This is a genomic window from Uliginosibacterium sangjuense (assembly GCF_059132465.1).
Genome location: NZ_CP101132.1, coordinates 2,944,148 through 3,001,565, shown reverse-complemented (window position 1 = coordinate 3,001,565; position 57,418 = coordinate 2,944,148). Strand labels below are relative to the sequence as shown.

Sequence of the window (57,418 nt, the reverse complement as noted above, 5' to 3'; positions counted from 1 at the left end):
TGATCCGCCAGGAGCTGGGCCTGAACCTGCCGGTGATCGGCCTCAGCGCCGGGGTCATGCCGGCACAGCGCCAGGCTGCGCTGGACGCGGGCATGGACGATTTCGTCGCCAAGCCGCTCGATGCCGCCCGCCTGTTCGCCGTGCTGGGCCGCTACGCGCAGCGCGCCGGCTTCGTGGCCGAACCCCCGGCGCCCGCCGTGGCGCCACGTCCGCCGGACCCGGCCCTGCCCGTGCCGCCGATCGACGGCCTGGATCCGGCCGAGGCCTTGCTGCGCCTGGGCAACAAGCAAGCGCTCTACCGCGAGGTGCTGGGTCTGTTCGCGCGCGAGGAGGCGCGGCTGGTCGAGCGCGTGCGCGCCTGCCTGACGCAGGGCGACCGGCGGGCGGCGGTGCGTCACCTGCACTCCCTGAAGTCGACGGCCGCCAATATCGGCGCCATCTTCCTGGCGCGCTGCGCGCGCGAGACCGAGGAGAGTCTGCTGCGCGATGACTTGCCCCAAGCGCAGCAGGGGCTGGACGAGATCGGGCGCGAGCTGGCACGCCTGATCCCGCTGATCATGCAGGCCCTGGCCGCGGGCGAGCCCGTGGCGCAGGAGGCGCCGCTCGCCGCGCCCGGGCAGGCCACCGGGGGGGCGGGCGGTGCCACCCTGCCGGCGCTCGTCGCCGCCCTGCGGGCCAACGATTTCCAGGCCATCGAGCTGTTCGCCGAGCTGTGCCCGGGCCTGCGCGCCCAGATCGGCGAGGCGGCCAGCCGCGAACTGGCCGACGCGATCGAGATGCTGGACTTCGACCGCGCGCTGCGCCTGCTGGACGGCTACGCCCTGGCCTGAGCCGGCGCCACGGCCTGCGCATGCCGCAGCGGGGCCGGGCGTGGCGGGCGGGTAGAATTGCGCCCTTGCCTCCGCCACGCCGTCCGCTTCCATGTCCCGCCTGCTCGACAAGCTGAACCCCGAACAACTCGCCGCCGTCACCCTGCCGGCCCAGTCTGCGCTGATCCTGGCCGGCGCCGGCTCGGGCAAGACGCGGGTACTGACCACGCGCATCGCCTGGCTGCTGCAGACCGGGCAGGTCAGCCCGGCCGGCATCCTGGCCGTGACCTTCACCAACAAGGCGGCCAAGGAGATGCTCACGCGTCTGGCCGCGATGCTGCCGATCAACACGCGCGGCATGTGGATCGGCACCTTCCACGGCCTGTGCAACCGCTTCCTGCGTGCCCATTTCCGCGAGGCGGCCCTGCCGCAGACCTTCCAGATCCTCGACAGCAGCGACCAGTTGGCGGCCATCAAGCGCCTGCTCAAGGCGCTCAATGTCGATGACGAGAAATTCCCGCCGCGCGAGCTGCAGCATTTCATCAACGGCGCCAAGGAGTCCGGACTGCGCCCGCATGAGGTCGAGGCCTGGGACGATTTCACCCGCCGCCGCGTCGAGCTGTACAAGGAATACGACGACCAGTGCCAGCGCGAGGGCGTGGTCGATTTCCCCGAGCTGCTGCTGCGTGCCTACGAGGTGATGGAGCGCAACGAGCCGCTGCGCCGTCACTACCAGATGCGCTTCCGCCAGATCCTGGTCGATGAGTTCCAGGACACCAACCGCCTGCAGTACCGCTGGATCAAGTTGATGGCCGGCTGGGGCGCGGCCCAGTCATCCCCTCTCCCCGGAACGGCAGAGAGCGATGCATCGGTTCTCGGCGGGCGGGGAGCGCAGCCCAGCCTGGCCGCCGTGTTCGCCGTCGGTGACGATGACCAGAGCATCTACGCCTTCCGCGGCGCGGAGGTGGGCAACATGCTCGACTTCGAGCGCGAGTTCAAGGTCGCCAACGTGATCCGCCTGGAGCAGAACTACCGCTCGCACGGCAACATTCTCGATGCGGCCAACGCGCTGATCGCCAACAACTCGAAGCGCCTGGGCAAGAACCTGTGGACCGACCAGGGCAGCGGCGAGCCGATCCGCGTCTACGAGGCGCCGGCCGATCTGGACGAAGCGCGCTGGCTGGTCGAGGAGATCCAGCAACTGGTGCGCGAGGGCGAGGCGCGCAGCGACATCGCGGTGCTCTACCGCAGCAACGCGCAGTCGCGCGTTATCGAGCATCAGCTCTTCTCCACCGGTGTGCCCTACCGCGTGTATGGCGGGCTGCGCTTCTTCGAGCGGCAGGAGATCAAGCATGCGCTGGCCTACCTGCGCCTGTTGGCCAACCCGGACGACGACACCGCATTCGTGCGCGTGGTCAATTTCCCCACGCGCGGCATTGGCGCGCGCTCGCTGGAGCAGTTGCAGGACGCGGCACGCACCTACAACGGCAGCCTCTATGCCACGGTGTCGCACCTGTCCGGCAAGCCGGCGGCGGCCATCGGCGCCTTCATCCGCCTGATCGAGGACATGCGGCGCGACACCCGGGATCTGCCGCTGCCCGAGGTGGTGGATCACATCCTCGACCACTCCGGCCTGCGCGCGCACTACAGGGCCGAGCGCGAAGGCGAGGAGCGCCTGGCCAACCTGGACGAACTGATCAACGCGGCGGCCAACTTCATGGCCGAGGACGGCCAGCCACCGGCCGAGGGCGAGGAGCCCGTCGCCGGCGACCCGCTGTCGCGCTTCCTCGCCCATGCCTCGCTGGAGGCCGGCGAGCACCAGGCCGAGGCGGGCCAGGATGCGGTGCAGTTGATGACGGTGCACTCGGCCAAGGGCCTGGAGTTCGACGTGGTCTTCATCACCGGGCTGGAGGACGGCCTGTTCCCGCACGAGAACTCGATCACCGAGATCGAGGGCCTGGAGGAAGAACGGCGCCTGATGTACGTGGCGGTCACCCGCGCGCGCAAGCGGCTCTATCTGTCGCTGGCGCAGAGCCGCATGCTGCACGGGCAGACGCGTTTTGCCATCAAGTCACGCTTCTTCGACGAGATTCCCGAGCACCTGCTCAAGTGGCTCACCCCGCGCGTGCAGCAGGGCTTCGGCCAGCACTACACGCCCTCGCGTGGCAACGGGGGCTTGGCGGGCGGGGGACGCGTGGCGGACAACACGCCGCGCCAGCCCAGCCGCGACTTGCTGGGCTTTCGTATCGGCCAGGCGGTGCAGCATCCCAGGTTCGGCCAGGGGGTCATCGTGTCGGCCGAGGGCAGCGGAGCGGACGCGCGCGTCCAGGTCAATTTCGGCGCCAGCGGCATGAAATGGCTGGTGCTGCAACTGGCGATCAACTCGGGCCTGGCCGCGGCCTGAACGGCGTCAGTCCGTCGCCGTGACGATGCGGTTGCGGCCCTCCTGCTTGGCGCGATAGAGGGCCTTGTCGGCGCGCGCCACCAGGTGCTCCAGGGTCTCCTGCGGCTGGAGCTGGGCGACGCCGCCGCTGAGGGTGACCGCGATCTGCAGCTCGTCGTGATGCATCGGGCTGGCGGCGACCAACTCACGCAGGCGTTCGGCGACGCTCAGGGCATCCTGTAGCGCCGAACCAGGCAGCAGCACGACGAACTCCTCGCCTCCCCAGCGTCCCGCCAGGTCGCTCTGGCGCAGCACCTGCAGGGCGCGTCGCACCGTCTCGACCAGCACGGCATCGCCCGCCTGGTGGCCATGGTTATCGTTGATCCGCTTGAAGTGGTCGAGATCGAAGATCAGCAGCGACAAGGCTTGCTGGCTGCGCAAGGTGAGGGCGAGCTGGCGTGTGGCTTCTTCGGTGAAGCGGCGGCGGTTGGCGATGCTGGTCAGGGTGTCCTCGGTGGCCAGGCGGGTCAGTTCGCGCTCGACCTGGCGCCAGCGGGTGACGTGGTGATGGAAGCCCACCACCACCGGTTCGCCATCGAGGTAGACGCTGCGCTGTTTGGTGATGATGCGGAACACTTCCTCGCCGGTGAGGCGGCGCATCGTGTGCTCCTCGAAGCTCAGCTCCTCGCCAGTGGCCAGGACGTGCTCGTCCTCGCTGATCGAGCGCCGGTTGGCCTCGTCCGGCGAGTTCGGCATGGGGCCCTCGCTGTGGATGATTTCGTCCTGGGTCAGCCCGTAGTAATTGGCGAAGGCGCGGTTCACCATCACGTAGCGACCGCCCGCCTTCTTGATGTAGAAGGGGTCGGGAATCACGTCGATCAGGCGCGCCAGGAAGTCCAGGGTGCGCTGGCGCAGGGCCACCTCGCGCGCCAGGGCGGCCTGCGAATCGCGTTCGGCCAGGCGCCAGCGCGTGATGTGGTGGTCGATGCCCACCACCACCGGCTCGCCGTCGAAGTAGATGCTGGGGCGCTTGGTCACGATGCGGAACACCTCCTCACCGTTGCGCCGGTTATGGCCATGCTCTTCCTTGTGGATCTCTTCGCCGGCCAGCACACGGGCGTCCTCCGCCACTGACAGCGCATTGGTGTGTTCCGGTGAACCCGGCAGCGGGCCTTCCTGGGTCAGCACTTCGTTGACGCTCAGTCCGTGCCAGGCGGCGAAGGCGTGGTTCACCATCACATAGCGCCCGCCCGCCTTCTTGATGTAGACCGGGTCGGGAATGATGTCGATCAGGCGCTGCAGGAACTCCTGTGTGCGCGTGCGCAACTGGACTTCGCGCGCCAGGGCCTGGCGCGCGTCCTGTTCGGCGCGGCGCAGTTCGGTGAGGTCGATATGGGCACCGACGATGACCTGGTTGCCGTCCTGGTCCAGTCCCATGTCCTTGGACAGGATGCGCCAGTAGGCGCGCCCCGTCAGGGGGTGGATGCCATGTTCCTCGCGGTAGACCCGCAGGCCGCCCAGTACCGCGCCGTCTTCCTCGAACACGCGGTACAGCTCTGCGGCGGGCGTGTTGGGTGCCATGCCCGTGCTGCCGATGAGCTGGGCGCGCGGCATCGCACAGTCGCGCTCCATCGCGTCGTTGAGCAGCAGGTAGCGGCTCTGCGCGTCCTTCACATAGAGCGGGAAGGGCACCAGGTTCATGATGCGCTGGATGAAGTCCACCGTGCGCTGGTGGTGCGCCTGTTCCTGCTCCAGGCGCTCGGCCAGCGCGCGCTTGGACTGGCGCTCCTCGGTGATGTCGAAGTTGGCGCCTATCACCAACGGCAGCCCCTCGGCGTTGATGCAGCGGCTCTTCGACACGATGCGCACGCGTGCCGCGCCAGTAATGGGGTGCGGCGCCACGTCTTCCTTGTAGATATGCTCGCCGGCCAGCACGCGCGCGTCCTCGGCGGCGATCACGTCGGCGGTGCGCTCATCCGGCGCCAGATCGCGCGCCGTCTTCCACACGATGTCCTCGCGCGCCTGCCCGCGCTGGCGGGCGAAGGCCTCGTTCACCATGATGTAGGCGCCATGCTCGTCCTTGATGTAGACGGGCTCGGGAATGACGTCGATGAGGCGCTGCACGAAGGCGTCGTGCGCCTGCCGGGTGGCTTGTTGCCGGGCCTGCGCCGATTGCAGGAGGTGTGCCTGCTCCTTGACCACCGACTGTTCCAGCAGGCTTACCAGGTGCAGGCCGTCCTGCTCGGGCAGCGTCAGGGGCTGGCGGCGTACCCGGTAGCTGCGCGGCGGGCTGCCTGCGGGGTCATGCAGCGTGAGTTCCTGGCCATCCTGCGGGGGGGCGGCATCCGGGCCCAGGGCGGCCAGGCAGGCTTCGAAACGGGGATTGGCGGACAGCAGGCGTCCGCTGCTGTCGTACAGGGCAGCGGCGTCGGGCAGGGCCTCCAGCAGGCTGCGCGCCATGCGCCACTCGGGTTGCTTGCGGGGGGCGGCGAACGCGCTGCGGCCCAGCGGCAGGGCGCCCACCAGCAGCGCGAGCAGGAGCGCCAGCCAGGCCGGGCCTTGAAGTGCCAGGATCAGGGCGCCGGCCGTACCGCCGGCCACCGGCCAGACGAGGGGGCGGCGCGAGCTCACGCGAGACCGTCAGGGTAGGACTGCATCGCAGGATTTACGGCAAGCAGGCCGTCGCCTTGAATCCGGCATGTGATGTAGATCACATCTCAAATGCCTGAAACGCAAAGATATTTCAGGTCAACATACTCGTCGATGCCGTAGCGCGAGCCCTCGCGCCCGAAGCCGGACTGCTTGATGCCCCCGAAGGGGCTGACCTCGTTGGTGATGAGACCGGTGTTGATGCCCACCATGCCGTACTCCAGGCGCTCGGCCACCCGCCACACCCGCCCCAGGTCACGACTGTAGAAGTAGGCGGCCAGGCCATACTCGCCCGCGTTGGCCAGGGCGACGGCTTCCTCGTCGGTGGTGAAGCGCAGCACCGGCGACACCGGGCCGAAGGTCTCCTCGCGTGCGCACAGCATGTCCGGCGTCACGCCGGCCAACACCGTGGGGGCGTAGAAGCGGCCGCTTGGCGAGTGACCGCCCGTGACCAGGCGGGCGCCCTGCTGCAGTGCATCGGCGACATGGCGCTGTACCTTGGCCAGGCCGGCGTCGTCGATCAGTGGGCCCTGCTGCACGCCCTCGGCGAAACCATCGCCGAGCTTGATCGCAGCGGCACGCGCAGCCAGGCGAGCGACGAATTCGTCGTGGATGCCCGCCTGCACGATGAAACGGTTGGCGCACACGCAGGTCTGCCCCGCATTGCGGTACTTGGACTGGATGGCGCCGTCGACCGCGGCCTCCAGGTCGGCATCGTCGAACACGATGAAGGGCGCGTGTCCGCCCAGTTCCAGCGACAGGCGCTTCACCGTGGGCGCACATTGCGCCATCAGGATGCGCCCGACTTCGGTGGAGCCGGTGAAGGAGAGGTGGCGCACGAGCGGGCTGTCGCACAAGGCCTTGCCGATCGCCACCGAGTTCGGGCCATCGGCGGTCAGCACGTTCAGCACGCCATCCGGCATGCCGGCCTGGCGCGCCAGTTCGGCCAGGGCCAGCGCGCACAAGGGGGTCTGTTCGGCCGGTTTGATCAGGATCGTGCAGCCCGCCGCGAGTGCCGGTGCGACCTTGCGGGTGATCATCGCCACCGGGAAGTTCCACGGCGTGATCGCTGCACAGACACCGACGGCCTGGCGCAGCACCAGCAGGCGGCGGTCGGTGCTGGGCGAGGGGATCAGGTCGCCATAGACGCGCTTGGCCTCCTCGCCGAACCATTCGATGAAGGAGGCGCCGTAGACGACCTCGCCACGGGCCTCGGCCAAGGGCTTGCCCTGTTCGCGGGTGAGCAGGGCGGCCAACTCGTCGCGGTGGTCCAGGATCAACTCGAACCAGCGCCGCATGATGGCGCTCCGCTCGCGGGCCGGGCGGTCGCGCCAAGCGGGCAGGGCTTGCCGGGCTGCCGCGATGGCGTCGGGGACATGGCGGGCGTCGAGGTTGGCGACCTCGGCGATCAGCTCGTCGGTGGAGGGATTGTGCACGGCGAAACGCCCGGTGCCTGCCTGCCAGCGACCGGCGATGAAGGCGTCCTGGAACAGCAGACTCATGGTTTCTCTCGCAAAAAGTGCTTACATCGGTCCCGGCATCTTGATGGCCGCGGCTTCCAGGGCGAGGCGCATGCGTTCGCGGCTGTTGGCGATGTGCAACAGCATGGCCGAGCGCGCGGCCTCGGGGTCGCCGCGTTCGATGGCGTCAAAGATCTGGGCGTGTTCGTGGCGCACCCGGTCCACATGATCCTTGTTGAGCGGATTGGCTGCGCTACGTTCCGGGCGCGTGCGGCCGGCCAGCAACTGCACCAGCTTGCCCAGGAAGTCGACGAAATAGTTGTTGCCGGTGGCACGCGCGATGGCCATATGGAACTCGGCATCGACGGTACGGAAGCCGTGGCCGGCGGACAGCGCGATGTCCAGCGCGTGCAGGGTGGTGCGGATGTGGGCGATGCTGTCCGGGTCGTGGCGGCGTGCGGCGACGGCTGCCGCCTCGGATTCCAGGCCAAGACGGATGTCCATCGCGTTGACCACCTCGGTGACGGTGCGCGGTGCGGCGAACTCGACCCCGAAGGTGGGGCGCGGCGTGGTGGTCAGCACGAAGGCGCCCTGGCCCTGGCGCGTCATGATGCGTCCCGAGGCGCGCAGGCTGGAGGTGGCCTCGCGGATCACCGTGCGGCTGACGCCGTACTCCTCCATCAGTTGCTTCTCGGTGGGCAGGCGGTCGCCCGGCTTGAGCTGGCCGCTGTCGATCTTCTCCAGCAGGTCGTCTGCGACCTGGCTGGCGAGGCTTTCACCATGGGTGCCCGGCGGACTGCGATGTATCTGGTTCATCGTTGTGCGACTGCAAACGCTCGGATTGGGACAATGCACAAGGGGCCTTGAAGGCCCCTGTGCAGACGTTTGGCTGGTAGCGCCGGATCAGTGGGCGGTACTGCCGTCGATGGTGCGCGGATGGGCACGGCCGGTGATCAGCCGGCGCAGTTCCCGCGCCAGATCGCGCAACGCATAGAGCAGCATGATAGCCGACGAGATCGGCATGCATGCATACATCACGGACTTGGGAATCTGGAACACCGTGGACAGTTCCGAGGCGCGCATCACCAGCTGGATGGAGTACCACCAGAAAACGCCCAGGAACAACACGCACAAGGCTTGTACGAGTAGGCGATAGAACGCGCGTGCGCGTTCGCCCGGTAATAGGCCGGATAACCAGTCGCCCACGCTGAAGTGCCCACCGCTCGCCCAGACCGCCGCCGCACCGTAGAACACCAGGGCGGCGTAGATCAGCTCCAGGATCTCGTCGAACCAGTGCATCGAGAACAGCGGTACGAAACGCAGCAGGATGTTGGCGCTGAGCAGCAGGGTCAGCAACGCGAACAACACGATGCACAGCCACTTGAGCGTGGCAACGATGCCACGGTCGAAGGCGGCGAACAGGGAAGACAAGGTTTGCATGAGCAGCCTCACATGAAATGGCGCGGAACGTAGAGCGCGATGTCGGGCACGAAGGCGATCAGGATCGTGACCGCCAGAATGCAGACCAGATAAGGCCAGGATTCGCGCGCCAGTGGCCACACCCCGACGCGCGCGAAGCTGTCGACGGCAAACAGGCACATGCCGACCGGCGGCGTGAGGTTGCCGATCATGATCAGCAAGGTCATGACTACGCCGAGATTGACCAGGTCGATGTTGAACATTGCGGCCATGGGCATGAAGATCGGCAGCGTGATCAGGAAGATCGCATTGCCCTCCAGGAAGCAGCCCAGCACCAGCACGATGCCGATGATGATCCACAGCACATCCGAAGGCCCCGCTGACAGGCTGGCAAGCGACATGATGATGGCATCCGGGATCTTCTGGTGGATGGTCAGCCAGCCGAAGAAGTTGGCTGCGGCGATGATGAATAGCAGGCCCGTCGTCTGCTTGATAGAGAGGAACAGAATGCCCGGCAGGTCACGCCATTTCAGATCGCGGTAGAAGAAGCCAAGGGCGAGCGCATAAAGCGTGGTCACCACGGCCGCTTCGGTCGGGGTGAAGAAGCCGGACAGGATGCCGCCGATGATGATCACCGGGGCGAGCAAGGGCAGGAAGGCCTCCTTGATGCTCAGCACGACCTCATGCCAGTTCGCGCGTGTTGAACGCGGCAAGCCTCGCGGCTTGGCCATCAATGCGATGGCGATCATCATCGCGAGCCCCATCAGCACACCCGGCAGAAAGCCGGCCATGAACAACTGGGCCACCGATACCCCGGTGATCGCACCGTAGAGCACGAAGGGAATCGAAGGCGGGATGACCGGGCCGATGGTCGAGGCCGCGGCCACGATGGAGGCCGACACCACCGGCTTGTAACCGTTATCCACCATCGCCTTGTGCTGGATCTGTCCGAGACCGGCCGCGTCGGCCACGGCCGAGCCCGACATGCCGGAGAAGATCATCGAAGAGATGACGCTCACCTGGCCCAGCCCGCCCGGCACATGCCCGACCAGCGCCTTGGCGAAGCGGAAGATGCGGTTGGTGATGCCGCCGGTGTTCATCAGGTTGCCGGCGAGAATGAAGAACGGAATGGCCAGCAGTGTGAAGCCGGTGGTGCCCGAATACATGCGTTGCGGCAACATGGCCAGGAACATCCCTTGTCCCAGGCCGACGAAGAACACGACGGCGGTGAGACCGATCGCGATGGCAATGGGGAGGTCGATCAACAGGGCGAGCAGCAGCACCCCGAAAATGGCAAGGGTCAACATCGTGAGAGGTCTCCAGGGGCTGCGCGCGCAGCCCTCACAGGTCGCAGGGCGATGCAAGAAGGGCGCTCCGTGGAGCGCCCCTTGATGCTTACTTGCTGTTCTTTTCGACCATGTCCATGAAGGTCTTGAAGTTGGCCTCACCCACGTTCGCCTTGATCTTGGCGTAGGCCGGCCCCATGGCCGCCTTGAAGGGGCCAAGGTCGGGCGTGGCGATCTGCACGCCCAGCTTCTTCATCTCGTCGATCTGTTTCGCCTCGTTGTCGCGTACCAGTTTGCGCATCAGCTTGCTGGAACTGTCCGACTCCTCGCGGATGATCGCCTGCTGCTCCTTGCTCAAACCGTCCCAAACCTTCTTGGACATCACGTGCGTCATCGAGCTGTAGGTGTAGTTCACCATCGAGATGTACTTCTGTGACTCGTACAGTTTCAGGTCGTAGATCACCGCGATCGGGTTCTCCTGACCGTCGACCACGCCCGTGCGCATGGCCATCACCAGCTCGGAGAAACCAATGGTCTGCACCTGACCACCCAGCGCGTCGATGGTGGCCTGATAGGTCAGGGCCGGAGGGGTGCGGATCTTGAGCCCCTTGAGGTCTTCCGGCTTCATGATCGGACGCTTGGAATTGGTGATCTGACGGAATCCCCATTCCCAGCTCGATAGATAGACGAGACCAATCTTCTCCAGCTCAGGCGCAGCCCATTTCTTGAAGTCACCATCCAGCACCTTGTCGGCCATCGCATAGTCCTTGAAGGCGAACGGGATGCCGGCGGTGTCGAACAGTTTTACATGCTTGGCCAACTGGTCCTGGCCCGACAGGCTCATGTCGATCACACCCATGATGGCCTGCTCCAGCACCTCGGGGGGGTTGCCCAGGGCATTGTTGGGATAGACAGTGACCTTGATCGCGCCGTTGGTGCGCTTGGACACATTGTCGGCAAACTGCTTGGCGGCAACGGTGGCAGGGTGGTTTTCCGGGCCGAAGTGCCCCAGCTTCATCTCCACCACTTTCTGTGCCTGGGCAGCCGAGATGCCGGCAGCAAGCAACAAAGAGACGACTACTGCGTGAACTTTTTTGTTCATCAAGTCTTCCTCCTCTGAATCGTGCCCGGGGTTCGGGATGAGCCCTGGCTACGCAATCTCACGGCGGGCGGTGGGTGCCATCACGCGTTTCGTCTGGCAACTGCAGGCGCAGGCTGTCCGAGCGTCTCCGCCGGCTGGTGCGGGACCGATGCTACAAGTTGTCAGGCCACTTCCTATTGGGGTTTCCGCTAGCACACAGGCGACAAATGCGTGGCGCTTGTCATGCCTCAACTTGGCAGGTGGGAGAGGGAGTCGCGTAGGCAATCTGGCGTCCAGGCCAGGCCGGCCGTGCAGAGAAGAAGGGAAGGGGGAGGGGAAGGACAAGGGAAAAACAGGCGAAAAAAAGCCGGCCACGAAGGCCGGCTTTTTTGCACTCTCAGCTCGGGCAAATTACTTGCCAGCGGCGGCCGAAGCGTCGGCAGCCGGAGCGGACATATCGGCAGCGGGAGCGGACATGTCGGCAGCCGGAGCGGACATATCAGCAGCCGGAGCGGAAGCTTCGACAGCAGCAGGAGCAGCAGCCGGCGCTTCGACGGCGGGAGCCGGCTCTTCCTTCTTGCCGCAAGCGGAGACGGCCAGAGCGATCAGGGCAGCGACGAGGAGAGATTGTTTCATTTTTGGTTTCCTTGCGAAATGAGCAGTAATACGAGCGGTGAGCAAATTTGTCTTTCCGATCGGACCGACCAAGCTTCTTGCTTTCGGCCGACTCATAATTATAGCGATCGGATCAGAAAAAAGTCATTAGGTACAACATGCTGGCATTATCCCTTATCCAGGATGAGGAACCCGTCGCCATGCCAGGCATGGAGGAGCGCCAGCGTGGCGTCGTCGAGCGGGCATGCCGGCGGCAGCCGCCGGCTGTTGGCCAGTTGGCGCAGGATGGCGGCATTGGCCACGGCGCTGACCTGCTCGCCATTGATAAAGAACAGCTTGCCGCGGTAGAGCAACTGGCTGCGCCGGTCGAGCCTGAGTCCGTGCCGTGCCGCCGCCTTGCGGAACGCCGCCAGCCCCGGCGTATGCTCGGGTGGATCGAAATAAACCTGCGGCTTGGGCTCGGACAGGTACTCGCCGAGGAAGCGCAACACGTCCTGGCGTGACCAGCGGATGGCCTCCAGCATGTCGCCCACGCGCTCGATCATCTGGTCGGAGATTTGCGCCGGTTGCCTGCTGAAAGCCAGGTCCGGATCGGCGTACCGGCCCGCAGGCTCCAGCTTCTGTTCCAGGTAGTACAGAAATTCGACGACCAGTTCGCGCGCGGCCGGCGCGCGGAAACCGATCGAATAAGTCGTGCATTCGCCAATCGCCACCCCGTCATGGGCGTAGCGCGGCGGCAGGTAGAGCATGTCGCCAGGCTCCAGCACCCATTCCTGGCTGGGTTTGAAGTGCTTGAGGATCTTCAGCGGGGCGTCTTCCACCAGCGCGAGGTCGCGCTGCGCACCGATGCGCCAGCGGCGCCGGCCCTGGCCTTGCAGCAGGAACACGTCGTAGGAGTCGAAATGCGGGCCGACGCCTCCGCCGTCGGTGGCGTAGGACACCATCAGGTCGTCCAGGCGGGCGTAGGGCAGGAAGTCGAAGCGGCGCAGCAGCGCATCGGCGTCGTCGCGCAGCAGATTCAAGCCCTGCACCAGTACCGTCCACGGGCCGGACTTGGGGAAATCGCGCCGGCCCAGCGGGCCATGCGTGAGTTGCCAGGCGCCTTGTGCGTCATGGCGGATCAGGCGGGATTCCGTGTCCTCGTGGCAGGCCAGTTCGCGGATCTCGGCCGGGCTGACCAGGCCGTTGAAGCCCGGAACGGCCTGGCGGACCAGCAGGGGGCGCTTGTGCCAGTACTCGGCGAGGAATTCCTGCGCCGTGATGCCGCCCAGAAGTGTCTGAATCATTTCGCGTTTTTTCTCTCTGGAAGCTACAATCGCCGGCTTTTTCCCCGGCAGGCCGACAGGAGTATCCCATGCCCATCGCGACCATCGAATCGCTGGACCACGAAGGTCGCGGCGTGGCCCGTGTGGAGGGCAAGGCGATCTTCATCGAGGGCGCCCTGCCGCGCGAGCGGGTGGAGTACTCCAGTTACCGCCGCAAGCCCAACTTTGAGCAGGCGACGGCGACGCAGATCCTCCACGCCTCGTCCCAGCGTGCCGCGCCGGCCTGCCCGCACTACGGCATGTGTGGCGGGTGCACCATGCAGCATGTGGAGATCGGTTCCCAGGTCGCCGCCAAGCAGCGGGTGCTGGAGGATGCGTTCGCGCATATCGCACGGTTGCGCCCGGAGAGCATGGACGCGCCGATCTACGGGCCGACCTGGGGCTATCGCTTCCGAGCCCGGCTGGCGGTGCGCATGGTGCCCAGCAAGGGCGGGGTGCTGATCGGTTTTCATGAGAAGAAAAGCAGCTACATCGCCGATCTGCGCTCCTGCGAAGTGCTGCCACGGCAGGTGTCAGAGCTGCTGGTGCCCCTGCGCGGACTGGTCGAGAGCCTGTCGGCGCCGGACCGCCTGCCGCAGATCGAGATGGCGGTCGGTGACGACCGCACGGTCCTGGTCCTGCGTCATCTGTTGCCGCTGAGCAAGCAGGATGAACGCAAGCTGCTGGCCTTTGGCGAGCAGCACGGAGTGTCGATGTGGGCCCAACCCGGCGGGCCGGACTCGGCGCATCCGCTGCGTACGGGCGAGTCACCCTACCTGACTTACTCCTTGCCCGAATTCGGCGTGCAACTGCGTTTCAAACCGACCGATTTCACCCAGGTCAACGTACATACCAACCGCCTGCTGATCCGGCGTGCGCTGCAGATGCTGGACCCGCGCCCCGGCGAGCGCATTGCCGACCTGTTCTGCGGCCTGGGCAACTTCACCCTGCCCATCGCACGCAGTGGCGCCAAGGTGGTGGGCGTGGAGGGGAGTGGTGTGCTGACGCGGCGGGCTGGTGAGAACGCGCAGGCCAATGGGTTGGCGGCGGCCTGTCGCTTCGAGGTGGCCAACCTGTTCGAGGCGACGCCGCAGAGCCTGCGTGCGCTGGGACCGCTGGACAAGATGTTGGTCGACCCGCCGCGCGACGGTGCGATCGCAGTGGTCAAGGCGCTCGACGAGGCCTCGCCGCGCCGCATCGTCTATGTCTCCTGCAACCCGGCGACCCTGGCCCGCGACGCAGCCATCCTGGTGCACAGCAAGGGCTACCGCCTCAAGCGCGCCGGTGTGGCCAACATGTTCCCGCATACCTCACACGTCGAATCGGTGGCGCTGTTCGAGCGCGATTGAAATCGAGCGGGTGGCAAACAAAAAGGGCGACCGTGGTCGCCCTTTTTGCTGCGTCGGAGGCGAAACTTCAGTGCTCGGCCGCCTCGTTCTTGGTCAGCAGCACGTGCTGCACCAGCTCGGCCAGCGAGTTGGCACCCATCTTCTCCATCACGCGGGCGCGGTGCACTTCCACCGTCTTGATGCTGATGCCCAGTTCGTCGGCAATCTGCTTGTTGAGCCGGCCGGCCACGATCAGTTCCAGCACCTCGCGCTCGCGTGGGGTCAGGCCCTCGATGCGGCGCTGGGCGTCGGCGCCCTGGCGGGCGTGGGCGCGGTCGGCCTTTTCGCGTGCCAGGCACTGGCTGATGAGGTTCAGCATGTCCTGGTCGTGGAAGGGCTTCTCGATGAAGTCGAAGGCGCCTTTCTTGAGGGCTGAGACGGCCATGGGTACGTCGCCGTGGCCAGTGATGAAGATCACCGGCAGCGTGGAGTGCTGGGCCTTGAGTTTCTCGTGCAGTTCAAGCCCGCTCATGCCGGGCATGCGGATATCCAGTACCAGGCAGCCGCGCATGTCGGCGTTGTAGGCACCCAGGAAGGCTTCCGCCGAAGGGTAGGAGGCGACCTTCAGCCCGGTGGATTCGAGCAGCCATTCCAGCGAATCGCGCAGCGCATCGTCATCATCGATGATGTGCACCAGTTGGTCCGGGTCCACGCCTTCAGGCATCAACAGGTTGTTGCTCAAGATGGGTCTCCAACGGAAGCGTAAAGCGGAAGATACAACCTCCGGCCGGGTTCGGGTCAACCCAGAGCCGGCCGTTATGGAATTCAATGATGGAGCGACAGATGTTGAGGCCCATCCCCATGCCTTCCTGCTTGGTGGTGAAGAAGGCGGAGAAAAGGTGCTCGCGGTCCTTGTCGGCGATGCCGTGGCCGAAGTCGGTGACGGCGACTTCGACCATGCCGTCCTTGCACTCGGCCGTCAGGCTCACCACGCGTCGCTCCTGGGGCTGGCCGTGCTCGGCCTCGGCCGCGTTCTTGATCAGGTTCAGCAGCACCTGTTCGACCTGGATGCGGTCGGCATAGACCAGCGGCAGTTCGGCGCCGATGCGGGCGTCGATGCGCACGCCGAGGCGACGCGCTTCGATCTCGGCAATACCCAGGGCGTCCTCGGTGATCTCGGCCAGGCTTACGCCGCTGCGCTTGGGCTCACTCTTGCGCACGAAGTCGCGCACCCGGCGCACGATCAGGCCGGCGCGCGCGGCCTGCGCATTGGCTTTTTCCATCGCACCGAGAATGTCCTCATGCCGGTAGCTGCCGCTCTGCAGCCGGTTGACGCAACCCTTGCTGTAGTTGGCGATGGCTGACAGCGGCTGGTTCAGTTCGTGGGCCAGCGTGGACGCCATCTCGCCCATGGTCACCAGGCGTGAGGTTCGCGCCAGGCGGGCCTCCTGCTCGCGGTTGAGGTCTTCGATGCGCTTGAGGTCGGTGATGTCGGTGGCGACCACCAGGCGCACGATGCGTCCGTCGACCCAGCGCGTGGCGCGCTCGCGCACGTGGTACCAGCGGCCGGAGGCGTGACGCAGTTCGCCATCGTAGAGTTCGCGTGGCAGTTCTTCCGGGCGCAGGGCGGCGAGGTCGGGGTCCGGCGCGGCACCGGGGTGGCGGTTGGCGAGCAGGTCCAGCGCGTTGTGGCCGACCAGGTGCCCCTCGTCGTCGTCATGGAAGGCGCGGTTGGCATACAGCAGCTCGCCGGACTTTACGTCGAGCACCGACACGGCGGCGTCCAGGCCGTCCAGCACCGCGGTGAAGCGGTCGTAGGCGGCTTCCAGTTCGGCGCGGGCGCGGCGTGAGTCGGTGATGTCGGCCATCGAGGACATCCAGCCCGTCTGCACGCCCAGGTTGTCGATCAGCGGCGAGATGGTCCAGCGCACATCGGCGAGGCGCCCGTCCTTGTTCTGGATGCGGACCTCGAAGCCGTCCTTGGGGGCTTGTCCGGACAGGCTGCGCGCCAGGTACTGCCAGTGCAGTTGTAGGTCTTCGCGCGGCCAGTAGGGGAAGGGCGGGTCGGCGCCGATCATCTTTTCGGGCGGCAGGCCCACCATGTCACAGAAGGCCCGGTTCACGTAGATGATGCGGCCCTTCATGTCCATGGCCTGCAGGCCGGTGGACACGGATTCCTCCATCGCGCGGCGGAAGGCCGATTCAGCGCGCAAGGCTTCCTCAATGGCCTTGCGCCCCGAGATGTCGTGCGCCACAGCGTAGATGAGGCGACGCGCCGGTACCGGGTTGGCGCTCCACGACATCCACTTGAAGGTGCCGTCGCCGCAGCGGCAGCGCACCTCGAAGCTGGTGGGCCATCCCTGGGCCAGCGACTTGAGCTGCGCCACCACGATGTGAATGTCTTCCGGGATCACGATGTCGGTGATCGACTTCTCAATCAGATTGTCCGGCTTCTGGCCCAGCACATTCAGGAAGGCCGGATTGGTGCGGCGGAAGCGGCCATCCAGTGAGATCACGCACAGCAGGTCCAGCGACAGCGAGATGATCTGTTCCAACTCGCCTTCTGCGGCTTCGGCGCGCAGGTTGTGCTCGCGCGTGACCCACAGGGTCCAGGCCGAGATGCCCAGCACGCTGCCGAGGATCAGGATGGCCATGAAGTTCAAGCCGGTCTGGCCCAGCAGGTGGAAGGGCAGGGTGCCGAAGGAAATGAGCGCGATGGCCAGCACGGCACCCAGGCCGACATGAATCAGCGGCCGCCAGCGACGGGCGTTGGCACCCGTTCGATCCTGCAAGGCAGTTACAGCCATAAGGGGGATGTTTGTATGTGCGGTTCGACGAACCGATGTTCCGATTTTCTGGGCCGCCGCACAAGCACGTCATCGGGTCTAACCCTAGCGTGGGCGCGGCTTTGCGCAGGCTCGCACGGCGCGCGCGGTGCGCCCGGAAAAGGAGCGGGCAGACAGGCTTGTCGCCGTTGTGCAGCGCAACATGCTGATTCCCAAGCTATTTTCACTTTTCCGCGCGAGCGTTGTTGTTGCATAATGTGAGTAACTATTTTATATAGTGAAATCGACGGGTTTATTGCCTGGCGCGGTTTGGGCTAAGTTCGAGGCTCGAAGCGCGCGGGCATTACCTGACCCGCGCAGTTGAACGTCGTGGAATCCCGACGAACGCTCCACTCCCCCGGCGCGTGTCGTTGCAGCAGCCCTCACCGTGCTTGCCCCGATCACGGTGATCCTGATAACTGAGAGCTAGGAGAAGCAAGATGGCGGCATTGCCCCATGTGCTCCTGCAGTCCGATCCGGACGCGCGGGAAACCCAGGAATGGTTGGAAGCGCTGGACGGAGTGATCAAGCACGAAGGTCCGGAGCGCGCCCGTTACCTCATCGAGCGTCTGATCGACGATGCCCGCGACGAGGGTCTGCTGATTCCCTACAGCGCCAATACGCTGTACCTCAACACCATCACGACTGCCGAGCAGCCGAACTATCCGGGGGACCCGGAGATCGAGCAGCGCATCCAGGCCTACCTGCGCTGGAATGCCATGGCCATGGTGGTGCGCGCCAACAAGCACACCAACGTGGGTGGCCACATTGCCTCCTATGCTTCTTCTGCCACGCTGTATGACGTGGGCTTCAACTGGTTCTGGAATGCGCCGCACGAGGGGCATGAAGGCGACCTGATCTTCTTCCAGGGTCACTCGATTCCCGGCATCTACGCGCGCGCCTTCCTGCTTGGACGCCTGACCGAGGAGCAACTGGACAGCTTCCGCCAGGAGACTTCGGGCAAGGGCCTGTCGTCCTATCCGCACCCCTGGCTGATGCCGGACTTCTGGCAGTTCCCGACCGTCTCGATGGGCTTGGGTCCGCTGCAGGCGATCTACCAGGCCCGCTTCATGAAGTACCTGCAGGACCGCGGCGTGTCGAAGACCGACAACCGCAAGGTGTGGGCCTTCATGGGTGATGGCGAGATGGACGAAGTCGAGTCCATGGGCGCGATCGGCGTGGCCGGCCGCGAGAAGCTCGACAACCTCGTGTTCGTCATCAACTGCAACCTGCAGCGCCTGGATGGCCCGGTGCGCGGCAACGGCAAGATCATCCAGGAACTGGAAGCCGAATTCCGTGGCGCCGGCTGGAACGTGATCAAGCTGATCTGGGGCTCGCATTGGGATGCCCTGTTCGCACGCGACAAGAAGGGCCTGCTGAAGAAGCGCATGCTCGAAGTCGTCGACGGCGAGTACCAGACCTTCAAGTCGAAGAACGGGGCCTACGTGCGCGAGCATTTCTTCAACTCGCCCGAGCTGAAGGAGCTGGTTGCCGACTGGACTGACGATGACATCTGGAAGCTCAACCGTGGCGGCCATGACCTGTTCAAGGTCTTCGCGGCCTACAAGACGGCGGTCGAGACCAAGGGCCAGCCGACCCTGATCCTGGCCAAGACCATCAAGGGCTTCGGCATGGGCGAGTCGGGCGAGGCGCAGAACATCAGCCACCAGCAGAAGAAGATGTCGCTGGACGCGCTGCGTGCCTTCCGCGACCGTTTCCACATCCCCGTCTCCGACGACAAGCTGGAAGAGATGCCCTACATCAAGTTCGAAGAGGGCTCGCCCGAACTGAACTACATGCGCGCCCGCCGCATGGATCTGGGCGGCTACCTGCCGGCGCGTCGCCGCAAGGCCGAGTCGTTGGAAGTGCCGAAGCTGGAAGCCTTCGATGCACTGCTGAAGTATTCCGGCGAAGGGCGTGAGATTTCCTCCACCCAGGCCATCGTGCGCATGTTCAACATCCTGTTGAAGGACAAGGCGATCGGCAAGTACGTCGTGCCCATCGTGGTCGACGAGTCGCGCACCTTCGGCATGGAAGGCATGTTCCGCCAGTACGGCATCTGGAACCAGGAAGGCCAGAAGTACATCCCGCAAGACCATGACCAGCTCATGTTCTACAAGGAGGTCAAGGACGGCCAGATCATGCAGGACGGCATCAACGAAGCCGGCGCCATGGCTGACTGGCTGGCTGCGGCGACGGCCTACTCGGTGCACGGCGTGCCGATGATTCCGTTCTACATCTTCTACTCGATGTTCGGCCTGCAGCGCACGATGGACCTGTGCTGGGCTGCGGGTGACTCGCGTGCCCGTGGCTTCCTGATCGGCGGCACGGCCGGCCGTACCACGCTGAACGGCGAAGGCCTGCAGCACGAGGATGGCCACTCGCACGTGCTGGCGCACACCATCCCGAACTGCATCAGCTACGACCCGACCTTCTCGTTCGAACTGGCGGTGATCTTCCAGGACGGCCTGCGTCGCATGTACCAGGACCAGGAGGATGTGTACTACTACATCACCGTCATGAACGAGAACTACGAGCACCCCGAGATGCCGGCAGGCGTCGAGCAGGACATCGTCAAGGGTCTCTACAAGTTCAAGGATGGTGGCAAGAGCAAGGGCCCGCGCGTGCAACTGATGGGCTCGGGCACGATCTTCCGCGAAGTCATCGCGGCCGCCGATCTGCTCAAGGCAGACTGGGGTGTCGAAGCCGACATCTGGGGCGCACCCAGCTTCAACGAACTGGCCCGTGATGGTCAGGACGTGGCGCGCTGGAACATGCTGCATCCGCTGGACACGCCGCGCGTTTCGCACGTGGAAGCCAAGCTCAAGGGCACGCAGGGCCCGGTCGTCGTGGCGACCGACTACATCCGCCTGTATGCCGAGCAGATCCGTCCCTACGTGCCCAACAAGTACGTGGTGCTGGGCTGCGACGGCTTCGGTCGCTCCGATACGCGCGAAGCGCTGCGCAACCACTTCGAGGTCGACCGTCGCTGGGTCACCGTGGCGGCCCTGTCCGCCCTGGCCGCCGACGGCAAGATCGAGAAGGAAAAGGTTGCCGCCGCGATGGTCAAGTACGGCATCGACCCGAACAAGCCGAATCCCCTGCATGCGTGACAAGTGATGCGTGACACGTGATGCGCCGGTCTGCCGACCGGCGCATCACTGCTCAACCATCACCCATCACTTGAGGAAAAGACAATGAGTCAGCTCATCGAAGTTAAAGTGCCCGACATCGGCGATTTCCAGGACGTGCCGGTGATCGAGGTGTTCGTGAAGGTCGGCGACACGATCAAGGTGGACGACGCGCTTGTGACGCTGGAGTCCGACAAGGCCACGATGGAAGTGCCGTCTTCGGCCGCCGGTGTGGTCAAGGAAGTGAAGGTCAAGGTCGGCGACCGCGTGGGCGAAGGTGCTGTGGTGGTCGTGGTGGAGGCCGCCGGTGCCGCAGCCGTTCCGGCTCCGGCTGCCGCAGCCTCGGCGCCCGCTGCTGCGCCGGCCCCTGCCGCCGCGCCAGCGCCCGTGGCGGCTGCGCCTGCCGCCGTTGGCGCCATCGAAGTGAAAGTGCCCGATATCGGCGACTACAAGGACGTGCCGATCATCGAACTGCATGTGAAGGTCGGCGACACGATCAAGGTCGATGACGCCATCGCCACGCTGGAGTCCGACAAGGCCACGATGGACGTGCCCTCGACGGCGGCCGGCGTGATCAAGGAACTGCGCGTGAAGGTCGGTGACCGTGTCGCCGAAGGTGCGGTGCTGATCGTGGTGGAAGGTGCCGTCTCCGGCGCCGCCGCGCCTGCTGCCGCTCCCGCCCCGGCTCCAGCCGCTGCGGCTCCTGCGCCGGCGGCTGTTTCGGCACCGGCCGCGGCGCCCGTCGCTGCGCCGGTGGCGACCGCACCGGCCGGCAAGGCGGCACACGCCAGCCCGGCCGTGCGTCGCTTTGCGCGCGAACTGGGTGTCGACATCACCCTGGTGCCGGCGACCGGCCCCAAGGGCCGCATCCTGCAGGAAGATGTGCAGAACTTCGTCAAGGGCGTGATGGCCCAAGTGGCGTCCGGCGCGGGTGCAACCCCGGTCGGCACGGCAGCCGGCGGCAATCTCGGCGGCCTCACCGTGCTGCCCTGGCCCAAGGTCGACTTCAGCAAGTTCGGCGGCATCGAATCGCAGCCGCTGTCGCGCATCAAGAAGATCTCGGGTGCCAACCTGCATCGCAACTGGGTGGTCATCCCGCACGTCACCAACCATGATGACGCTGACATCACCGACCTGGAAGCCTTCCGCGTGCAGATGAACAAGGAGCTGGAGAAGAGCGGCACCAAGCTCACCATGCTCGCGTTCATGATCAAGGCGGCGGTCGCGGCGCTGAAGAAGTTCCCGACCTTCAATGCCTCGCTCGATGGCGACAACCTGATCCTCAAGAAGTACTACCACATCGGTTTCGCGGCAGACACGCCGAACGGCCTGGTCGTGCCGGTGATCCGCGATGCGGACAAGAAGGGCGTCATCGAGATCGCCAAGGAAATGGGCGACCTGGCCAAACTGGCGCGCGACGGCAAGCTCAAGCCCGACCAGATGCAGGGTGGCTGCTTCTCGATCAGCTCGCTGGGCGGCATCGGCGGTACCTACTTCACGCCGATCATCAACGCGCCGGAAGTGGCGATCATGGGCGTCTGCAAGTCGGCTACCAAGCCGGTGTGGGACGGCAAGCAATTCGTGCCGCGCCTGATCCTGCCGCTGTCGCTGTCCTGGGACCACCGCGTGATCGACGGTGCTGAAGCCGCGCGCTTCAACACCTATTTCGCCGGCGTGCTGCAGGATTTCCGCCGCGTGCTGCTCTGAGTCTGACGGAGAGCGATAGAAGATGAGCCAAATGATTGAAGTGAAGGTTCCCGACATCGGGGACTTCAAGGACGTGCCGGTGATCGAAGTGTTCGTGAAGCCGGGCGACACGCTCAATGTCGATGATCCGATCGCGACCCTGGAGTCCGATAAGGCGACCATGGAAGTGCCGTCGACCGCGGCCGGCACCGTCAAGCAGGTGCTGGTGAAGGTCGGCGACCGCGTGGCCGAGGGCGCCGTGCTGCTGATGCTGGATGCCGTCTCGGCCCCCGCAGCGAAGGCCGAAGCGCCTGCCGCCGCTGCAGCCCCGGCGCCAAGCGCACCGGCGGCGCCCGCCGTGGCGCCGACTGCTGGCAGCTACAGCGGCAAGGTCGACGTCGAATGCGAAATGCTGGTGCTGGGTGCTGGCCCCGGGGGTTACTCCGCCGCCTTCCGCTCCGCTGACCTGGGGATGAAGACGGTGTTGGTCGAGCGTTACGCCACCCTGGGTGGCGTGTGCCTGAACGTGGGCTGCATTCCGTCCAAGGCGCTGCTGCACGTCGCCAACGTGATTGACGAAGCCTCGCACTTCGCCAATGTGGGCGTGGCCTTCGATGCGCCAAAGATCGACATTGATCGCCTGCGTGCGCACAAGGAAAAGGTCATCGGCAAGATGAACACCGGCCTCGCCGGCATGGCCAAGGCGCGCAAGGTAGAGGTCGTGCGCGGCTACGGCAACTTCCTGGATGCTTATCACCTGGAAGTCGAGGTCACCGGCGGCAGCGGTCAGGAACGCACCGGCGAGAAGAAGGTCATCCGCTTCCAGAAGGCCATCATTGCCGCGGGTTCACAGGCGGTGAAGCTGCCCTTCTTCCCGGAAGACCCGCGCATCGTCGACTCCACCGGCGCACTGGAACTGCGCAGCGTGCCCAAGCGCATGCTGGTCGTCGGCGGCGGCATCATCGGCCTTGAGATGGCGACGGTGTACTCCACGCTGGGTGCGCGTATCGACGTGGTCGAAATGGGCGATGGCCTGATGCCGGGTGCGGACCGCGACCTGGTCAAGGTGTGGGAGAAGGAAAACCTGCACCGCTTCGACAAGATCATGCTGAAGACCAAGACGGTGGGCCTCACGGTGCGTCCGGACGGTCTGCTGGTCAAGTTCGAGGGTGAGCAGGCGCCGGCCGACGAGCAGAAGTACGACCTCGTACTGGTGGCCGTGGGCCGCAGCCCGAACGGCAAGAAGATCTCGGCCGAGAAGGCCGGCGTGATCGTCAATGAGCGCGGCTTCATCCCGGTCGACAAGCAGCAGCGCACCAACGTGCCGCACATCTTCGCCATCGGCGACATCGTGGGCCAGCCCATGCTGGCGCACAAGGGCGTGCATGAAGCACACGTGGCGGCCGAAGTGGCGGCGGGACAGAAGTCCTACTTCGATGCATCCGTCATTCCGGGTGTGGCTTATACCGAGCCGGAAGTGGCCTGGGTGGGTGTCACCGAATGGGAGGCCAAGGCGGCCGGTCGCAAGATCGGCGTGTCCAAGTTCCCGTGGGCGGCGTCGGGCCGTGCCGTTGCCAACGGCTGCGAGTACGGCTTCACCAAGCTGATCTTCGACGAAGAGACGCACCGCATCGTCGGTGGCGCCATCGTCGGCCCCAACGCGGGCGACATGATCGGCGAGATCGCGCTGGCCATCGAAATGGGTTGCGACCCGGTGGATATCGGCAAGACCATCCACCCGCACCCGACGTTGGGTGAGTCGATCGGCATGGCGGCCGAGGTGTTCGAAGGTACCTGTACTGACCTGCCGCCGATCAAGAAGCGCTGAGCCAATCGGCGGTTGTTGATCGAAACCGGCGCAGCTTGCTGCGCCGGTTTTTTTTGTGTCTGCTGCACGGTGTGCACCAGGCTTGTGTTTGGGGCTTTTACTGAGCGTGCAAGGAGTGAAATCAAGCTAAGATGGCGTTGTTGTGCGCCGCGACAAATTATTGCAATTGACGTGATGGGTCTTTGTCCGGCTGCCACAGTTTCTCCCCGAAGTCCTCTCTCTCAGGAGTCTGTGATGGAAAACGTTGTGATAGTGGGTGCAGTACGTACAGCCGTCGGCAAGTTCGGCGGTTCGCTCGCCAAGGTGCCAGCGGCGGAGCTGGGCGCCACCGTGATCCGAGCCCTGCTGGCCAAGACCGGCGTGAGCGGTGAGCAGATCAGCGAAGTGATCCTGGGCCAGGTGTTGACCGCGGGGGTGGGCCAGAATCCGGCGCGTCAGGCGGTGATTCGCGCCGGTCTGCCAGAGAGCGTGCCGGCCATGACCATTAACAAGGTGTGCGGTTCCGGCCTCAAGGCCGTGATGCTGGCGGCGCAGGCCATTCAGTGCGGTGACGCCGAGATCGTGATTGCCGGCGGGCAGGAGAACATGTCGGCCAGCCCCCATGTGCTCAATGGCTCGCGCGATGGTTTCCGCATGGGTGAGGCGAAACTGGTCGATACGATGATCGTGGATGGCCTGTGGGACGTGTACAACAACTTCCACATGGGTATCACGGCCGAGAACCTGGCCAAGAAATACGAGATCAGCCGCGAGGAGCAGGACGTCTTCTCGACCGCCTCGCAGAACAAGGCAGAGGCCGCGCAGGCTGCGGGCAAGTTCAAGGACGAGATCGTGCCGGTAGTGATTCCGTCCAAGAAGGGCGACATCGTGTTCGACACTGATGAGTTCATCAAGCAGGGCGCCACGCTGGAATCTCTGGCTAGCTTGAAGCCCGCCTTCGACAAGGCGGGAACCGTGACCGCCGGCAACGCTTCGGGCATCAATGATGGCGCGGCCGCGGTGCTGGTCATGAGCGAGAGCAAGGCCAAGGCCCTGGGCCTGCCGATCCTCGCGCGCATCAAGTCTTTCGCTTCGGCGGGGGTCGATCCGGCCATCATGGGTATCGGCCCGGCACCGGCCACGCGCCTGGCTCTGAAGAAGGCCAACTGGACGGCCGATCAACTCGACCTGGTGGAGGCCAACGAGGCCTTCGCCGCCCAGGCCTGTGCGGTCAACAAGGAACTGGGCTGGGACACCAGCAAGGTGAACGTCAATGGTGGCGCCATTGCCATCGGCCACCCCATTGGCGCCTCCGGCGCACGCGTCCTGGTCAGCCTGCTGCACGAGATGCAACGTCGTGACGCCAAGAAGGGCCTGGCTACCCTGTGCATTGGCGGTGGGATGGGCGTCGCGCTGGCGGTCGAGCGCTGAGTGGGCGCACGATGATGCTGTCGTAAGGAAAACGCCCCTCGCGGGGCGTTTTCGCTGGTGCCATGGCCTGTGTCCGGTCAAGGCTGCCTGCACCAATCAGGGGAATCGACGGCTGAGGCCTCGGGGCGACGATTCACCTGATTGGTGCGCCCTGCGGCAAAATCTTGCCGGGAGCCGTGGCATAGCTTTCGCTTGATACCCCCATCCACCGGCAACGAGGCCGGTGGCATCTAGAGCCAACGGAGCGGGACACATGACAGTGAAGCAGTTCTTCAACGAAATGTCGGAACCCACGGGCGAGATTCGAGCGCACTATGCCCGGTTTGCAGAATGGCTCAACACGATGCCGCCGCAGCGGCTGGCGGACAAGCGAGAGGCGGCCGATGCGCTGTTCCACCGCGTTGGCATCACCTTCGCCGTGTATGGCGAAGCCGAGGGGACGGAACGACTGATCCCCTTCGACGTCATCCCGCGCATCATTCCGGCGGACGAGTGGACCAAGCTGGGCGCGGGCTTGCGCCAGCGCGTGAAGGCGCTCAATGCCTTCATCCGCGACATCTACCACGACCAGGAAATCCTCAAGGCCGGCCACATCCCGCGCGAGCAGGTGCTGGGCAATGGCCAGTACCGCAAGGAGATGCAGGGCGTCGACGTGCCGGGCGACATCTACGCGCACATCGCGGGTGTCGACGTGGTGCGCGCCGGGGCTGGCGAGTACTACGTGCTGGAGGACAACCTGCGCGTACCCTCCGGCGTCTCCTACATGATCGAAGACCGCAAGATGATGATGCGGCTCTTCCCGGAGCTCTTCGCGCGCTATCGCGTGGCGCCGGTCGAGCATTACCCCGACATGCTGCTCGACACGCTGCGTGCCGTCGCGCAGCAGGGCGTCAGCGACCCGACCGTGGTGGTGCTGACCCCGGGCGCCTACAACAGCGCCTACTTCGAGCACGCCTTCCTGGCCCAGCAGATGGGCGTGGAGCTGGTCGAGGGGCGCGACCTCTTCGTACGCGGCGGCCACGTCTATATGCGCACCACGCAAGGCCCGCAGCGGGTGGACGTGATCTACCGCCGCGTCGATGATGATTTCCTCGATCCGCTGGCCTTCCGGCCCGACTCCATGCTGGGCGTGCCGGGCCTGCTGGATGTCTATCGTGAAGGCGGTGTGACGCTCGCCAATGCAATCGGGACGGGTGTGGCCGACGACAAGTCGATCTATCCCTATGTGCCCGAGATGATCCGTTTCTATCTCGGTGAGGAGCCGCTGCTCAACAACGTGCCGACCTACATGCTGCGCAAGAAGGAGGACCTGGATTACACCCTGGCCAACCTGGCCGACCTGGTGGTCAAGGAGGTGCACGGCGCAGGCGGCTACGGCATGCTGGTCGGCCCGGCTTCAACGAAGGAGCAGATCGAGGACTTCCGCAAGCGCATCCTCGCCGCGCCCGAGAAATACATCGCCCAGCCCACACTCTCGCTGTCGGCTTGTCCGACTTTCGTCGAGCGTGGCATTGCGCCGCGCCACATTGACCTGCGCCCCTTTGTGTTGTCCGGAAAAGAGATCCGTTTCGTGCCGGGCGGGCTGACCCGCGTGGCATTGAAGGAGGGCTCGCTGGTGGTGAATTCGTCGCAAGGCGGCGGCACCAAGGACACCTGGGTACTGGAACACTGAGGGAGCACCAAACATGCTGAGCCGTACCGCAGACCATCTTTACTGGTTCTCCCGTTACATGGAGCGCGCCGAGAATGTCGCGCGCATGCTGGACGTGAATTACCGCATGTCCCTGCTGCCGCAATCGCCTGCCGATGTGGAGCGCCAATGGCGTGCCGCACTGGACACCATGGGCCTGCTGGAACTGTATGAGTCCACTGGCGGCAAGCTGCATCCGGACCAGGTGATCCCCTTCATGGTGCTGGAACGCAGCAACCCTTCCAGCATATTCTGCTGCCTGCGTGCGGCACGCGAGAACGCCCACGCCGTGCGCGGCACGCTGACCTCTGAGTTGTGGGAGACCACCAACGCTACCTGGATCGCCATGCGCAGTTTCTCGGCCGCCGGGCTGGAAGGCGACGGCGCCAGTGAGTTTTTCGAGTGGGTCAAATTCCGCTCGCATTTGTCGCGTGGCGTCACCGTGGGCACCATGCAGCGCGACGAGTCGGTGTACTTCATCCGCCTGGGGACCTTCCTCGAGCGGGCCGACAGCACGGCGCGCATCCTCGACGTGAAGTTCCACGAGCTGGGCGCGCTCAGCAAGGCCGACGAGGCCGCCGAGTACTACCAGTGGAGCGCGATGTTGCGCTCGGTGTCGGCCTTCGAGATCTATCGCCGTGTCTATCGCGATGTGATCACGCCAGCGCGTGTGGCGGATCTGTTGATCCTGCGCCGCGACATGCCGCGCTCACTGGCCTGCTGTACCGACGAGGTTTATTCACTGTTGGAGCAGGTGTCCAACCAGCGCTCCGGCGAGACCGAGCGGCGGGCAGGGGAGTTGGCGGCGTCCCTGCGCTTCGGCCGCATCGAGGACATCTTCGCTGAGGGCTTGCACGACTACCTGACCGGCTTCATTGGCAAGGTCACGGACCTGGGTAACCGCATCTCCAACGACTTCCTCGTCCCCATCGCCTGAGCTAAGCTCAAGGAGCGCGGGCAGAAGCCTGCGCTCCCCAACGATTCTGGACTACACAATGACTTATTGCGTCGGCATGCTCCTCGATGCGGGGCTCGTCTTCCTGTCGGACTCGCGTACCAACGCGGGCGTCGACCACATCAGCACCTTTCGCAAGACCTTCGTCTTCGAGCGTCCGGGCGAGCGCGTGCTGGTGCTCATGACCTCGGGCAACCTGGCCATCACCCAGTCCCTGGTGTCCATCCTCAAGTCGCAGCTCAACGCTGGCGAGGACGTGGACAGCATCTATAGCGCGCGGAACATGTTCGATGCCGCGCTCCACGTCGGCAATACCCTGCGCGAGGTTCATCACCGCGATGCCGAGGGACTGGCTGCATTCAACATCGAGTTCAATGCCGCCATCATCCTGGGCGGGCAGATCAAGGGCGAAGCGCCGCGCTTGTTCACGATCTATGCGGCGGGCAACTTCATCGAGGCCACCCCCGAGACGACTTACTTCCAGATCGGCGAATCGAAGTACGGCAAGCCCATCATTGACCGCACCGTGACGCGCAAGATGCCGATGGAGGACGCGGTGAAGTCCGCGCTGATCTCTATGGACTCGACGATCAAATCGAATCTCTCGGTCGGCTTGCCGCTGGATCTGGTGTGTGTGCGCAGCGATGAGTACAAGGTCGGCCTGCACCAGTACATCGACTCGACGAATCCCTACTTCTCGGCCCTGCGCACGCGCTGGGGCGAGTCCCTGCGGCACGCCTTCGACGAACTGCCCAAGCCGGATTGGCTGAGCGGAATCTGACGCTCAGTAGGTTGTCTTGGCCTGACGTCGTTCCGCCAGCAGGCGCACCAGGGCGAGATGGCGACGCGGCGACATGCGGCCTTCGCTCACGGCTAGCCTTACCGCGCAGTCCGGTTCGTTCTCATGCTTGCAGTCGCGGAAGCGGCAGGTACCGAGGAAGCTGCGGATTTCCGGGAAAGCGGCCTCGATCTCGCCGATCCCCAGATGCGCGAGACCGAACATCTGTAGACCCGGGCTGTCGATCAGCGCGCCACCTTCCGGCAGATCGTAGAAGCGCGCATGCGTGGTGGTGTGCTTGCCGGAGTCCAGCACTTCCGAGATCTCGCGCGTCGGGGCTTCGGCTTCCGGAATCAATGCATTGGTCAGCGTCGACTTGCCCATGCCGGACTGACCCACCAGCAGGCTCACTTCACCTTGCAGGCGTGCGCGCAGCGGCGCCACGTCCTGCGTCGCCGCCAGTTCCAGCACCGGGTAGCCGATGGGCGGGAACTGCGCCAGTTGCTCGCGCGCGCGCTCCAGGTTCGCGGTCAGATCGCACTTGTTCAGTACGATCAGCGCCGGGATATCCTGCGACTCGGCCGCGCACAGGCAGCGCGAGATCAGATCGTCGTTGAAACCCGGTTCGGTGGCGACCACGATGACGACCTGTGTCAGGTTGGCCGCGATCAGCTTCTGCTTCCAGGCATCGGCCCGATACAGCAGGTTGCGGCGCGGCAGCAGGGTCTCGATGGCGCCCAGGCCGTCTCCGGCCGGCGAGAATTCCACCTCGTCGCCGCAGGCAAACACGCTCTTCTTGGCGCGCGGAAAGCACAGCAGGCTATGGCCGTCGTCCGTGCGCACTTCATATTGACGACCATGGGCGGCGACCACGCGGCCGCGCTGCAGACTCATTGGCCCTGGAGCCGCGCGATGCGGATCGCGGCCGGGGGGTGAGAATCGTAGAACAGCGAATGCAGTGGGTCGGGTGTCAGGGTCGCCGCGTTCTCCTTGTACAGTTTGACCAGTGCGCTGACGAGGTCGCTGGCTTGCGCCTGCTGGCTTGCGTAGGCGTCCGCTTCGAACTCATGCCGGCGGGACCACATACTGGTCAGCGGCGTCAGCGGGAACAGGAAGATCGGTAGCACCAGCGAGAACAGGATCAGTGCAACGGCGTTGTCCTGCGCCGTGACACCCAGTCCGGCATAGAACCAGGCTTGCTGGATCAGGGCGCCGAGCAGTGCCAGCAGCGCGAGGCTGGCTGTGCCCATGACCGCAATGCGCTTCCATAGGTGGCGATGCTTGAAGTGGCCTAGCTCATGCGCCAGCACGGCCTCCACTTCGGTGGGCTCCAGCGACTTGAGCAAGGTATCGAAGAAAACGATGCGCTTGCCCGCACCGAAGCCGGTGAAATAGGCGTTGCCATGCGCCGATCGCTTGGAGCCATCCATCACGAACAAGCCCTTGGAGCGGAAGCCGCAGCGGGCCAGCAGCGCTTCGACGCGCGCCTTGAGGCCGTCGTCCGCGAGTGGCTCGAACTTGTTGAACAGCGGCGCGATGAAGAGTGGATAGACCACCATCATGACCAGGTTCAGGCTTAGCCAGAATGCCCATACCCATAGCCACCAAAGGCTGCCCATCTGCTGCATCAGCCACAGCACGGCCCACAGGATGGGCACGCCCAGCAGCACGGCCAGCAGGGCTTGCTTGAGGGTGTCGGCAAGGAACAGGGCTGGCGTCATGCGATTGAAGCCGAAGAGCGCTTCGAGTTTGAAGGTGCTGTAGAGCGAGATCGGCAGGTCGACAATGAAGCCTGCGATGGCGAGCAGTCCGAACAGGGCTACCCCGTGCCACAGCCCACCTGCTGCGAAGACCTGTGCGGCCAATTCATACAGATATTGCAATCCGCCGCCCAGTGTCAGCACCAGCAGCCACAAGCTGGATACCACCAGATCGGTGCGTCCCAGCTTGCCCTTGGCCAGCGTGTAGTCAGCGGCCTTCTGGTGCTCATCCAGAGTGATACTGGTTGCGAACGCGGTGGGTACGGTCGTGCGATGTGCCGCCACGTGGCTGGCCTGGCGCAAACTCAACCACAGGCGCAAACCGACGTTGATGGCGAAGGCAAGCAGGAACAGCAGAGTAAAGCTGGATGCGTTCATGATCGGGAGGGGGCAGTGCATTCAGAGCGGGATGTGCGTGAGACAATCCGGCCTCTGAATCGTTTGGAGTGGCGCGTGAATGCGCCGGAATTATGGCACAGGACCAGAACTACCTCGTTTGGCTGGACATGGAGATGACCGGCCTGGAACCGGACCGCGACCGCATCATCGAGGTCGCCATGATCGTCACCGATCCGCAGCTCAATACCGTGGCAGAGAGCCCGGTGATCGCCGTGCATCAACCCGATGCCGTACTGGACGCGATGGACGAGTGGAACAAGAACACACATGGCCGCTCGGGCCTGATCGACCGCGTCAAGGCCTCGACCGTCGACGACGCGCAGGCCGAGCAGATCCTGCTGGAATGGATGAAGCAGTACGTGCCCTCGCGTACTTCACCCATGTGCGGCAACTCGATCGGGCAGGACCGCCGCTTCATGGCGCGCTGGATGCCCAAGCTTGAAGCCTATTTCCACTATCGCAACCTGGACGTATCCACCCTCAAGGAACTGGCGCGTCGTTGGAACCCCGAAGTGTTCAACGGTGTGCAGAAGCGCGGCGCGCATACCGCACTCGCCGATATCCTGGAGTCCATCGCCGAGCTGAAACACTACCGCGATAACTTCTTGCGCTTGCCGCCATCGGCTTGATGGCGCGCAGCAGGTTTGACAAGACTGATTCGCCCGCTATAATGCTTAGCTCTTCAGGCGCGTAGCTCAGTTGGTTAGAGCACCACCTTGACATGGTGGGGGTCGTTGGTTCGAGTCCAATCGCGCCTACCAAATTTTTGGACGGAGTTGAAAATGCTGTTCCGAACTTGGTCTCGACATTTCTCGTAATCAAGCCGGAATATTTTTTCAGACTTCAGACACAGTTTGACCTGAAGAAAAAAGTGCGGCTTGGCCGCACTTTTTTTTTGCCGCAAGCATCCAGTCCAGATATTCAAGCAGCGAGAAAGCACCATGCCCAATATCACGCTTCCTGACGGTTCCGTACGCAGCTTTGAAGCCCCCGTATCCGTGTTCGATGTGGCAGCCTCCATTGGCGCCGGCCTTGCCAAGGCCGCCCTTGCTGGCCGTGTTGACGGCAGGCTGGTCGATACCACGCATGTCATTGCGGGCGATGCGAGCTTGGCAATCGTGACTGAGAAGGATGCGGATGGGCTGGAGATCATTCGGCACTCCACCGCCCACTTGCTGGCTTATGCAGTCAAGGAGCTGTTTCCCGACGCTCAGGTCACTATCGGCCCGGTCGTGGAGCACGGCTTCTACTACGACTTCGCCTATTCGCGCCCCTTCACGCCGGAAGACCTGGAAGCCATCGAGAAGCGCATGACTGAGTTGTCCAAGAAGGACATCCGCGTCACGCGCGAGGAGTGGGATCGTGACGAAGCGGTCAAGTTCTTCGAAGGCATGGGCGAGCACTACAAGGCCGAGCTGATTGGCGCCATCCCGTCGGGCGAGACGATCTCGCTGTATCGCGAAGGCGATTTCATCGATCTGTGCCGTGGCCCGCACGTGCCGTCCACCGGCAAGCTCAAGTTCTTCAAGCTGATGAAGGTGGCCGGCGCCTACTGGCGTGGCGATGCCAAGAACGCGCAACTGCAGCGCATCTACGGTACGGCCTGGGCCAAGAAGGAAGAGCTGGAAGCCTACCTGCACATGCTGGAAGAGGCAGAGAAGCGCGACCACCGCCGCCTCGGCAAGCAACTGGACCTGTTCCACATGCAGGACGAGGCGCCCGGCATGGTGTTCTGGCATCCCAAGGGCTGGACGCTGTGGCAGGCCGTCGAGCAATACATGCGTGGTCGCCTGATCAAGGCCGGCTACGACGAGGTCCGTACGCCCATGATCATGGATCGGGTGTTGTGGGAGAAGTCCGGCCATTGGGAGAACTACCGCGACAACATGTTCACAACGGAGTCCGAGAAGCGCGACTACGCAGTGAAGCCCATGAACTGCCCGGGGCACGTGCAGATCTTCAATCACGGTCTGCGCTCTTACCGCGACCTGCCTTTGCGCTTGGCCGAATTCGGTTCCTGTCATCGCAATGAGCCCTCTGGCGCGCTGCACGGTCTGATGCGCGTGCGCGGCTTCGTGCAGGACGATGCGCACATCTTCTGTACCGAGGAGCAGATCGAGTCCGAGGCGAAGGCTTTCGATGCGCTGCTGATGAGCGTCTACAAGGACTTTGGCTTCCATGACGTGGCCGTCAAACTGGCGCTGCGTCCCGAGAAGCGCGCTGGTTCCGACGACGTCTGGGATCGTGCCGAGGCGGGTCTGCGCGCTGCACTCAAGGCTTCTGGCAAGGAGTGGGAAGAGTTGCCGGGTGAGGGCGCCTTCTACGGCCCCAAGATCGAATACCACATCAAGGATGCGCTCGGCCGTTCCTGGCAGTGCGGTACGCTGCAGCTCGATTTCGTGCTGCCTGAGCGCCTGGGGGCGGAATATGTGGCCGAGGACAACTCTCGCCAGCGTCCTGTGATGCTGCATCGCGCCATTCTGGGTTCGCTGGAGCGCTTCCTGGGCATCCTGATCGAGAACTTCGGCGGCGCCTTCCCCTTGTGGCTTGCACCGACCCAGGTCGTGGTCATGAATATCTCGGAAGGCCAGGCCGACTACGTGGCGGAAGTGACGCAAACGCTGCTCGCCAATGGGCTGCGCGCCGAAGCGGATTTGCGGAACGAGAAAATTACCTATAAAATCCGCGAACATAGCTTGCAAAAGCTGCCCTACCTGCTGGTTGCAGGCGACAAGGAAAAGGCAGCGGGTACCGTCGCCGTGCGTGCGCGGGGCGGCCAGGATCTGGGCGTGATGCCCGTCAGCGAGTTGGTCGAGCGACTTCGGCGCGAGGTGGAATCCCGCGGCGAGGGCGCTTAATTTTTAATTTTCGGAGAGCCGAGCCATAGCACAAGACAAGTCGCACCGCATCAATCGGGAAATCAATGTTTCTGAAGTGCGGTTGGTAGGAGAGGACAGCGAGCAACTGGGTATCGTTTCGATCCAGCAGGCGCTGACCATGGCCGAGGAAGCAGAAGTCGATCTGGTGGAAATTGCGCCACAGGCCAAGCCCCCAGTTTGCCGTCTGATGGATTACGGCAAGTTCAAGTATCAGGAGCAGAAGCGGGCGCACGAAGCCAAGCTGAAGCAGAAGCAGATCCAGGTTAAAGAGGTGAAGCTTCGTCCGCAGACTGATGAGAACGACTACCAGATCAAGATGCGAAACATGGTCAAGTTCCTCACCGAGGGCGACAAGGTCAAGGTGACCCTGCGTTTCCGAGGGCGTGAAATGGCCCACCAGGAATTCGGTGTGCGACAGCTGGAACGCATCAAGAGCGACCTGGAAGAACTGGGTGTTGTGGAGCAGTTCCCCAAGCTGGAAGGCCGCCAGATGGTGATGGTGCTGGCGCCGAAGAAGAAGCAGTAAGGATTCAGGAGTTTCCGCAAGGAGGCTCCGAGCGGTCGGCAGCGGCGCCGTAAGCGGCTGCAAAACAAGTGATTTCCGGTAAGCAAGCGTCTAGCAAGTCTTTGTTGTTCGCAGACCACCGGCCGTCATGTTCAAACAACTGGAGTAATGCAATGCCGAAGATGAAGACCAAGTCCGGCGCGGCCAAGCGTTTCAAGGTCCGCGCCAGTGGCAGCGTCAAGCGCTCGCAAGCGTTCAAGCGCCACATCCTGACCAAGAAGACCACCAAGAACAAGCGCCAGCTGCGCGGCATGACGGGGGTGCACGACACCGATACCGCCCGTATCCACGCAATGATGCCTTACGCATAACGAGAGGAGATAAAAGATGCCCCGAGTTAAGCGTGGTGTAACGGCTCGCGCCCGTCACAAGAAGGTTCTCGACAAGGCCAAGGGTTACCGCGGCCGTCGCAAGAACGTATACCGTATTGCCAAAGAAGCGGTGATGAAGGCCGGTCAGTACCAGTACCGTGACCGTCGTCAGCGCAAGCGTCAGTTCCGTCAGCTGTGGATCGCGCGTATCAACGCGGCGGCCCGCGAGCTGGGCCTGACCTACAGCCGCTTCATGAACGGCCTGAAGAAGGCTGCCATCGAAGTGGACCGCAAGGTTCTGGCCGACCTGGCCGTGTTCGACAAGCCCGCGTTTGCGGCGCTGGCAGAACAAGCCAAGGCCAAGCTGGCTTAAGCTCACAGAGCTGGAAAAAAGGAGGCTCAGCCTCCTTTTTTTTTGATTATTGTTGTTCGGCATCGAGAAGATTGGCGTGGAAAACCTCGACCAGATCCTGAATGAAGCGACGGCCGCGTTTGCCGCCGCATCGGACGCTCCCGCGCTGGAGCAGGCCAAGGCAAAGTTCCTTGGCAAGAGTGGCAGCCTCACCGAGTTGCTCAAGGGCCTCGGCAAGCTGGATCCGGAGGCGCGTCGCGCCGCCGGTGCCGAAATCAACCGTTGCAAGACTGCCGTCGAGGCTGCGCTGGAAGCGCGCCGCGAGGCCTTGCGCAACGCGCAACTGGAAACGCAACTGCGTGCCGAAGCGTTGGACGTGACGCTGCCGGGCCGTGGTGCCGGGTGGGGCGGATTGCATCCGGTCACGCGTACGCTGGAGCGCTTCGAGACCCTGTTCCGCTCCATCGGCTTCGAAGTGGCCGACGGCCCCGAAATCGAGGGCGACTGGCACAACTTCACCGCACTGAACACGCCGGACAATCATCCCGCGCGTTCGATGCACGACACTTTCTACCTGCAGGACGCTGAGGGCGTGCTGCTGCGTACGCATACCAGCCCGGTGCAGATCCGTGCCATGCAGGCGCACTCGGCGCGCCATGCCGATGCGGACGTCATGCCCGAGCTGCGCGTCATCGCGCCGGGGCGCGTCTATCGTGTCGATTCCGATGCGACGCACTCGCCGATGTTCCACCAGGTTGAAGGCCTGTGGGTGGGCGAGGCCATCAGCTTCGCGGGCCTCAAGGGCGTGATCATCGACTTCCTGAAGCGCTTCTTCGAGACCGATGAGCTCCAGGTGCGCTTCCGTCCGTCCTTCTTCCCGTTCACCGAACCCTCGGCCGAGATCGACTTCGCCTTCATGAGCGGTCCCAACAAGGGACGTTGGTTGGAGATCGCCGGCTGCGGCATGGTCCACCCCAACGTACTGAAGAACGGCGGTATCGATCCGGCGCGCTATACCGGTTTTGCCTTCGGCATGGGCCTGGATCGCCTCACGATGCTGCGCTATGGCATCAATGATCTGCGACTGTTCTTCGAGAACGATCTGCGTTTCCTGACTCAATTCAAGGACTAGGTTTTCGCTATGCAGTTTTCCGAACAATGGCTGCGCAGCCTGTGCAATCCCGCGCTGGATAGCGACGCGCTGTGCCATCTGCTGACCATGGCCGGCCTTGAGGTGGAAGAGGTCGATGCCGTCGCGCCGCCGTTCACCGGCGTGGTCGTGGCGCAGATCGTGTCCTTCGAGAAGCACCCGAACGCCGACAAGCTGAAGGTGTGCATGGTCGACATCGGGACCGGCCAGTTGCAACAGATCGTCTGCGGCGCGCCCAATGTCGTGGCCGGTATGAAGGCTCCTTGCGCCACGGTGGGGGCCAAGCTACCGGGCTTTGAGATCAAGGCGGCCAAGCTGCGCGGCGTGGAATCCAACGGCATGATGTGTTCGGCTGATGAGCTGGGCATGTCGCAGGATCATGACGGTCTGCTTGTGCTGCCCGAGGATGCGCCGGTCGGTGCCAATGTGCGTGACTATCTCGCGCTGGACGACCGCAAGATCACTATCAAGCTGACGCCGAACCGTGCCGACTGCCTCAGCCTCGCCGGCATCGCACGCGAACTGGCCGCCTTGACGGCAACGCCGCTGTCTCTGCCCACCGTGACGCCGGTTAACGCGGCTACGAACGATGCCCGCCCCGTGCGCCTGGAGGCGCCGCAAGGCTGCCCGCGCTACGTTGGCCGTGTGATCACGGGGGTCAATCCCGCCGCGCCGACGCCGGCCTGGATGCGCCAGCGCCTGGAGCGTTGCGGCGTGCGCTCGATCAGTGCTGTCGTCGACATCACGAACTACGTCATGCTGGAGCTGGGTCAGCCCATGCATGCCTTCGACAACGACAAGCTGTCGGGTGCCATTGTCGTGCGCATGCCGCGTGCCGGTGACAAACTGGAACTGCTCAATGGCCAGGTCGTCGAGCCGGCGGCCGATACGCTGCTGATCACCGATGAGTCGCGCGTACTTGCGCTTGCCGGTGTCATGGGCGGCGAAGAGAGTGGCGTGACTGACACGACGCGCAATGTGTTCCTGGAGTCGGCCTTCTTCCAGCCGGACGCCATCGTCGGTCGTGCCCGTGCCCTGGGCTTCTCTTCTGACGCCTCGCATCGTTTCGAGCGCGGTGTGGATTTCGCCTTGGCCGCGCAGGCTATGGAGCGAGCCACCGCGCTGCTGCTGGACATCTGTGGCGGACAGGCGGGCCCCGCACAGGAAGCGGTGGCCACCGACGCGTTGCCGCAGCGTGCCGCTGTTGCCTTCCGCCCGCTACGCGCGCGTCGCGTGTTGGGCGTAGACGTCAGCGACGCCGACATGCGTGCGGCCTTCGAGCGCCTCGGCTTTGTCGTGGCCGCTCAGGGGGAAACGTTCAGTGTCACGCCGCCCAGCTACCGTTTTGACATCCAGATCGAGGAAGACCTGATCGAGGAGGTCGCCCGTGTGCACGGTTACGACAACATCCCGGCCCTGCCGCTGGTGGCGCCGACCACGATGTTGCCACGCACCGAAACTGCGCGTCCGGTGCATGTGCTGCGTCACCAGTTGGCCGGTCGAGACTACCAGGAGGTGATCAGTTTCGCCTTCGTGGAAGAGGGCTGGGAGGCCGATTTCGCGGGCAACACGACACCGATCCGCCTGGCCAATCCGATCGCCAGCCAGATGTCAGTCATGCGCAGCAGCCTGATCGGTGGCCTGGTCGGCGTGCTGTCGACCAATCTGCGCCGTCGCGCCGGGCGGGTGCGGCTGTTCGAAATCGGGCGTTGCTTCGAACGCACGACGATGGAACAGCCCGTCGCCGGTTATCACCAACCGCAGCGCGTGGCGGCTCTGGCCTGGGGACCGGCTGTCGCCGAGCAGTGGGGGGCGACGACACGCAAGATTGACTTCTACGATGTGAAGGCGGACGTTGAAGCCTTGCTGCCGGGGGCGACCTTTGCTGTCACGACACATCCTGCGCTGCATCCTGGCCGTTGCGCCAGCGTGAGCCTGGATGGTCGCCAGATTGGCGTGATCGGTGAGCTGCATCCGGCCTGGGTGCAAAAGTATGAGCTGGGCAGTGCGCCGGTGCTGTTCGAGCTGGAACTGGATGCGGTGCTGGCCGCGCATGTACCGGCCTACCGAGAGGTCACCAAGCTGCCTTCCGTGCAGCGTGACCTGGCACTCGTCGTGCCTGCGACCCTCCCTGTCGGCGAGTTGCTGGCAGCCCTGGAAAAGGCTGCGGATGAGGTGGTGAAATCGCTGCAAGTCTTTGATGTCTATACGGGCAAGGGTATCGAAGCCTCGCACAAGAGCGTTGCGCTTCGGGCGGTGCTGCAGCACACTGAACGCACGCTCGAAGAGGCGGAGATCGAGCAGGCAATGCGTGGTCTGGTCGATCTGGCCGCCCAGCGCTTCGGTGCGGAATTGCGCGCATAAATAGAACGATTGAGTCATGACGCTGACAAAAGCAGAACTGGCCGACCTGTTGTTCGACAAGGTTGGCCTCAACAAGCGCGAAGCCAAGGACATGGTCGAAGGCTTCTTTGAGGAAATACGTAACGCGCTGGGCCGTGGCGAAGAGGTTAAGCTGTCCGGGTTCGGCAACTTCCAGTTGCGTGACAAACCACAACGTCCGGGGCGGAACCCGAAGACGGGAGAAGAGATTCCCATTACCGCCCGGCGTGTTGTGACCTTCCACGCCAGTCAGAAACTGAAGGCCGCAGTTGAAGAACTGAGCCATGTTGAGCGACAGCCCTGAACCGCTAGAGCTACCCCCGATCCCTGCCAAGCGTTACTTCACGATTGGCGAGGTGAGCGAATTGTGCGGCGTCAAGCCGCATGTGCTGCGTTATTGGGAGCAGGAGTTCACCCAGCTACGCCCGGTCAAGCGGCGCGGCAACCGGCGTTACTACCAGCACCATGAGGTCTTGCTGGTGCGGCGTATCCGCGAGCTGTTGTACCGCGATGGATTCACGATCAGCGGTGCGCGCAACCGGCTGGAAGAGGTCGCCGAGCTGGAGCATGAGGTCATCGACCAGGCCGAACGCGAGCGTGCGACCTTGTTGAGTGTGCGCACCGAGCTGATCAACCTGCTTGAAATTCTGCGCGCCTGAGACGGGCTTTTTTGTAGTTCCAGTCGTGCAGACTGGGCTTCGTCTGCTATAATGCGCAGCTCGTGTCGGGGCGTAGCGCAGCCTGGTAGCGCACTTGCATGGGGTGCAAGGGGTCGCGAGTTCGAATCCCGCCGCCCCGACCAATTGAATACGAAAGGCCAATCTCCGGATTGGCCTTTTGCTTTCCGGAAGTCCAACAAAAAGCCCGCGATTTGCGGGCTTTTTGTTGGCGCAAGAATCAACTAGAACTCCTCGTGCTCGCCCAGGTAGCGCCACTGGCCAACTGGCAGCTTGGCGAGTTTCACACGGCCGATGCGGATGCGCTTGAGGCCGACGACGCGCAGGCCCACCAGTTCGCACATGCGGCGGATCTGGCGCTTGCGGCCCTCGCGCAGCACGAAGCGTAATTGGTCCTCGTTCTGCCAGCTCACCTTGGCCGGCTGCAGCTCGACACCGTCCAGCATCAGGCCGTGGTTGAGCAGTTTGAAGCCTTTCTCGGTAAGGCGGCCCTCCACGCGCACCAGGTATTCCTTTTCGATGTCGCTGTACTCGCCGATCAGGGCTTTGGCGATGCGGCCGTCTTGCGTGAGCACCAGCAGGCCGGTGGAGTCGATGTCCAGGCGGCCGGCCGGGGCGAGCTTGCGGACGATGCGCGCGTCATACGGGCGGCGGGTCGGATCCTCGCTCCACTGGTTGGCGGCGGTGATCAGCACGGCGGCGGGTTCGTAACCATCTTCGGCCTGGCCGGAGACGTAGCCGATGGGTTTGTTGAGCAGAATGGTCACACGGCGGTTCTGCGCGGCCTCGGCCACGCGTGCGAGTTCGATCTTCTGCTCCGGCAGCACTTTGCTGCCCAGCTCGTCGACGATGACGCCATCGACTTTGACCCAGCCGCGCTCGATGTACTCGTCGGCCTCGCGGCGTGAACACAGGCCCAGCTCAGCCATTCGCTTGGAGAGGCGCATCGCGCCTGCCGGATCTTCATGTTCATGTGCCGGGGGTGCGTGACGAGGGGCTGCGGGGCGGCGGGGCGCTTCTTCCTCGCGATGGGCAGCGGGGCGCTCGCGTTGTGCCAGCTCGGCTTCGACCTCAGCAAAGCGCCGACGTGGGCGCGGCGTGTCTTCTTGTTGTGATCGCACGCGAGCGGGGGGCGGGCTATCGTGCTGGCCGTCCTCGCCGCGTGAGCGGCGTGCGTGGGAGCCGCGCTCGGCGTCGCGTTCGGCATAGCTGGGGCGACGTGTCCGTTCACCTGTTTCAGCATAAGGGGCGGCCTCGCGTGCTTGGCGGGCGGGGCGCTCCGTGTCGTCAGTACGTCGTGGCGTGCTCTCATCCGCCGTGCGCGGGCCGAAGCCGCGGCGTTCGTCGCGCGGGGGGCGCGAATCTCGGGGAGCGAAGTTCTCGCCATCTCGGTTGCGGGCCGGGCGGCGTTCCTCCCCGCGGAAACCCTCATCGCGGCGGGGGCCGCGCGGTGCGCGTGGTGCCTCGCGTTCGTCGAAGCGGCGAGGCGGGCGTTCTCCCGCTCGCTGCGCATCGCGTGTCGGGCGGCGCTCGAATCCTTCCTGGCGCGGCCGATCGCCTGGATCGCGACGCGGTCGGTCCGTCGCTTCACGGCGAGGGCGCTCGTCCCGCGTCTCGCGGAAACGGTCTGCGCGCGGCTCACCTTCACGGTAGGGAGGACGTGCATCGTCCCGGCGCGGGTGGGCAGGGGCTTCGTGTGCGTCGCGACGTGGCGCAAAGCTGCGGCGCTCGCCAGGACGTTCATCGCGCGCGCCGGAGGCGTCCGTGTTGCGACGAGGCGGACGGTCGGCATACCTGTCGGTGTCGCGTGCGCCGGCAGCGGTATCTCGGGGCCGGCGCGGGGCGGCGTCGTCGCGCGGCGGGCGTGGGCTGCGCGCGGGTTTTTCGGGCGCGGGGTCGCCGGCACCGCGGCGCGGCTTGGTCGCGCCGCCGCGGATCGGCGCCCGGGTGCGGGGCTTGGTGCTGTCTTCTGCGGCCTTGGCGGGCAGGGACAGGGTGCTGCGTTTCTTGGTGTCAGGCATCAGGGGGTCGATCCGGGTCAGGCAGAGGCGGCATGCGCTGCATGCTTTGCAGTGTAGGAGGGGATGTGCCGGGGCGCCCGCTCAGGGGTGGTAGCCCAGCAATTCCAGGTGTTTGGGGCGCAGATAGCACCAGTCGCTGGGCTCCAGCTCGGGCAGGCTGCCGTCGTCCAGCGAGAGTTGGCCGACGGCCGTGCGGTGCAACTGCGCCACATGGTTGCCGGCCGCCGCGATCATGCGCTTGACGAGGTGGTACTTGCCTTGATCCACGACCAATTCGAGTCGTCGGTCGGCCAGCTTGCGCGCCGCCAGGGCGAGTACCGGCTCCGGTTCGTCATGCAGTTGCACGCCGTCGAGCAGGCGGGCGATCAGGGCATCGTCGACCGGCGCGGCCGTCTCGGCCTGGTAGGTCTTGGTGACCTGGCGCTTGGCCGAGGATATGGCGTGGATGAACTGGCCGTCGTCGGAGAACAGCAGCAGGCCGGTGGTATCGACATCAAGCCGGCCCACGCTCTGCACGTTGCGCGCGACCAGCGGGTCGGGCAGCAGGTGATAGACGCTCTCGTTGTGCTTGGGCTTGTGCGAGCACTCGTAGCCGGCCGGCTTGTTGAGGGCGATGTAGACCTGCTCGGCGTACTCCCACTCCCAGTCGTCGATCTCGAAGATGAAGCCGGCAGTGTCGAATTCCACGAACGGGTCGGTGATGACCTGGCCGCCGACCTTTACCGCGCCATCGCGCACGAGACCGCGGCACTCCTTGCGGGAGCCGAAGCCTTGGGACTGGAGGATTCTGTCGAGTTGCATCTTGTTGCCGCGTAAAGCGCTGATTATCGCATCAACGGTTTTCCAACCGGTTGTAGTCGAGCAGGCCGGAGGCGATGGGTTCGCGCGCCTGGTAGTCGGCATGCAGCGCGTCGCTGAGCGGCCAGAAGCTCGGGCTGCTGCGGCGTACGCCGAAGCGACCCATGAGCGCGGCATAGTCCTTTTCGCCCTTGAGTGCGGCGAGCTGGGCGGTGAAGGCAGGTAGCTCGCTGCGGCGCAGGCGGAAGATGGCATTGGGGTAGGCGCCGACGAAACCGTCCAGCACGTCCAGCGTGTATTCGGCGGGCACCACGGCGCGGCTTTCCGACAGCAGATGGGTCACGTTCAGGTGCGCGGTGTTGCGCAGCAGGCTCAGGGTGCGCGGCGGCATGCCGGGGTCTTCGATGCGTAGCAGGCTCAACTCGGGCAGCCACTGCAGGGCGCTGCCGCGCAGGGCGGAGAGCGCATCAAGATGCTGGTGCAGCGGCGACTCACCGATCTGCACGCGGGCGTGGCCGGTCCGCAGGACCGGCTGCAGATGGGCGTGCAGCATGGCCATCAACTGGCGGTCGGCGGGCATTCCGGGCTGGTAGCGGATGCCGCTTTCCTGGGCGAAGAAGGCGTACTTGCCATAGACCAGGTCCTTCACGCCGTCCGGCGCCATGCGATACCAACGGTCGCGGGTCGGGATGCGTTCGGCCTGTGGCAACAGGGAGAGGAAGTTGAACTCGCTCTCCATGCGCAGGAAGTCCATGTAAAGCCGCGTGTTGAACTGGTGGCCGATGTTGCCGAACACGTCGTAGCCGGCAACCAGCAGGTAGTGCACGCGTTCCAGCAGCGAGTAGCTGAAGATCCAGGCAGTTTTGGGCGTCTCGCCTTCCAGCCCCTTCAGCACCGTGGCGCTGTCGAAGTGGCGGTAGACGGTGAGGGCGGCATTGTCGTTGCGCTGGTCGCCGTTCCACACCAGTGCGAGGCTCACCTGCGCCGGGTCCTTGAAGCGTTCGGCGTAGTACGCCGACTTGGCCTGGAGGTAGCTGTGCTGCAGGGTCGAGTAGCGCAGCCAGGTGCTCAGTACGAAGCTGGTGCTGTCGTGCTCGGCCGGCAGGGCGAGTTTGCGCGACTCGCGGGCGAGGAAGCTGGCATCGTCCTCGGTTATCGCGTCCGGGTCCTGGAAGAAGACCCAGAAGTGATCGTTGATCACATTGAGCGCGGTCTGGCCCCGGCACACCGGGCCCTTGATGAAGCCCATGATGGTGAACTGCGCTTCATCGAGCATGAAGCGGTAGCGTGAGCTGACCGGCAGATCGCGGAAGGCGAGGAAGGGGTTGGAGGCGACCTCCGGATCGTAGGAGGGCAGTCGGGAGACGGCCTGCCCCGTTCTGAGGAATAACTCGGTCCAGCGAGCCATGCGTGCCGGGTCCAATGCATACGGCATGTGACTCTTGGCCGAGATGCTTTCCTGTTCGGGACGCAGGCGGTAGTAAACGCGCGCGACGCCTGGCGCGTCGAAGGGGCGGCGGGTGGCGATCTCGCGCAGCGGCTGGCCCGGCGGGGTGCTGGAGCGCACCAGGCGGAAGTAGCGCGGCGGTGCCTGCGTGGCGGGTGTCTGGTCGGCGAAGTACAGATGGGCCAGGAACAGGTGCTCGTAGATGTAGCGGCTGGCGAGCTGCATCTGCAGCGCATCGTCGTTGAGAAAGCGTTCCCAGTCCTCGACCTGACGGCGTTCGGTGGGCGTGATCGGTGCTGGCCCTGCATAGGGTGCGCCTTGTTGCAGCCAGCGACGGATCGTGCCGGTTTCCTGCTCGTTCAGGGCAGGCAAGCCGAAAGGCATGCCCCATTGCGGTTTCTTGCGCTCGAAGTCGTCGAACTCCTCGATCCTGGCGCATTGCTGGGCACGGTCCAGCGAGAAATCGAGATCACCTTTGACCGGCTCGTCCGGCGTTAGCGGATGGCGATCCTTGAGGTCCAGCACGCGAGCGAGCAGGCTGGCCTGTGTCTCGGCTGGTCCACGGTCGGCGAACTCGTTGAGTACCGGGTGGAAGCCCTTCTTGCGCCACTCGGACGGTGTATCCGCGTCGATGTAGAGTCGTGTCGGCTCGGCCGCGACCAGGCGCTCCGCGTCGTACACCGGCTGCTTGCTGGCGCCGCGGGTGAGCCCCTCCCAACTGCTCAGCTTGAGTTGGCAGGGCGCGTCGTAGCAAGCATGGCAGACCACGCAACGCGCATCGAGGATGGGCTTGACCTCGCGCTCGAAGGAGACGGGTGTCGAGAACTCCGGCGCAGCGGGTCGGGGCTGGTCGAAACGGGTCGGGTCGGCGGGGCCGAACAGGGCTGTCAGGTCGGTGGTGGCCAGCGTGGCGCAGCCGATCAACAAGGCACTCAGGGCAACGCCCAGCAGGCGGGTGGGTCTCATCGGCCGGGTCTCCGTGGGGCGGCGGTGATTCGGGAAGGCGCGCTTACTGCCCGCGCATGAAGAGTTTGTCCAGCTCGTTCATCGACAACTGCACCCAGGTCGGGCGGCCGTGGTTGCACTGGTCGGCGCGCTCGGTGGCTTCCATGTCGCGCAGCAGGGCGTTCATCTCGGGAATCGTCAACTGGCGGTTGGCGCGTACCGCGCCATGGCAGGCCATGGTGGCAAGCAACTCGTTGCGTCGTGCGGCGATGACCTCACTGGCCGGGTAGTCGCGCAACTCAGCCAGCAAGGCGCGCAGCAATTCGCCGACGTTGGCGCGCGCCAGCAGCGCCGGCACGCTGCGCACGGCCAGCTCGTTGGGGCCGGCCGCGGCGATGTCGAAGCCCATGCGCGAGAGCGATTCGGCGTGCTCCTCGACGGTGGCCAGTTCGATCTTGCTGGCGTTGAACACCGCCGGGATCAGCAGGCGCTGCACACTGGGATTGCCCTCCAGCACATGCTTCAACTGCTCGTACAGGATGCGCTCATGCGCCGCGTGCATATCGACGAGGATCAGGCCGCTGGCGTTCTGCGCCAGCACATAGACGCCATGGATCTGGCCCACCGCGTAGCCCAGCGGCGCGCCAGTATCGGTCTGGGGCAGGGCGGATGCCGCGTTGCTGCGGGCGAACGCCTCGATGTCGCGCGGGGAGAAACCCCGCTCGGTCGGCGCAAAGCTGGCGAGCCGCTCCAGCGAGGGAGGGCGGCTGTCGATGCGCGGCGGGGTGGGCGAGGCGCCGCCGAAGCGGTGTGCGGCCAGGCTGGGTTCCTCGACGGCCAGCCGCACCTGTTCGGTCGGCCCGCTGTAGGTCAGGGGCTGTGTGGCCGGGGCGGCGACCTGGACTGGCGCGGCCAGGGCGCGGCTCAGCCCGTGGAACACGAACTGGTGGATCGCGCGCCCTTCGCGGAAACGCACCTCGGTCTTGGCCGGATGCACGTTCACATCGACACCGGCCGGATCCAGATCGAGGAACAACACGAAGGCTGGGTGGCGTGCGCCGTGCAGGATGTCGGCATAGGCTTCGCGCAAGGCATGCTGGATCAGCTTGTCGCGCACGAAGCGGCCATTCACATAAAAGAACTGGGCATCGCGCGTGGCACGCGCGTAGGCTGGCAGCGCGGCGAAGCCGGACAAGCGCAGGCTGCCGCTGCTCACGTCGACCACCCGTACCTGGGCCATGAAATCGTCGCCCATGATCTCGCGTGCCCGACGTTCGGCATCGCCCGCCGCGAGCCGCAGATTGACGCGGCCGTTGTGGGTGAGCTGGAAGCCGATCTCGGGCCGCGCCAGCGCAATGCGGCGGAACACGTCGTCGCAGTGTGCATACTCGGTGGCGTCTGACTTCAGGAACTTCCGTCGCGCCGGCGTGTTGTAGTAGATGTCTTCCACCTCCACCACCGTGCCGGCGTTGAGCGCGGCCGGCACCGGCTCGCGCTCGCGCTCGGTCACGCGCCAGGCATGCGTCGCACCGATCGCCCGGCTGATGATGCGGGTGCGGGCCACCGAACTGATGGCTGCCAAGGCCTCGCCGCGAAAGCCCATGGTGCCGACGGCCTCCAGGTCTTCCAGCGAGCTGATCTTGCTCGTCGCATGGCGCTCCAGGGCCAGCGCGAGGTCGCCCTTGTCGATGCCGCAACCGTCGTCGGCCACGCGCAACTGCTTGATGCCGCCCTGCGCCAGTTGCACCTCGATGGACTGGCTGCCGGCGTCCAGGCTGTTCTCCATCAACTCCTTCAACACCGAGGCCGGGCGTTCGACGACTTCGCCTGCGGCGATCTGGTTGATCAGGACTTCCGGGAGTTTCTGGATGGTGGGCATGCGGGGGCGGATGAGGCTGGGTCAGTCCCGATTATACGGGCTGCGATGCGCTCATCCGGGCTACCACACGACAGCTTCATCCACCGCGTAGAGCCGGCACGGTGCAGTGCTTCTCGCCTGGCAGAAGGCCAGCGCACGCGAAGGCGCATCGTCGCCCTGGCTGGCTGCGGAATGCTGCGGGCTGATCGCCAGTGCGCGTGGCGAAGGCATCTTCAGAAACTCGCGATAGACCTCCAGCCGCCTCGGGTTGACCACGTGCGGCAGGGCAGATTCATCGTCGAGCGCGGCGTAGCCGCTGGCCGGCACCGGGCGGATGGCTCCGGGCACGGTGTAGCCGAAGCGGGCGAGAAAGCTGTCCACCATTGGTTGCCACATGTCGTTGGCCAGCCCGAAGAGATTGTGCCCCTCGTTTTTCGCCTCTGCGCCCAGTGGCGGCAGCACATGCAGCTCGGCACGCCCGCCACCGCGCCGGAACGCGCGGTGCAGGTCCTGCGCGAAGGCCGGGCCGAAGAATTTGTCGTTGGCGCTGTACAGCCACAGCATCGGCGGGCCGCCGCGTCGCGCAAGGCGCGTGGTGGTGGCGAGCATCTCGGGCACCCCGCAGGGCTTGCCCGGGTGCGCCTCGGGGTGGCCGTTGCTGCCACCGGAGAAGTTGATCCCTGCAAACAGACCGGGGATGCCAGATGAATTGGTCTGGATCGTAACGAAGCCACCAACGGACTCGCCCACCAGCAGCAGGCGGTCTGGCGCGATCCAGGCTTCGCGGCGCAGATGTTCGGTGACGGCGCGAATCTGGCGGAGGCCAGACTCGACCAGGCCGCGCGAATCGATGCAGCCCCAGCCACGGTTGTCGGGATCGCCCACGCCCACGGTGTCGGCGTAGCCGATGCGCGAGGGCACGGCGACCGCAAAGCCCTTGCGCACGAAGTAGCGCGCCGCAAAGCTGTAGCGGAAGCGTGGGATGGCGGCGCGCTCGCGGGGGTTCTCGGCGCGGCCATGGTTGATGATCACCAGCGGGAAGGGACCGTCACCCTCCGGCTTGTAGGTCGTGACCAGGATGTCGGCCGCGTACTCCTTGCCGAAGCGATCGACCGCGGTGACCGGCACGCGGCGCACCGCTTCCTGGATGTCGCCGGCCGGCATCGGATTGAGCGCCGGCGAGGGGGCCGGCTCGGGGATCTGCGCCGCGCCCTGCCGCCAGGCCAGCAACAGGATGAAAAGGAAGAGGCCGGGTAGCGCCCGACGCATCAGCGGGTGGGCGGGGAATCGAGCAGCGCGACGCTGGACTTGGACAAGGGCGGGTTGCCGGCGAAGTAGCGTTTGATGCCGGCGAACAAGGCGTTTGCCATCTTCTCCTGGTAGTCCTCGTCGGCCAGCTTGCGCTCTTCCTCCGGGTTGGAGATGAAGGCCGTCTCGACCAGGATGGAGGGGATGTCCGGCGCCTTGAGTACGGCGAACCCTGCTTCTTCCACCTCGCCCTTGTGCAGGCGGTTGATGCCGCCGACTTCCTTCAGCACTGCCTTGGCGACCTTGGCGCTGTCATTGAGCGTGGCCGTTTGCGACAGGTCCAGCAGGGTCTTGGCCAGGTGCGCGTCCTTGATGCCGACGTTCACGCCGCCGACCAGATCGGCCGCGTTCTCCTTCTGAGCCAACCAGCGTGCCGCCGTACTCGACGCGCCGCGCTCCGACAGCATGAACACCGAGCTGCCACGCGCCTCGGGCTTGATGAAGGCATCCGCATGGATCGACACGAACAGGTCGGCCCGTACCGTGCGCGCCTTCTGCACCCGCTGGCCCAGGGGGACGAAGAAGTCGGCATCACGCGTGAGCATCGCACGCATGCCGGGCTCGGCGTCGATGCGTTGCTTGAGCTTGCGTGCGATCTGCAGCGTCACATGCTTTTCCATGGTGCCACCACGGCCGATGGCACCCGGGTCCTCACCGCCGTGGCCGGGGTCCAGGGCGATGGTGATCATGCGGCCATTGAATGGCTTTTTTTGCTTGACCGGCTCGGTCGGGGCCGGCTGCGGACTGTCGATTCTTGCGGGCTCCACCGGAGCCGGTGCCTCGGCCACGGTCTCTTCTTTCATGTGACCGTTCTTGTCGAGCAGCGCCATCAGCGGGTCGACCGGCTGGGCAGGGTAGAGGTCCAGCACCAGACGATGCTTGTAGCTGCCCACCGGGGGCAGGGTGAAGACCTGCGGATTGACCTCGGCCTTCAGTTCGATGACCAGGCGCACCACGCCCGGGCGGTTGCGGCCGGCACGGATCAGCTTGATGTACGGGTCGCTGGCGGTGATCTTGTCCGGCAGGCTCTGGATCACGCTGTTGAATTCCACCCCCTCGATGTCGACCACCAGGCGTGCCGGGTCCTTGACCATCTGCTGGGAGAACTTCGGCAGGTCGTCGCTTTCCAGCGTGACGCGGGTGTAATCCGCTGCCGGCCACACGCGCACGGCGATCAGGCGGACTTCAGCGGCATTCGAGACCGGGCTGACGAGCAAGGTCAGCAGTGCGCTGCCGGCCTTCAACAGAGAGCGGCGGCGAGCATCCAAAGGAACGGCAGACTTCATGTGGCGGGCGGGATGTAGCGGCTCAGACATGCCAGCCCTCTTGCGGAGCTGGCGCGCATCTCGACACGCCGGCCGGGGCCATCGATGAACAGGTGAATGTCGATATCAGGTGCCGGCACGTAGGGCAGGGCCTTGTCGGCCCATTCCACGAGACACACTCCGCTGCCATCGAAATACTCGTCCAAGCCTGCATCGAGAAACTCGTCTGGGTGAGTGAACCGATAAAAATCAAAATGATACAGTGAGATTCTAGAAACTACATAAGGTTCCAGCAAGGTGTACGTCGGGCTTTTCACCGCGCCGGTGTGGCCTAGCGCACGCAGCAGGCCGCGCGTGGTCGTGGTTTTGCCCGCGCCGAGGTCGCCCGACAGCCAGATCGTCAGGCCGGGCTCAAGTACAGGGGAGAGGGATGCGCCGAAACGCTCGGTGGCCTGCTCATCTGCCAGACGTACAAGGTAGTCGCCTGCGTGAGGGGCGCCGTTATCATCCGCAGCGTGACTGGAACTCAAGTGGATCAACCTTCTCTCGATGTGGCTGCGCTCAAGACGCAGATACTGGGCTGGGCGCGCGAACTCGGTTTCGCGTTCGCCGGCGTGGCGGGCGTGGATCTCTCCAGTGCCGAGCCGGGCCTGCTGGCCTGGTTGGCCGAGGGCAATCACGGCGAGATGGATTATATGGCCCGCCATGGGCTCAAACGTGCGCGTCCAGCCGAGCTGCAGCCCGGCACGCTGAGCGTGGTCTCCGTCTGCATGAACTATTGGCCGGAGCAGGATCGCAGCATGGCCGAGGCACAACTGGCCGACCCCGATGCCGCGTACGTGTCGCGCTACGCCCAGGGCCGCGACTATCACAAGCTGCTGCGCAGTCGCCTGCAGAAGTTGGCCGAGCGTGTGCAGGCCACCGTCGGCCCGCGTGGTCACCGCGTATTCGTCGACTCGGCGCCGGTGCTGGAAGTGGAACTCGCGACGCGTGCCGGCCTCGGTTGGCGCGGCAAGCACACGCTGCTGCTGAACCGTGAGGCGGGCTCCTTCTTCTTCCTGGGTGAGCTGTTCCTTGATATTGCGCTGCCACCGGATGCGGTGCCGGAGGAGCACTGCGGGCGCTGCACCCGCTGCATCGACGCCTGCCCGACCGGCGCCATCGTCGCACCGTACAAGGTGGATGCGCGGCGCTGCATCTCCTATCTGACCATCGAGCTGAAGGGGGCCATTCCGGAGGACTTGCGCCCGCTGATCGGCAACCGGGTCTACGGTTGCGATGACTGCCAGCTTGTGTGTCCCTGGAACCGCTTTGCGCAGACCTCGGTGGAGGCGGACTTCGGCGTGCGCAATGGATTGGATCGGGCCCGTCTGGCCGAGCTGTTCGCCTGGACGCGCGAGGACTTCGAGACGCGCCTGGCCGGTTCAGCGATCTATCGCATCGGCTATGAGGCGTGGCTACGAAATCTTGCCGTGGGGCTGGGCAACGCGTCTGACTCACCCGAGGTGGTGGTGGCCTTGGAGGCGCGGCGCGATGATCCGTCGCCCCTGGTGCGCGAACACGTCGAGTGGGCTTTAAGGCAGCACGGCCGCTAGAATTGGCCCTCACTCCTCACTCCTCACTCCTCACTCCTCACTCCTCACTCCTCACTCAAAATGGCTTTCGCAGAAAACCTCAAGCAGCTTCCTGGCGTGTCCCACCTTTCCGGCCTGCAACTGCTGGACGCTGACGGCAAGGAAGTTGCGCTGATCGAGAACAAACCGGGACAGGCTGGCTCGCTGGCCGTCTACAACCAGCTTGCGCAAACCTTCGGCGCCATCACGCCGGCTGCCGCCGCCAAGGGCCTGGAGCTCTACGCCGAACACACCGAGGATGCGCGTGCCAATCCTGGCAAGCATCCCAACATCGACCGACTGATCGGCCTCATCGAGCGCAACGAGACCCTGCGCGCCAAGCACGTCTTCGCCGTGTGATGGAAGACAGCCTCGTCATCCTGATCCCGCTGTCACTGCTGCTGGTCTTCGCGATCGGCCTGATCCTCTGGTGGTCGGTGCGCAGCGGTCAGTTCGACGATCTGGAAGGGCCGGCCTACCGCATCATCATGGACGATGACGACCGGCCTGCGCAGCCCGCGCCCGAGGATGAGAAAGAAAATCGGGACCGCGCGCAGCCTTGACCTGAATCAAGCCCCAAACCAGAGCCCTTGGCATACTGCACACATGCCGACGGGGGCGTCGGCAGCAGACGAGAGTCGCAAGGTTCTCGGATGCAAAGTCTCTCTGTTGGGGTTGGGGGTGCGCTTGTCGCACCCTTTTTTTTCGTCCTCGTCTCCCACGTTCCTCTCTCGTTCACGCACCGGATGTCATGCGGGTATTCCTGCGTTTTCCCGTTGCGGTGCAGCAGCTCTGTGGCACAAATGCTAAGATTTGAGCCAAGACAAATCGGCGCTTGATCTACGTCAACCGCGCCGTCCGTTTGCATCTCGTATGTTCCGGTTGTGATTGTCGGCCTGGCCGACGATTCAAGCGCAGGCCGTGGTACGCAGCTCCAATTCAGAAGGGCGCGGCGGCGGTCTGGTCGCAGCACTGCGGTCGATGCTGGCGGTATCCCCCCTGATGGTCAGCATTCCGTGTGGTGAGCTGTGGCCTCAGCGCTGGGCAGGTTTTTTCTTCCAACATTGAGGTACGCACATGCAAACCCAGACGACTTACAGCTACCAAGTCGTACGGCAGTTCGCGGTGATGACCGTGGTGTGGGGCATTGTCGGCATGCTGGTCGGTGTCATCATTGCAGCCCAACTGGTCTGGCCCGAGTTGAACTTCGCCGAATGGATCCACTTCGGCCGGCTGCGCCCGCTGCACACCAATGCGGTGATCTTCGCCTTCGGCGGCTGTGCGCTGTTCGCCACGTCGTATTACGTGGTCCAGCGCACTTGTCACACCCGCCTCTTCGCCCCTTGGCTGGCCAGTTTCACCTTCTGGGGCTGGCAGGCGATCATCGTGGCCGCCGCCATCACCTTGCCGTTGGGTTACACCACCGGTAAGGAATACGCTGAGCTGGAGTGGCCGATCGACATTGCGATCACGCTGGTCTGGGTGTCGTATGCGGTGGTGTTCTTCGGCACCATCGCCAAGCGCAAGACGCCCCACATCTACGTGGCGAACTGGTTCTACGGCGCGTTCATCCTGGCCGTCGCGCTGTTGCACCTTGTGAATTCAGCCGAAGTGCCGGTCACCCTGTGGAAGTCCTACTCGGCCTACGCCGGCGTGCAGGACGCGATGATCCAGTGGTGGTACGGCCACAACGCGGTGGGTTTCTTCCTGACCGCCGGCTTCCTGGGGATGATGTACTACTTCGTGCCGAAGCAGGCAGGCCGTCCGGTCTACTCGTATCGCCTCTCGGTGGTGCACTTCTGGGCGCTGATCTTCACCTACATGTGGGCCGGCCCGCACCATCTGCACTACACCGCGCTGCCGGACTGGGCCCAGTCGCTGGGCATGGTGTTCTCGCTGATCCTGTTGGCTCCAAGCTGGGGCGGCATGATCAACGGCATCATGACGCTGTCGGGCGCCTGGCATAAGCTGCGCACCGACCCGATCCTCAAGTTCCTGATCACCTCGCTGTCCTTCTACGGCATGTCGACCTTCGAGGGGCCGATGATGTCGATCAAGACGGTCAACGCGCTGTCTCACTACACCGACTGGACCATCGGCCATGTGCACTCCGGCGCACTGGGCTGGGTGGCGATGATCTCGATCGGCGCGGTCTACTACCTGCTGCCGCGTCTCTACGGCAAGACCGAGATGTACTCGACCAAGCTGATCACCTGGCACTTCTGGATCGCTACCGCAGGCGTGGTGTTGTACATCGCGTCGATGTGGATCGCCGGGGTGATGCAGGGAATGATGTGGCGCGGCTTCAACGCCGACGGCACGCTGAGCTACTCCTTCGTGGAGAGCGTGAAGGCCAGCTACCCGTTCTGGACCATCCGCCTGTTGGGCGGGGTGCTGTACCTGGGTGGCATGTTCCTCATGTTCTACAACATGGTGCGCACCATCGCCGGCCAGAAGGCCGTGGATGCGCCGGTCCTGGCACCGGCCGCGGCGCACTGAGGAGAGAATCAGCATGAAGATGAACAACGAGATCATTGAAAAGAACGTCACCTGGCTGATCGTGCTGACCCTGCTGGTGGTCAGCGTCGGCGGCTTGGTGGAGATCGTTCCGCTTTTCTTCCAGAAGTCGACCACGCAGCCGGTGGCGGGGGTCAAGCCCTACGACCCGCTGCGCCTGGCTGGGCGCGACATCTACATCCGTGAGGGGTGCTACAACTGCCACTCGCAGATGATCCGCCCCTTCCGTGCCGAGACCGAGCGCTACGGGCATTACTCGGTGGCCGGCGAATTCGTCTACGACCATCCCTTCCAGTGGGGGTCCAAGCGCACCGGACCGGATCTGGCGCGCGTGGGCGGGCGCTATTCGGACCAGTGGCACCGGGTTCACCTGTTGAATCCGCGCGACGTGGTGCCGGAGTCCAACATGCCGGCCTTCCCCTGGCTGGAACGCCCCGTCAAGTCGGATGACATCGGCAAGAAGATGGCGGCCCTGCGCATGGTGGGTGTGCCCTATACCGATGCCGAGATCGCCGAGGCGCCCACTGCGCTGCAGGGCAAGAGCGAGATGGATGCGCTGATTGCCTACCTGCAGGGCTTGGGTACTGCGATCAAGGGCATCAAGTAAGCGGGGAGGGCGGTATGGATATCGATCTGCTGCGTTCCGTCCTGACGGCGCTGGCTTTGTTGTGCTTCCTGGCGATCTGCTGGTGGGCCTACAGCAAGCAGGCCGCCCCCGGATTCGACGAGGCCGCCCGCCTGCCCTTTGCGGATGAAGACGAAGAGCCGGGCGCCACGCGCGACGGCCGCAACCAATTGGGATGACCCATCATGAGTGATTTCGTCAGTGATTTCTGGCACTACTACGTGGCTGGCCTGCTGATCCTGAGCCTGCTGTACTGCGCAGTGGTGCTGGCCACCAACATGACCAAGCGCAAGCCCGGCCCGGTCGAACTACACGGGCATGTGTGGGACGAGGATCTGCAGGAGTACAACAACCCCTTGCCGCGCTGGTGGCTTTACCTGTTCTGGGGCACGCTGGTCTTTGGCGTGGTGTACGTCATCTTCTACCCCGGCATGGGGACGTCCAAGGGCAGCCTGGGCTGGAGCTCCGTGGGTCAGTATCAGACCGAGGTGAAGACGGCGCAGGAGCGCCTGGCTCCGCTCTACGACAAGTTCAGCAAGCTGGACTTGGCGGCGGTGGCGGCCGATCCTGAGGCGCAGGCGACCGGTCAGCGGCTGTTCCTGACCTATTGCGCGCAGTGCCATGGTGCCGACGCGCGCGGGGCCAAGGGTTTCCCCAATCTGACCGATGCTGACTGGCTGTACGGCGGCGAACCGGCCACCATCCAGACCACCATCGCGGGTGGCCGCAATGGTGTCATGCCCCCGCTGGGCGCGGCGCTGGGTGGTGATGGAACCAAGGACGTGGCGAACTATGTGCGCTCCCTGTCGGGCTTGGCGCACGACTCTTTGCGTGCGGCACGTGGCAAGGAGCTGTTCGCGGCCAACTGCGTTGCCTGCCATGGCCCTGAGGGCAAGGGCATGGCGGCGCTGGGCGCTCCCAATCTGACGGACAAGATCTGGCTGTACGGGTCGTCCGAGGCCACCATCATCGAGACGGTGACCAAGGGGCGCAACAACCAGATGCCAGCGTTCAAGGAATTGCTCGGCGATGCCAAGGTGCACCTGCTGGCCGGCTACGTATTGGGCCTGTCCAAAAAGTAATGCGGCAAATCCTGTCTTGATAGAGAGCGCACACAGGCCGACCATGTGTCGGCCTGTGTGTTTGTGGAGCAAGCATGCCATCCAATGAGCCAGCCCGCGCCGATGATCCGGCCAGCAAGCCCAAGGTTCGTCCCAAGAAGGTCATTCCGATCCAGGCGGCGGAAGATGATGCCTTGTACGAGGTGCGCAAGAAGGTCTACCCGCGTGCCGTCAGCGGCCTCTTCGCCAACTGGCGCTGGGCGCTGGTGTGGCTGACCCAGCTCGTCTTCTACGGACTGTGTTGGGTGCCATGGAATGGCCGCCAGGCCGTGCTGTTCCACCTGGCTGAGCGCAAGTTCTACATCTTTGGCTGGGTGTTCTGGCCGCAGGACGTTTTCTACCTTGCCGTCCTGCTGATCATCTCCGCTTACTCCCTGTTCCTGTTCACTGCGGTGGCGGGGCGGCTGTGGTGCGGCTATGCCTGTCCGCAGACTGTTTATACGGAAATCTTCATCTGGATCGAGCAGGTCTTCGAGGGGGATCGCGCCAAGCGCATGAAGCTCGACGACCAGGCGATGAGCTCTGGCAAGTTTGCGCGCAAGGCGGGCAAGTATGCGGCCTGGGTCGCGCTGTCGCTGTGGACGGGGCTGACCTTCGTCGGCTACTTCACGCCGATCCGCGAGCTGATACCCGGGATTGCCCGTTTCGAGGTCGGCGGCTGGGAGATTTTCTGGGTCCTGTTCTACGGGGGCTTCACCTATCTCATGGCTGGCGTGATGCGCGAGCAGGTGTGCAAGTACATGTGCCCCTACGCGCGTTTCCAGGGCGTGATGTTCGACCCGGACACACTGGTCATCACGTATGACGCCGAGCGTGGCGATCCGCGTGGTGCGCGCCGCAAGGGAAGCGACTACAAGGCGGAAGGGAAGGGGGACTGTGTCGACTGCGGCATCTGCGTGCAGGTCTGCCCGACCGGCATCGACATCCGCGAGGGGCTGCAGTACGAGTGCATCGGTTGTGCAGCCTGCATCGACGCCTGCGACCAGGTGATGGACAAGATGGACTACCCGCGCGGCCTGATCCGCTACTCCACCGAGAACGCGTTGCGCCAGCATTGGGGCATGCGCGAGATCGTGCGGCATGTGTTGCGGCCGCGCGTGCTGATCTACTCCGCCATCTTGTGGGCCATCATCATCGCCTTCGTATGGGGGCTCACCGTGCGCCTGCCGATCCGCGTCGATGTGATCAAGGACCGGACGACGTTGGCGCGTGAAGTCGAAGGCGGGCTGATCGAGAACGTCTACATCCTGCAGCTCATGAACATGAGCGAGTCGCCGCGCGAACTTCATGTCGCGGTGAGTGGTCTGGAGGACATCCAGCTCGATGGTGAGGCGCGTTTCGAGGTCGGGCCCGCGGCCAACCGCACGGCGACGGTGCGCGTACGGGTGCCGGTCGATACGGCGCAGCGCGGCTCGCACAAGATTTTCTTCGAAATCGAATCGCAGGCTCACGCAGAGGAATTCCTGCGTGAGAAAGCGGTATTCATCGTTCCCTGAGGCATCCCATGACACAGCGCCCCCTCGCGGCAGAGACCGTGCTTCCCTGGTACCGACAGGCCTGGCCCTGGTTCCTGATCAGCCTGCCGGCCACCGCCGTCGTCGCAGGCATCATCACCTTGATACTGGCGGTGCGCAGCTTCGACGGCCTGGTGGCCGACGATTACTACAAGGACGGCTTGGGCATCAACAAGCGCATCGCAGCCGAACAGTTGGCGGCCAGCATGGGGTTGCGAGGCGAACTGCGGTTTACGCAGGGGCGGGTGCTGTTGAATCTGCAGGCGCGTGAAGGTGTGGCGCTGGCCGACGGCTTGCGTCTCACCCTGGTCAATCCGATGCAGGCCGGGGCCGACCGCGAACTGCAACTGCAGCGCGGGGCGCAGGGTTACGAGGGCGCATTGCCTGCCCTGGAAGGTGGTCGCTGGAGTCTGGTGCTGGCCGATCCGCAGACGGGATGGCGTCTGCATGGTGTGATCCGACTCCCCGCGCAGGAACCGGTCATCCTGCAGCCTGGCGCGTCCTGATGCTGCGCCGCCGGTTGCGCGGCGCGCATCGGCATGGCCTCATTGATGTCCTACTCGGAGGAGGGGCGGGATGAACAAGTGGATTCTTGTGCTGTGGCCTTCGTTCCTGGTCGCCGGGGTGGCCGAGATCGTGTTCTTCACCCTGGTCAACCCGCAGGAACTCTACCTGCTGGGGCAGCCGGTGCATTTTTCAGCGCTCGCGACCTACTCGATCGGCTTCTTTGCCTTCTGGTTCCTGTGCGCCAGCGCCAGCCTGGCGACGCTCTACTTCGCGCAGAGCGGGGGCGAATAGTCCCCCGCCCGGCGGTGGCCGGGCGAGGGGCATGTCTGACACCGGCACTCAGGATTCGCGGTACACCAGCACCGGAATCTTGCAGTGGGTCAGCACCTTGTGGGTTTCCGAACCGAGCAACAGGCCGGCGAGGCCGCGACGGCCGTGCGAGGCCATGAAGATCAGGTCGCAGTCGTAGAACTCCGCGTTGCGGATGATCACTTCATGCGGCGAGTCGTTGACCTCGGTGTGGCTGCTGGCTTTGACCCCTAGCTCCTGGGCGATCGCAAGCGCATCGCTGAGGATGCGGGCTGCCTGGCTTTCCGTGCCACGCATGAATTCCTCCCGGCCCTCCGGTGCGATCAGCGCGCCCTCGCCGACGATGGGGCGCGGGAAGTCTGGCTGAACGTACAGGAAGGTCATCTTCGCGTCGAGCGAACGGGCGAATTCGGCTGCCTTGCGCGCAGCGTGCTTGGACAGTTCGGAACCGTCGGTGG

The 57,418-nt window shown here is 64.6% G+C and carries 50 protein-coding genes and 2 tRNA genes (2 of these 52 cut by a window edge); 31 read left to right on the top strand and 21 right to left on the bottom strand.

From position 1 onward, the window contains the following. Positions 1–830 carry the final stretch of a CHASE domain-containing protein gene (locus NMB43_RS13890; protein WP_494348757.1) on the top strand. It extends 2,431 nt beyond the left edge of the window, so the window shows 830 of its 3,261 coding nt (coding positions 2,432–3,261); its start codon lies off the left edge, out of view; it ends in the stop codon at positions 828–830. A gap of 91 nt (positions 831–921) precedes the next feature. Then, on the top strand, positions 922–3,213 hold the full coding sequence (locus tag NMB43_RS13885) for a 3'-5' exonuclease (RefSeq protein ID WP_494348756.1): 2,292 nt from the start codon (positions 922–924) through the stop codon (positions 3,211–3,213). A 6-nt stretch (positions 3,214–3,219) separates the two neighbouring features. Here the strand turns inward: NMB43_RS13885 and NMB43_RS13880 are convergent, their stop codons facing one another. The 8 genes from NMB43_RS13880 to NMB43_RS13845 form a co-directional block, all read right to left on the bottom strand. Next, positions 3,220–5,823 (bottom strand): diguanylate cyclase, encoded by a 2,604-nt coding sequence (locus NMB43_RS13880; RefSeq protein ID WP_494348755.1) that lies wholly within the window; start codon positions 5,821–5,823, stop codon positions 3,220–3,222. A gap of 86 nt (positions 5,824–5,909) precedes the next feature. After that, entirely contained in the window at positions 5,910–7,343 is a 1,434-nt protein-coding gene (locus tag NMB43_RS13875; protein ID WP_494348754.1) for an NAD-dependent succinate-semialdehyde dehydrogenase, read from the bottom strand. Between the two features lie 21 nt (positions 7,344–7,364). Next, positions 7,365–8,117 carry a FadR/GntR family transcriptional regulator gene (locus NMB43_RS13870; RefSeq protein WP_494348753.1) on the bottom strand — a complete coding sequence of 251 codons (753 nt, stop codon included), beginning with the start codon at positions 8,115–8,117 and terminating at the stop codon, positions 7,365–7,367. Positions 8,118–8,204: 87 nt separating this feature from the next. Further along, the gene (locus NMB43_RS13865; protein WP_494348752.1) at positions 8,205–8,741 is read right to left on the bottom strand and encodes a TRAP transporter small permease; all 537 of its coding nucleotides are present in this window, start codon (positions 8,739–8,741) and stop codon (positions 8,205–8,207) included. Positions 8,742–8,749: 8 nt separating this feature from the next. After that, complete coding sequence (locus NMB43_RS13860) at positions 8,750–10,027, bottom strand: TRAP transporter large permease (protein ID WP_494348751.1); 1,278 nt, start codon at positions 10,025–10,027, stop codon at positions 8,750–8,752. 88 nt (positions 10,028–10,115) lie between these two features. After that, positions 10,116–11,108 carry a TRAP transporter substrate-binding protein gene (locus NMB43_RS13855; RefSeq protein ID WP_494348750.1) on the bottom strand — a complete coding sequence of 331 codons (993 nt, stop codon included), beginning with the start codon at positions 11,106–11,108 and terminating at the stop codon, positions 10,116–10,118. Between the two features lie 390 nt (positions 11,109–11,498). After that, positions 11,499–11,723: a hypothetical protein gene (locus tag NMB43_RS13850; protein ID WP_494348749.1), complete on the bottom strand. Its 225-nt coding sequence runs from the start codon at positions 11,721–11,723 to the stop codon at positions 11,499–11,501. A gap of 146 nt (positions 11,724–11,869) precedes the next feature. Then, on the bottom strand, positions 11,870–12,988 hold the full coding sequence (locus NMB43_RS13845) for a JmjC domain-containing protein (RefSeq protein ID WP_494348748.1): 1,119 nt from the start codon (positions 12,986–12,988) through the stop codon (positions 11,870–11,872). A gap of 68 nt (positions 12,989–13,056) precedes the next feature. Here NMB43_RS13845 and rlmD point away from each other — a divergent pair, with 68 nt between their 5' ends. Further along, positions 13,057–14,355, top strand: coding sequence for a 23S rRNA (uracil(1939)-C(5))-methyltransferase RlmD (gene rlmD, locus NMB43_RS13840; RefSeq protein ID WP_494348747.1), 1,299 nt, complete (start codon positions 13,057–13,059; stop codon positions 14,353–14,355). A 67-nt stretch (positions 14,356–14,422) separates the two neighbouring features. Here rlmD and NMB43_RS13835 read toward each other — a convergent pair whose 3' ends face one another. Then, positions 14,423–15,058 (bottom strand): response regulator transcription factor, encoded by a 636-nt coding sequence (locus NMB43_RS13835; protein WP_494352150.1) that lies wholly within the window; start codon positions 15,056–15,058, stop codon positions 14,423–14,425. Continuing rightward, positions 15,051–17,141, bottom strand: coding sequence for a PAS domain-containing sensor histidine kinase (locus NMB43_RS13830; RefSeq protein ID WP_494348746.1), 2,091 nt, complete (start codon positions 17,139–17,141; stop codon positions 15,051–15,053). The genes NMB43_RS13835 and NMB43_RS13830 overlap by 8 nt, the downstream gene beginning before the upstream one ends. Positions 17,142–17,599: 458 nt before the next feature. Between NMB43_RS13830 and aceE the strand changes: the two genes are divergently transcribed. The 7 genes from aceE (at position 17,600) to NMB43_RS13795 (ending at position 28,640) form a co-directional block, all read left to right on the top strand. Then, positions 17,600–20,272, top strand: coding sequence for a pyruvate dehydrogenase (acetyl-transferring), homodimeric type (gene aceE, locus NMB43_RS13825; protein WP_494348745.1), 2,673 nt, complete (start codon positions 17,600–17,602; stop codon positions 20,270–20,272). Positions 20,273–20,356: 84 nt separating this feature from the next. Then, positions 20,357–21,997: a dihydrolipoyllysine-residue acetyltransferase gene (gene aceF, locus NMB43_RS13820; protein WP_494348744.1), complete on the top strand. Its 1,641-nt coding sequence runs from the start codon at positions 20,357–20,359 to the stop codon at positions 21,995–21,997. Between the two features lie 22 nt (positions 21,998–22,019). Next, a complete protein-coding gene (lpdA, locus tag NMB43_RS13815; protein ID WP_494348743.1) occupies positions 22,020–23,804 on the top strand; it encodes a dihydrolipoyl dehydrogenase in 1,785 nt (594 codons plus the stop codon). A 234-nt stretch (positions 23,805–24,038) separates the two neighbouring features. Then, positions 24,039–25,214: an acetyl-CoA C-acetyltransferase gene (locus NMB43_RS13810; RefSeq protein ID WP_494348742.1), complete on the top strand. Its 1,176-nt coding sequence runs from the start codon at positions 24,039–24,041 to the stop codon at positions 25,212–25,214. 253 nt (positions 25,215–25,467) lie between these two features. Further along, positions 25,468–26,886, top strand: a complete 1,419-nt coding sequence (locus NMB43_RS13805; RefSeq protein WP_494348741.1) for a circularly permuted type 2 ATP-grasp protein — start codon at positions 25,468–25,470, stop codon at positions 26,884–26,886. A 13-nt stretch (positions 26,887–26,899) separates the two neighbouring features. Beyond that, positions 26,900–27,841, top strand: a complete 942-nt coding sequence (locus tag NMB43_RS13800) for an alpha-E domain-containing protein (protein ID WP_494348740.1) — start codon at positions 26,900–26,902, stop codon at positions 27,839–27,841. A 58-nt stretch (positions 27,842–27,899) separates the two neighbouring features. Further along, complete coding sequence (locus tag NMB43_RS13795; protein ID WP_494348739.1) at positions 27,900–28,640, top strand: proteasome-type protease; 741 nt, start codon at positions 27,900–27,902, stop codon at positions 28,638–28,640. Positions 28,641–28,643: 3 nt separating this feature from the next. On the opposite strand, the gene rsgA is transcribed toward NMB43_RS13795, so the two are convergent. Together rsgA and NMB43_RS13785 are read right to left on the bottom strand one after the other, a co-directional pair. Then, positions 28,644–29,531 carry a ribosome small subunit-dependent GTPase A gene (gene rsgA / locus NMB43_RS13790; protein WP_494348738.1) on the bottom strand — a complete coding sequence of 296 codons (888 nt, stop codon included), beginning with the start codon at positions 29,529–29,531 and terminating at the stop codon, positions 28,644–28,646. Further along, complete coding sequence (locus NMB43_RS13785) at positions 29,528–30,775, bottom strand: M48 family metallopeptidase (protein WP_494348737.1); 1,248 nt, start codon at positions 30,773–30,775, stop codon at positions 29,528–29,530. Before NMB43_RS13785 ends, rsgA begins: the two co-directional genes overlap by 4 nt. Before the next feature lie 92 nt (positions 30,776–30,867). On the opposite strand from NMB43_RS13785, the gene orn reads away from it, so the two are divergent. Together orn and NMB43_RS13775 are read left to right on the top strand one after the other, a co-directional pair. Next, positions 30,868–31,425, top strand: a complete 558-nt coding sequence (gene orn / locus NMB43_RS13780; protein ID WP_494348736.1) for an oligoribonuclease — start codon at positions 30,868–30,870, stop codon at positions 31,423–31,425. A gap of 55 nt (positions 31,426–31,480) precedes the next feature. Then, positions 31,481–31,557 (top strand) — tRNA-Val (locus NMB43_RS13775). Positions 31,558–31,632: 75 nt separating this feature from the next. Here NMB43_RS13775 and NMB43_RS13770 read toward each other — a convergent pair. After that, on the bottom strand, positions 31,633–31,884 hold the full coding sequence (locus NMB43_RS13770) for a hypothetical protein (RefSeq protein WP_494352181.1): 252 nt from the start codon (positions 31,882–31,884) through the stop codon (positions 31,633–31,635). Between NMB43_RS13770 and thrS the strand changes: the two genes are divergently transcribed. From thrS to NMB43_RS13725, 9 genes are all read left to right on the top strand, one after another. Then, the gene (thrS, locus tag NMB43_RS13765; protein ID WP_494352149.1) at positions 31,795–33,654 is read left to right on the top strand and encodes a threonine--tRNA ligase; all 1,860 of its coding nucleotides are present in this window, start codon (positions 31,795–31,797) and stop codon (positions 33,652–33,654) included. The genes NMB43_RS13770 and thrS overlap by 90 nt on opposite strands. Positions 33,655–33,730: 76 nt before the next feature. Then, on the top strand, positions 33,731–34,201 hold the full coding sequence (gene infC, locus NMB43_RS13760) for a translation initiation factor IF-3 (protein WP_494348735.1): 471 nt from the start codon (positions 33,731–33,733) through the stop codon (positions 34,199–34,201). Between the two features lie 152 nt (positions 34,202–34,353). Next, positions 34,354–34,551: a 50S ribosomal protein L35 gene (gene rpmI / locus NMB43_RS13755; RefSeq protein ID WP_494348734.1), complete on the top strand. Its 198-nt coding sequence runs from the start codon at positions 34,354–34,356 to the stop codon at positions 34,549–34,551. 16 nt (positions 34,552–34,567) lie between these two features. Continuing rightward, positions 34,568–34,924 carry a 50S ribosomal protein L20 gene (rplT, locus tag NMB43_RS13750; RefSeq protein WP_494348733.1) on the top strand — a complete coding sequence of 119 codons (357 nt, stop codon included), beginning with the start codon at positions 34,568–34,570 and terminating at the stop codon, positions 34,922–34,924. A gap of 76 nt (positions 34,925–35,000) precedes the next feature. Continuing rightward, on the top strand, positions 35,001–36,035 hold the full coding sequence (gene pheS / locus NMB43_RS13745) for a phenylalanine--tRNA ligase subunit alpha (protein ID WP_494348732.1): 1,035 nt from the start codon (positions 35,001–35,003) through the stop codon (positions 36,033–36,035). Between the two features lie 9 nt (positions 36,036–36,044). Continuing rightward, positions 36,045–38,417, top strand: coding sequence for a phenylalanine--tRNA ligase subunit beta (pheT, locus tag NMB43_RS13740; protein ID WP_494348731.1), 2,373 nt, complete (start codon positions 36,045–36,047; stop codon positions 38,415–38,417). Positions 38,418–38,433: 16 nt separating this feature from the next. Continuing rightward, positions 38,434–38,739, top strand: coding sequence for an integration host factor subunit alpha (locus NMB43_RS13735; RefSeq protein WP_494348730.1), 306 nt, complete (start codon positions 38,434–38,436; stop codon positions 38,737–38,739). Further along, positions 38,720–39,094: a MerR family transcriptional regulator gene (locus tag NMB43_RS13730; protein ID WP_494348729.1), complete on the top strand. Its 375-nt coding sequence runs from the start codon at positions 38,720–38,722 to the stop codon at positions 39,092–39,094. The genes NMB43_RS13735 and NMB43_RS13730 overlap by 20 nt, the downstream gene beginning before the upstream one ends. Before the next feature lie 66 nt (positions 39,095–39,160). Further along, a tRNA-Pro gene (locus tag NMB43_RS13725) sits at positions 39,161–39,237 on the top strand. A gap of 99 nt (positions 39,238–39,336) precedes the next feature. Here the strand turns inward: NMB43_RS13725 and NMB43_RS13720 are convergent. The 7 genes from NMB43_RS13720 to tsaE all read right to left on the bottom strand — a co-directional run bounded on the left by NMB43_RS13720 (position 39,337) and on the right by tsaE (position 49,293). Further along, positions 39,337–41,133, bottom strand: a complete 1,797-nt coding sequence (locus NMB43_RS13720; RefSeq protein ID WP_494348728.1) for a pseudouridine synthase — start codon at positions 41,131–41,133, stop codon at positions 39,337–39,339. Between the two features lie 81 nt (positions 41,134–41,214). Next, complete coding sequence (locus NMB43_RS13715; RefSeq protein ID WP_494348727.1) at positions 41,215–41,934, bottom strand: pseudouridine synthase; 720 nt, start codon at positions 41,932–41,934, stop codon at positions 41,215–41,217. A gap of 31 nt (positions 41,935–41,965) precedes the next feature. Continuing rightward, positions 41,966–44,344, bottom strand: coding sequence for a fatty acid cis/trans isomerase (locus NMB43_RS13710; protein WP_494348726.1), 2,379 nt, complete (start codon positions 44,342–44,344; stop codon positions 41,966–41,968). A 43-nt stretch (positions 44,345–44,387) separates the two neighbouring features. Continuing rightward, positions 44,388–46,202: a DNA mismatch repair endonuclease MutL gene (mutL, locus tag NMB43_RS13705; RefSeq protein ID WP_494348725.1), complete on the bottom strand. Its 1,815-nt coding sequence runs from the start codon at positions 46,200–46,202 to the stop codon at positions 44,388–44,390. A 60-nt stretch (positions 46,203–46,262) separates the two neighbouring features. Then, positions 46,263–47,450, bottom strand: a complete 1,188-nt coding sequence (locus tag NMB43_RS13700; protein ID WP_494348724.1) for an alpha/beta hydrolase family protein — start codon at positions 47,448–47,450, stop codon at positions 46,263–46,265. After that, complete coding sequence (locus NMB43_RS13695; protein WP_494348723.1) at positions 47,450–48,805, bottom strand: N-acetylmuramoyl-L-alanine amidase; 1,356 nt, start codon at positions 48,803–48,805, stop codon at positions 47,450–47,452. The genes NMB43_RS13700 and NMB43_RS13695 overlap by 1 nt, the downstream gene beginning before the upstream one ends. Then, positions 48,772–49,293, bottom strand: a complete 522-nt coding sequence (tsaE, locus tag NMB43_RS13690; RefSeq protein WP_494348722.1) for a tRNA (adenosine(37)-N6)-threonylcarbamoyltransferase complex ATPase subunit type 1 TsaE — start codon at positions 49,291–49,293, stop codon at positions 48,772–48,774. Before tsaE ends, NMB43_RS13695 begins: the two co-directional genes overlap by 34 nt. Between tsaE and queG the strand changes: the two genes are divergently transcribed. From queG to NMB43_RS13640, 10 genes are all read left to right on the top strand, one after another. Then, positions 49,285–50,349, top strand: coding sequence for a tRNA epoxyqueuosine(34) reductase QueG (queG, locus tag NMB43_RS13685; protein WP_494348721.1), 1,065 nt, complete (start codon positions 49,285–49,287; stop codon positions 50,347–50,349). The genes tsaE and queG overlap by 9 nt on opposite strands. A gap of 60 nt (positions 50,350–50,409) precedes the next feature. Next, positions 50,410–50,727, top strand: coding sequence for a DUF2322 family protein (locus NMB43_RS13680; protein ID WP_494348720.1), 318 nt, complete (start codon positions 50,410–50,412; stop codon positions 50,725–50,727). Next, positions 50,727–50,930 (top strand): cbb3-type cytochrome oxidase assembly protein CcoS, encoded by a 204-nt coding sequence (gene ccoS / locus NMB43_RS13675; protein ID WP_494348719.1) that lies wholly within the window; start codon positions 50,727–50,729, stop codon positions 50,928–50,930. Before NMB43_RS13680 ends, ccoS begins: the two co-directional genes overlap by 1 nt. Before the next feature lie 514 nt (positions 50,931–51,444). Beyond that, positions 51,445–52,866, top strand: a complete 1,422-nt coding sequence (gene ccoN / locus NMB43_RS13670) for a cytochrome-c oxidase, cbb3-type subunit I (RefSeq protein WP_494348718.1) — start codon at positions 51,445–51,447, stop codon at positions 52,864–52,866. Positions 52,867–52,879: 13 nt separating this feature from the next. Then, a complete protein-coding gene (gene ccoO, locus NMB43_RS13665; RefSeq protein ID WP_494348717.1) occupies positions 52,880–53,491 on the top strand; it encodes a cytochrome-c oxidase, cbb3-type subunit II in 612 nt (203 codons plus the stop codon). Between the two features lie 14 nt (positions 53,492–53,505). Beyond that, on the top strand, positions 53,506–53,688 hold the full coding sequence (locus NMB43_RS13660) for a cbb3-type cytochrome oxidase subunit 3 (RefSeq protein WP_494348716.1): 183 nt from the start codon (positions 53,506–53,508) through the stop codon (positions 53,686–53,688). Between the two features lie 6 nt (positions 53,689–53,694). Further along, complete coding sequence (gene ccoP, locus NMB43_RS13655; RefSeq protein ID WP_494348715.1) at positions 53,695–54,591, top strand: cytochrome-c oxidase, cbb3-type subunit III; 897 nt, start codon at positions 53,695–53,697, stop codon at positions 54,589–54,591. Between the two features lie 74 nt (positions 54,592–54,665). Next, positions 54,666–56,126 (top strand): cytochrome c oxidase accessory protein CcoG, encoded by a 1,461-nt coding sequence (gene ccoG / locus NMB43_RS13650; protein WP_494348714.1) that lies wholly within the window; start codon positions 54,666–54,668, stop codon positions 56,124–56,126. A gap of 8 nt (positions 56,127–56,134) precedes the next feature. Then, the gene (locus NMB43_RS13645) at positions 56,135–56,650 is read left to right on the top strand and encodes a FixH family protein (protein ID WP_494348713.1); all 516 of its coding nucleotides are present in this window, start codon (positions 56,135–56,137) and stop codon (positions 56,648–56,650) included. 70 nt (positions 56,651–56,720) lie between these two features. Beyond that, complete coding sequence (locus tag NMB43_RS13640; RefSeq protein ID WP_494348712.1) at positions 56,721–56,942, top strand: hypothetical protein; 222 nt, start codon at positions 56,721–56,723, stop codon at positions 56,940–56,942. 48 nt (positions 56,943–56,990) lie between these two features. Here NMB43_RS13640 and NMB43_RS13635 read toward each other — a convergent pair whose 3' ends face one another. After that, positions 56,991–57,418 carry the 3' portion of a universal stress protein gene (locus NMB43_RS13635; RefSeq protein WP_494348711.1) on the bottom strand. Its footprint extends 22 nt past the window's final position, so only the last 428 of its 450 coding nucleotides appear in the window; the start codon falls outside the window, past its right edge; the stop codon is at positions 56,991–56,993.

Excerpts from the sequence above, each read along its gene's own strand:
- NMB43_RS13885 (WP_494348756.1), top strand. The coding sequence starts at position 922 with ATGTCCCGCCTGCTCGACAAGCTGAACCCCGAACAACTCGCCGCCGTC.
- NMB43_RS13875 (WP_494348754.1), bottom strand. The coding sequence starts at position 7,343 with ATGAGTCTGCTGTTCCAGGACGCCTTCATCGCCGGTCGCTGGCAGGCA.
- NMB43_RS13870 (WP_494348753.1), bottom strand. The coding sequence starts at position 8,117 with ATGAACCAGATACATCGCAGTCCGCCGGGCACCCATGGTGAAAGCCTC.
- NMB43_RS13865 (WP_494348752.1), bottom strand. The coding sequence starts at position 8,741 with ATGCAAACCTTGTCTTCCCTGTTCGCCGCCTTCGACCGTGGCATCGTT.
- NMB43_RS13860 (WP_494348751.1), bottom strand. The coding sequence starts at position 10,027 with ATGTTGACCCTTGCCATTTTCGGGGTGCTGCTGCTCGCCCTGTTGATC.
- NMB43_RS13855 (WP_494348750.1), bottom strand. The coding sequence starts at position 11,108 with ATGAACAAAAAAGTTCACGCAGTAGTCGTCTCTTTGTTGCTTGCTGCC.
- NMB43_RS13850 (WP_494348749.1), bottom strand. The coding sequence starts at position 11,723 with ATGAAACAATCTCTCCTCGTCGCTGCCCTGATCGCTCTGGCCGTCTCC.
- NMB43_RS13845 (WP_494348748.1), bottom strand. The coding sequence starts at position 12,988 with ATGATTCAGACACTTCTGGGCGGCATCACGGCGCAGGAATTCCTCGCC.
- rlmD (WP_494348747.1), top strand. The coding sequence starts at position 13,057 with ATGCCCATCGCGACCATCGAATCGCTGGACCACGAAGGTCGCGGCGTG.
- NMB43_RS13835 (WP_494352150.1), bottom strand. The coding sequence starts at position 15,058 with ATGCCTGAAGGCGTGGACCCGGACCAACTGGTGCACATCATCGATGAT.
- NMB43_RS13830 (WP_494348746.1), bottom strand. The coding sequence starts at position 17,141 with ATGGCTGTAACTGCCTTGCAGGATCGAACGGGTGCCAACGCCCGTCGC.
- aceE (WP_494348745.1), top strand. The coding sequence starts at position 17,600 with ATGGCGGCATTGCCCCATGTGCTCCTGCAGTCCGATCCGGACGCGCGG.
- aceF (WP_494348744.1), top strand. The coding sequence starts at position 20,357 with ATGAGTCAGCTCATCGAAGTTAAAGTGCCCGACATCGGCGATTTCCAG.
- lpdA (WP_494348743.1), top strand. The coding sequence starts at position 22,020 with ATGAGCCAAATGATTGAAGTGAAGGTTCCCGACATCGGGGACTTCAAG.
- NMB43_RS13810 (WP_494348742.1), top strand. The coding sequence starts at position 24,039 with ATGGAAAACGTTGTGATAGTGGGTGCAGTACGTACAGCCGTCGGCAAG.
- NMB43_RS13805 (WP_494348741.1), top strand. The coding sequence starts at position 25,468 with ATGACAGTGAAGCAGTTCTTCAACGAAATGTCGGAACCCACGGGCGAG.
- NMB43_RS13800 (WP_494348740.1), top strand. The coding sequence starts at position 26,900 with ATGCTGAGCCGTACCGCAGACCATCTTTACTGGTTCTCCCGTTACATG.
- NMB43_RS13795 (WP_494348739.1), top strand. The coding sequence starts at position 27,900 with ATGACTTATTGCGTCGGCATGCTCCTCGATGCGGGGCTCGTCTTCCTG.
- rsgA (WP_494348738.1), bottom strand. The coding sequence starts at position 29,531 with ATGAGTCTGCAGCGCGGCCGCGTGGTCGCCGCCCATGGTCGTCAATAT.
- NMB43_RS13785 (WP_494348737.1), bottom strand. The coding sequence starts at position 30,775 with ATGAACGCATCCAGCTTTACTCTGCTGTTCCTGCTTGCCTTCGCCATC.
- orn (WP_494348736.1), top strand. The coding sequence starts at position 30,868 with ATGGCACAGGACCAGAACTACCTCGTTTGGCTGGACATGGAGATGACC.
- NMB43_RS13770 (WP_494352181.1), bottom strand. The coding sequence starts at position 31,884 with ATGCGTGGTATCGACCAGCCTGCCGTCAACACGGCCAGCAAGGGCGGC.
- rpmI (WP_494348734.1), top strand. The coding sequence starts at position 34,354 with ATGCCGAAGATGAAGACCAAGTCCGGCGCGGCCAAGCGTTTCAAGGTC.
- rplT (WP_494348733.1), top strand. The coding sequence starts at position 34,568 with ATGCCCCGAGTTAAGCGTGGTGTAACGGCTCGCGCCCGTCACAAGAAG.
- pheT (WP_494348731.1), top strand. The coding sequence starts at position 36,045 with ATGCAGTTTTCCGAACAATGGCTGCGCAGCCTGTGCAATCCCGCGCTG.
- NMB43_RS13735 (WP_494348730.1), top strand. The coding sequence starts at position 38,434 with ATGACGCTGACAAAAGCAGAACTGGCCGACCTGTTGTTCGACAAGGTT.
- NMB43_RS13730 (WP_494348729.1), top strand. The coding sequence starts at position 38,720 with ATGTTGAGCGACAGCCCTGAACCGCTAGAGCTACCCCCGATCCCTGCC.
- NMB43_RS13720 (WP_494348728.1), bottom strand. The coding sequence starts at position 41,133 with ATGCCTGACACCAAGAAACGCAGCACCCTGTCCCTGCCCGCCAAGGCC.
- NMB43_RS13715 (WP_494348727.1), bottom strand. The coding sequence starts at position 41,934 with ATGCAACTCGACAGAATCCTCCAGTCCCAAGGCTTCGGCTCCCGCAAG.
- NMB43_RS13710 (WP_494348726.1), bottom strand. The coding sequence starts at position 44,344 with ATGAGACCCACCCGCCTGCTGGGCGTTGCCCTGAGTGCCTTGTTGATC.
- mutL (WP_494348725.1), bottom strand. The coding sequence starts at position 46,202 with ATGCCCACCATCCAGAAACTCCCGGAAGTCCTGATCAACCAGATCGCC.
- NMB43_RS13700 (WP_494348724.1), bottom strand. The coding sequence starts at position 47,450 with ATGCGTCGGGCGCTACCCGGCCTCTTCCTTTTCATCCTGTTGCTGGCC.
- NMB43_RS13695 (WP_494348723.1), bottom strand. The coding sequence starts at position 48,805 with ATGTCTGAGCCGCTACATCCCGCCCGCCACATGAAGTCTGCCGTTCCT.
- NMB43_RS13680 (WP_494348720.1), top strand. The coding sequence starts at position 50,410 with ATGGCTTTCGCAGAAAACCTCAAGCAGCTTCCTGGCGTGTCCCACCTT.
- ccoS (WP_494348719.1), top strand. The coding sequence starts at position 50,727 with ATGGAAGACAGCCTCGTCATCCTGATCCCGCTGTCACTGCTGCTGGTC.
- ccoN (WP_494348718.1), top strand. The coding sequence starts at position 51,445 with ATGCAAACCCAGACGACTTACAGCTACCAAGTCGTACGGCAGTTCGCG.
- ccoO (WP_494348717.1), top strand. The coding sequence starts at position 52,880 with ATGAAGATGAACAACGAGATCATTGAAAAGAACGTCACCTGGCTGATC.
- NMB43_RS13660 (WP_494348716.1), top strand. The coding sequence starts at position 53,506 with ATGGATATCGATCTGCTGCGTTCCGTCCTGACGGCGCTGGCTTTGTTG.
- ccoP (WP_494348715.1), top strand. The coding sequence starts at position 53,695 with ATGAGTGATTTCGTCAGTGATTTCTGGCACTACTACGTGGCTGGCCTG.
- ccoG (WP_494348714.1), top strand. The coding sequence starts at position 54,666 with ATGCCATCCAATGAGCCAGCCCGCGCCGATGATCCGGCCAGCAAGCCC.
- NMB43_RS13645 (WP_494348713.1), top strand. The coding sequence starts at position 56,135 with ATGACACAGCGCCCCCTCGCGGCAGAGACCGTGCTTCCCTGGTACCGA.
- NMB43_RS13640 (WP_494348712.1), top strand. The coding sequence starts at position 56,721 with ATGAACAAGTGGATTCTTGTGCTGTGGCCTTCGTTCCTGGTCGCCGGG.